Annotated in this window: 54 protein-coding genes, 1 other RNA gene and 3 pseudogenes (1 of these 58 cut by a window edge); 27 read left to right on the top strand and 31 right to left on the bottom strand. The window is 70.7% G+C overall.

Annotated features, from left to right (window positions below):
- Positions 1–148 precede the first annotated feature (148 nt).
- Both eda and yaaA read right to left on the bottom strand, forming a co-directional pair.
- Positions 149–793 (bottom strand): bifunctional 4-hydroxy-2-oxoglutarate aldolase/2-dehydro-3-deoxy-phosphogluconate aldolase, encoded by a 645-nt coding sequence (gene eda, locus ACFVXC_RS26275; protein WP_389909435.1) that lies wholly within the window; start codon positions 791–793, stop codon positions 149–151.
- A gap of 143 nt (positions 794–936) precedes the next feature.
- On the bottom strand, positions 937–1,737 hold the full coding sequence (gene yaaA, locus ACFVXC_RS26280) for a peroxide stress protein YaaA (protein WP_389909438.1): 801 nt from the start codon (positions 1,735–1,737) through the stop codon (positions 937–939).
- A 461-nt stretch (positions 1,738–2,198) separates the two neighbouring features.
- Here yaaA and ACFVXC_RS26285 point away from each other — a divergent pair, with 461 nt between their 5' ends.
- The gene (locus tag ACFVXC_RS26285) at positions 2,199–3,641 is read left to right on the top strand and encodes an RNB domain-containing ribonuclease (RefSeq protein WP_389909441.1); all 1,443 of its coding nucleotides are present in this window, start codon (positions 2,199–2,201) and stop codon (positions 3,639–3,641) included.
- On the opposite strand, the gene ACFVXC_RS26290 is transcribed toward ACFVXC_RS26285, so the two are convergent.
- Together ACFVXC_RS26290 and ACFVXC_RS26295 are read right to left on the bottom strand one after the other, a co-directional pair.
- On the bottom strand, positions 3,592–4,509 hold the full coding sequence (locus ACFVXC_RS26290) for a hypothetical protein (RefSeq protein ID WP_389909444.1): 918 nt from the start codon (positions 4,507–4,509) through the stop codon (positions 3,592–3,594). The genes ACFVXC_RS26285 and ACFVXC_RS26290 overlap by 50 nt on opposite strands.
- A complete protein-coding gene (locus ACFVXC_RS26295) occupies positions 4,506–5,357 on the bottom strand; it encodes a MerR family transcriptional regulator (protein ID WP_389910001.1) in 852 nt (283 codons plus the stop codon). Before ACFVXC_RS26295 ends, ACFVXC_RS26290 begins: the two co-directional genes overlap by 4 nt.
- Positions 5,358–5,569: 212 nt before the next feature.
- Between ACFVXC_RS26295 and ACFVXC_RS26300 the strand changes: the two genes are divergently transcribed.
- Together ACFVXC_RS26300 and rnpB are read left to right on the top strand one after the other, a co-directional pair.
- Positions 5,570–6,148, top strand: coding sequence for a Uma2 family endonuclease (locus tag ACFVXC_RS26300; protein ID WP_389909447.1), 579 nt, complete (start codon positions 5,570–5,572; stop codon positions 6,146–6,148).
- A 57-nt stretch (positions 6,149–6,205) separates the two neighbouring features.
- Positions 6,206–6,615: RNase P RNA component class A (gene rnpB / locus ACFVXC_RS26305), an RNA gene on the top strand.
- Between the two features lie 182 nt (positions 6,616–6,797).
- Here rnpB and ACFVXC_RS26310 read toward each other — a convergent pair.
- Positions 6,798–7,172, bottom strand: a pseudogene (locus ACFVXC_RS26310) (ATP-binding protein); the annotation flags it as partial.
- Between the two features lie 161 nt (positions 7,173–7,333).
- Here ACFVXC_RS26310 and ACFVXC_RS26315 point away from each other — a divergent pair.
- From ACFVXC_RS26315 to ACFVXC_RS26330, 4 genes and pseudogenes are all read left to right on the top strand, one after another.
- Positions 7,334–8,164, top strand: a complete 831-nt coding sequence (locus ACFVXC_RS26315) for a helix-turn-helix domain-containing protein (protein ID WP_389909449.1) — start codon at positions 7,334–7,336, stop codon at positions 8,162–8,164.
- Positions 8,161–8,364, top strand: coding sequence for a DUF397 domain-containing protein (locus ACFVXC_RS26320; protein WP_389909451.1), 204 nt, complete (start codon positions 8,161–8,163; stop codon positions 8,362–8,364). Before ACFVXC_RS26315 ends, ACFVXC_RS26320 begins: the two co-directional genes overlap by 4 nt.
- 336 nt (positions 8,365–8,700) lie before the next feature.
- Positions 8,701–9,140: pseudogene (locus ACFVXC_RS26325) on the top strand (class I SAM-dependent methyltransferase).
- 195 nt (positions 9,141–9,335) lie between these two features.
- On the top strand, positions 9,336–10,238 hold the full coding sequence (locus ACFVXC_RS26330; RefSeq protein ID WP_389909454.1) for a hypothetical protein: 903 nt from the start codon (positions 9,336–9,338) through the stop codon (positions 10,236–10,238).
- 94 nt (positions 10,239–10,332) lie between these two features.
- Here ACFVXC_RS26330 and ACFVXC_RS26335 read toward each other — a convergent pair whose 3' ends face one another.
- Together ACFVXC_RS26335 and ACFVXC_RS26340 are read right to left on the bottom strand one after the other, a co-directional pair.
- Positions 10,333–10,971 carry a DUF6879 family protein gene (locus ACFVXC_RS26335; RefSeq protein WP_389909456.1) on the bottom strand — a complete coding sequence of 213 codons (639 nt, stop codon included), beginning with the start codon at positions 10,969–10,971 and terminating at the stop codon, positions 10,333–10,335.
- A complete protein-coding gene (locus ACFVXC_RS26340) occupies positions 10,964–11,233 on the bottom strand; it encodes a hypothetical protein (protein WP_389909459.1) in 270 nt (89 codons plus the stop codon). The genes ACFVXC_RS26335 and ACFVXC_RS26340 overlap by 8 nt, the downstream gene beginning before the upstream one ends.
- Positions 11,234–11,461: 228 nt before the next feature.
- Here ACFVXC_RS26340 and ACFVXC_RS26345 point away from each other — a divergent pair, with 228 nt between their 5' ends.
- Both ACFVXC_RS26345 and ACFVXC_RS26350 read left to right on the top strand, forming a co-directional pair.
- On the top strand, positions 11,462–11,872 hold the full coding sequence (locus ACFVXC_RS26345; protein WP_389909461.1) for a hypothetical protein: 411 nt from the start codon (positions 11,462–11,464) through the stop codon (positions 11,870–11,872).
- An 8-nt stretch (positions 11,873–11,880) separates the two neighbouring features.
- Positions 11,881–13,998 (top strand): tetratricopeptide repeat protein, encoded by a 2,118-nt coding sequence (locus ACFVXC_RS26350; protein ID WP_389909464.1) that lies wholly within the window; start codon positions 11,881–11,883, stop codon positions 13,996–13,998.
- 34 nt (positions 13,999–14,032) lie between these two features.
- Here ACFVXC_RS26350 and ACFVXC_RS26355 read toward each other — a convergent pair whose 3' ends face one another.
- On the bottom strand, positions 14,033–14,284 hold the full coding sequence (locus tag ACFVXC_RS26355) for a type II toxin-antitoxin system Phd/YefM family antitoxin (protein WP_389909467.1): 252 nt from the start codon (positions 14,282–14,284) through the stop codon (positions 14,033–14,035).
- A 386-nt stretch (positions 14,285–14,670) separates the two neighbouring features.
- On the bottom strand, positions 14,671–15,615 hold the full coding sequence (locus ACFVXC_RS26360; protein WP_389909469.1) for a glutaminase: 945 nt from the start codon (positions 15,613–15,615) through the stop codon (positions 14,671–14,673).
- 318 nt (positions 15,616–15,933) lie between these two features.
- Here ACFVXC_RS26360 and ACFVXC_RS26365 point away from each other — a divergent pair, with 318 nt between their 5' ends.
- Positions 15,934–16,338, top strand: a complete 405-nt coding sequence (locus ACFVXC_RS26365; protein ID WP_389910003.1) for a hypothetical protein — start codon at positions 15,934–15,936, stop codon at positions 16,336–16,338.
- A 68-nt stretch (positions 16,339–16,406) separates the two neighbouring features.
- Here ACFVXC_RS26365 and ACFVXC_RS26370 read toward each other — a convergent pair whose 3' ends face one another.
- The 3 genes from ACFVXC_RS26370 to ACFVXC_RS26380 all read right to left on the bottom strand — a co-directional run bounded on the left by ACFVXC_RS26370 (position 16,407) and on the right by ACFVXC_RS26380 (position 18,782).
- On the bottom strand, positions 16,407–17,165 hold the full coding sequence (locus tag ACFVXC_RS26370) for a hypothetical protein (RefSeq protein WP_389909471.1): 759 nt from the start codon (positions 17,163–17,165) through the stop codon (positions 16,407–16,409).
- Between the two features lie 166 nt (positions 17,166–17,331).
- On the bottom strand, positions 17,332–18,102 hold the full coding sequence (locus ACFVXC_RS26375) for an SAM-dependent methyltransferase (RefSeq protein ID WP_389909474.1): 771 nt from the start codon (positions 18,100–18,102) through the stop codon (positions 17,332–17,334).
- A 131-nt stretch (positions 18,103–18,233) separates the two neighbouring features.
- On the bottom strand, positions 18,234–18,782 hold the full coding sequence (locus ACFVXC_RS26380) for a DoxX family protein (protein WP_389909477.1): 549 nt from the start codon (positions 18,780–18,782) through the stop codon (positions 18,234–18,236).
- Between the two features lie 190 nt (positions 18,783–18,972).
- On the opposite strand from ACFVXC_RS26380, the gene ACFVXC_RS26385 reads away from it, so the two are divergent.
- Complete coding sequence (locus tag ACFVXC_RS26385) at positions 18,973–19,296, top strand: nuclear transport factor 2 family protein (RefSeq protein ID WP_389909480.1); 324 nt, start codon at positions 18,973–18,975, stop codon at positions 19,294–19,296.
- A 333-nt stretch (positions 19,297–19,629) separates the two neighbouring features.
- Here ACFVXC_RS26385 and ACFVXC_RS26390 read toward each other — a convergent pair whose 3' ends face one another.
- The 3 genes from ACFVXC_RS26390 to ACFVXC_RS26400 all read right to left on the bottom strand — a co-directional run bounded on the left by ACFVXC_RS26390 (position 19,630) and on the right by ACFVXC_RS26400 (position 22,281).
- Positions 19,630–20,652 carry a PhzF family phenazine biosynthesis protein gene (locus tag ACFVXC_RS26390; RefSeq protein ID WP_389909482.1) on the bottom strand — a complete coding sequence of 341 codons (1,023 nt, stop codon included), beginning with the start codon at positions 20,650–20,652 and terminating at the stop codon, positions 19,630–19,632.
- A 116-nt stretch (positions 20,653–20,768) separates the two neighbouring features.
- Entirely contained in the window at positions 20,769–21,242 is a 474-nt protein-coding gene (locus tag ACFVXC_RS26395) for a lamin tail domain-containing protein (protein ID WP_389909485.1), read from the bottom strand.
- A gap of 187 nt (positions 21,243–21,429) precedes the next feature.
- On the bottom strand, positions 21,430–22,281 hold the full coding sequence (locus tag ACFVXC_RS26400; protein ID WP_389909488.1) for an SDR family oxidoreductase: 852 nt from the start codon (positions 22,279–22,281) through the stop codon (positions 21,430–21,432).
- A 133-nt stretch (positions 22,282–22,414) separates the two neighbouring features.
- Between ACFVXC_RS26400 and ACFVXC_RS26405 the strand changes: the two genes are divergently transcribed.
- Positions 22,415–24,049, top strand: a complete 1,635-nt coding sequence (locus ACFVXC_RS26405) for an alkaline phosphatase D family protein (RefSeq protein ID WP_389909491.1) — start codon at positions 22,415–22,417, stop codon at positions 24,047–24,049.
- 24 nt (positions 24,050–24,073) lie between these two features.
- Here the strand turns inward: ACFVXC_RS26405 and ACFVXC_RS26410 are convergent, their stop codons facing one another.
- Entirely contained in the window at positions 24,074–25,078 is a 1,005-nt protein-coding gene (locus tag ACFVXC_RS26410) for a Gfo/Idh/MocA family protein (RefSeq protein ID WP_389909494.1), read from the bottom strand.
- A 93-nt stretch (positions 25,079–25,171) separates the two neighbouring features.
- On the opposite strand from ACFVXC_RS26410, the gene ACFVXC_RS26415 reads away from it, so the two are divergent.
- The 3 genes from ACFVXC_RS26415 (at position 25,172) to ACFVXC_RS26425 (ending at position 28,813) form a co-directional block, all read left to right on the top strand.
- Complete coding sequence (locus ACFVXC_RS26415) at positions 25,172–26,515, top strand: Bcr/CflA family multidrug efflux MFS transporter (RefSeq protein ID WP_389909497.1); 1,344 nt, start codon at positions 25,172–25,174, stop codon at positions 26,513–26,515.
- Positions 26,470–27,642 (top strand): serine hydrolase domain-containing protein, encoded by a 1,173-nt coding sequence (locus tag ACFVXC_RS26420; RefSeq protein WP_389910005.1) that lies wholly within the window; start codon positions 26,470–26,472, stop codon positions 27,640–27,642. The genes ACFVXC_RS26415 and ACFVXC_RS26420 overlap by 46 nt, the downstream gene beginning before the upstream one ends.
- Positions 27,643–27,772: 130 nt before the next feature.
- Positions 27,773–28,813: a small ribosomal subunit Rsm22 family protein gene (locus tag ACFVXC_RS26425; RefSeq protein ID WP_389909500.1), complete on the top strand. Its 1,041-nt coding sequence runs from the start codon at positions 27,773–27,775 to the stop codon at positions 28,811–28,813.
- Between the two features lie 100 nt (positions 28,814–28,913).
- On the opposite strand, the gene ddaH is transcribed toward ACFVXC_RS26425, so the two are convergent.
- Both ddaH and ACFVXC_RS26435 read right to left on the bottom strand, forming a co-directional pair.
- The gene (gene ddaH, locus ACFVXC_RS26430) at positions 28,914–29,744 is read right to left on the bottom strand and encodes a dimethylargininase (protein WP_389910007.1); all 831 of its coding nucleotides are present in this window, start codon (positions 29,742–29,744) and stop codon (positions 28,914–28,916) included.
- Positions 29,745–29,909: 165 nt separating this feature from the next.
- Positions 29,910–30,092: a DUF6243 family protein gene (locus ACFVXC_RS26435; RefSeq protein WP_389909503.1), complete on the bottom strand. Its 183-nt coding sequence runs from the start codon at positions 30,090–30,092 to the stop codon at positions 29,910–29,912.
- 156 nt (positions 30,093–30,248) lie between these two features.
- Here ACFVXC_RS26435 and ACFVXC_RS26440 point away from each other — a divergent pair, with 156 nt between their 5' ends.
- The gene (locus tag ACFVXC_RS26440; protein ID WP_389909506.1) at positions 30,249–30,878 is read left to right on the top strand and encodes a TetR/AcrR family transcriptional regulator; all 630 of its coding nucleotides are present in this window, start codon (positions 30,249–30,251) and stop codon (positions 30,876–30,878) included.
- On the opposite strand, the gene ACFVXC_RS26445 is transcribed toward ACFVXC_RS26440, so the two are convergent.
- Positions 30,879–31,787 (bottom strand): glycerophosphodiester phosphodiesterase, encoded by a 909-nt coding sequence (locus ACFVXC_RS26445; RefSeq protein ID WP_389909509.1) that lies wholly within the window; start codon positions 31,785–31,787, stop codon positions 30,879–30,881.
- 170 nt (positions 31,788–31,957) lie between these two features.
- Between ACFVXC_RS26445 and ACFVXC_RS26450 the strand changes: the two genes are divergently transcribed.
- Complete coding sequence (locus ACFVXC_RS26450) at positions 31,958–32,701, top strand: bifunctional DNA primase/polymerase (RefSeq protein WP_389909511.1); 744 nt, start codon at positions 31,958–31,960, stop codon at positions 32,699–32,701.
- Positions 32,702–32,791: 90 nt separating this feature from the next.
- Here the strand turns inward: ACFVXC_RS26450 and ACFVXC_RS26455 are convergent, their stop codons facing one another.
- From ACFVXC_RS26455 to efeO, 4 genes are read right to left on the bottom strand one after another with little or no spacing between them, the layout of a single operon-like run.
- Positions 32,792–33,730, bottom strand: a complete 939-nt coding sequence (locus ACFVXC_RS26455; protein ID WP_389910009.1) for a hypothetical protein — start codon at positions 33,728–33,730, stop codon at positions 32,792–32,794.
- The gene (gene efeU, locus ACFVXC_RS26460) at positions 33,633–34,631 is read right to left on the bottom strand and encodes an iron uptake transporter permease EfeU (RefSeq protein WP_389909514.1); all 999 of its coding nucleotides are present in this window, start codon (positions 34,629–34,631) and stop codon (positions 33,633–33,635) included. The genes ACFVXC_RS26455 and efeU overlap by 98 nt, the downstream gene beginning before the upstream one ends.
- Positions 34,632–34,646: 15 nt before the next feature.
- Entirely contained in the window at positions 34,647–35,972 is a 1,326-nt protein-coding gene (gene efeB, locus ACFVXC_RS26465) for an iron uptake transporter deferrochelatase/peroxidase subunit (protein WP_389909517.1), read from the bottom strand.
- A gap of 41 nt (positions 35,973–36,013) precedes the next feature.
- The gene (gene efeO, locus ACFVXC_RS26470; protein WP_389909519.1) at positions 36,014–37,177 is read right to left on the bottom strand and encodes an iron uptake system protein EfeO; all 1,164 of its coding nucleotides are present in this window, start codon (positions 37,175–37,177) and stop codon (positions 36,014–36,016) included.
- 283 nt (positions 37,178–37,460) lie between these two features.
- Between efeO and ACFVXC_RS26475 the strand changes: the two genes are divergently transcribed.
- Positions 37,461–38,120: a PhzF family phenazine biosynthesis protein gene (locus ACFVXC_RS26475; protein ID WP_389909522.1), complete on the top strand. Its 660-nt coding sequence runs from the start codon at positions 37,461–37,463 to the stop codon at positions 38,118–38,120.
- A 141-nt stretch (positions 38,121–38,261) separates the two neighbouring features.
- Here ACFVXC_RS26475 and ACFVXC_RS26480 read toward each other — a convergent pair whose 3' ends face one another.
- Both ACFVXC_RS26480 and map read right to left on the bottom strand, forming a co-directional pair.
- Positions 38,262–38,918 (bottom strand): heme oxygenase (biliverdin-producing), encoded by a 657-nt coding sequence (locus tag ACFVXC_RS26480; protein ID WP_389909525.1) that lies wholly within the window; start codon positions 38,916–38,918, stop codon positions 38,262–38,264.
- 176 nt (positions 38,919–39,094) lie between these two features.
- Positions 39,095–39,952, bottom strand: coding sequence for a type I methionyl aminopeptidase (map, locus tag ACFVXC_RS26485; RefSeq protein ID WP_389909528.1), 858 nt, complete (start codon positions 39,950–39,952; stop codon positions 39,095–39,097).
- 77 nt (positions 39,953–40,029) lie between these two features.
- Between map and ACFVXC_RS26490 the strand changes: the two genes are divergently transcribed.
- Positions 40,030–40,254, top strand: coding sequence for a hypothetical protein (locus tag ACFVXC_RS26490; RefSeq protein ID WP_389909531.1), 225 nt, complete (start codon positions 40,030–40,032; stop codon positions 40,252–40,254).
- A gap of 45 nt (positions 40,255–40,299) precedes the next feature.
- Here the strand turns inward: ACFVXC_RS26490 and ACFVXC_RS26495 are convergent.
- Both ACFVXC_RS26495 and ACFVXC_RS26500 read right to left on the bottom strand, forming a co-directional pair.
- Positions 40,300–40,476, bottom strand: a pseudogene (locus tag ACFVXC_RS26495) (MFS transporter); the annotation flags it as partial.
- 360 nt (positions 40,477–40,836) lie between these two features.
- On the bottom strand, positions 40,837–41,451 hold the full coding sequence (locus ACFVXC_RS26500; protein ID WP_389909533.1) for a hypothetical protein: 615 nt from the start codon (positions 41,449–41,451) through the stop codon (positions 40,837–40,839).
- Positions 41,452–41,530: 79 nt separating this feature from the next.
- Between ACFVXC_RS26500 and ACFVXC_RS26505 the strand changes: the two genes are divergently transcribed.
- The 3 genes from ACFVXC_RS26505 (at position 41,531) to ACFVXC_RS26515 (ending at position 43,680) form a co-directional block, all read left to right on the top strand.
- Positions 41,531–42,634, top strand: coding sequence for an exo-alpha-sialidase (locus ACFVXC_RS26505; RefSeq protein ID WP_389909535.1), 1,104 nt, complete (start codon positions 41,531–41,533; stop codon positions 42,632–42,634).
- A 48-nt stretch (positions 42,635–42,682) separates the two neighbouring features.
- On the top strand, positions 42,683–43,387 hold the full coding sequence (npdG, locus tag ACFVXC_RS26510; protein ID WP_389909538.1) for an NADPH-dependent F420 reductase: 705 nt from the start codon (positions 42,683–42,685) through the stop codon (positions 43,385–43,387).
- 104 nt (positions 43,388–43,491) lie between these two features.
- Positions 43,492–43,680, top strand: coding sequence for a hypothetical protein (locus tag ACFVXC_RS26515; RefSeq protein ID WP_389909540.1), 189 nt, complete (start codon positions 43,492–43,494; stop codon positions 43,678–43,680).
- Here ACFVXC_RS26515 and ACFVXC_RS26520 read toward each other — a convergent pair.
- Positions 43,670–44,473 (bottom strand): site-2 protease family protein, encoded by an 804-nt coding sequence (locus tag ACFVXC_RS26520; protein ID WP_389909543.1) that lies wholly within the window; start codon positions 44,471–44,473, stop codon positions 43,670–43,672. The genes ACFVXC_RS26515 and ACFVXC_RS26520 overlap by 11 nt on opposite strands.
- Positions 44,474–44,580: 107 nt before the next feature.
- On the opposite strand from ACFVXC_RS26520, the gene ACFVXC_RS26525 reads away from it, so the two are divergent.
- Positions 44,581–44,946, top strand: a complete 366-nt coding sequence (locus ACFVXC_RS26525) for a DUF6578 domain-containing protein (RefSeq protein WP_389909546.1) — start codon at positions 44,581–44,583, stop codon at positions 44,944–44,946.
- A gap of 137 nt (positions 44,947–45,083) precedes the next feature.
- A complete protein-coding gene (locus ACFVXC_RS26530; protein ID WP_389910012.1) occupies positions 45,084–48,425 on the top strand; it encodes a BTAD domain-containing putative transcriptional regulator in 3,342 nt (1,113 codons plus the stop codon).
- Between the two features lie 11 nt (positions 48,426–48,436).
- Here the strand turns inward: ACFVXC_RS26530 and ACFVXC_RS26535 are convergent, their stop codons facing one another.
- The 3 genes from ACFVXC_RS26535 to panB all read right to left on the bottom strand — a co-directional run bounded on the left by ACFVXC_RS26535 (position 48,437) and on the right by panB (position 51,545).
- On the bottom strand, positions 48,437–49,264 hold the full coding sequence (locus ACFVXC_RS26535) for an ABC transporter permease (protein WP_389909549.1): 828 nt from the start codon (positions 49,262–49,264) through the stop codon (positions 48,437–48,439).
- Entirely contained in the window at positions 49,261–50,280 is a 1,020-nt protein-coding gene (locus tag ACFVXC_RS26540) for an ATP-binding cassette domain-containing protein (protein ID WP_389909551.1), read from the bottom strand. Before ACFVXC_RS26540 ends, ACFVXC_RS26535 begins: the two co-directional genes overlap by 4 nt.
- A gap of 362 nt (positions 50,281–50,642) precedes the next feature.
- The gene (panB, locus tag ACFVXC_RS26545; protein WP_389909554.1) at positions 50,643–51,545 is read right to left on the bottom strand and encodes a 3-methyl-2-oxobutanoate hydroxymethyltransferase; all 903 of its coding nucleotides are present in this window, start codon (positions 51,543–51,545) and stop codon (positions 50,643–50,645) included.
- Between the two features lie 156 nt (positions 51,546–51,701).
- Here panB and ACFVXC_RS26550 point away from each other — a divergent pair, with 156 nt between their 5' ends.
- The 3 genes from ACFVXC_RS26550 to ACFVXC_RS26560 all read left to right on the top strand — a co-directional run.
- Complete coding sequence (locus ACFVXC_RS26550; protein ID WP_389909556.1) at positions 51,702–53,294, top strand: MFS transporter; 1,593 nt, start codon at positions 51,702–51,704, stop codon at positions 53,292–53,294.
- A 217-nt stretch (positions 53,295–53,511) separates the two neighbouring features.
- Positions 53,512–54,030, top strand: coding sequence for a TetR/AcrR family transcriptional regulator (locus tag ACFVXC_RS26555; RefSeq protein WP_389910015.1), 519 nt, complete (start codon positions 53,512–53,514; stop codon positions 54,028–54,030).
- Between the two features lie 173 nt (positions 54,031–54,203).
- On the top strand, positions 54,204–54,535 hold the start of the coding sequence (locus ACFVXC_RS26560; protein ID WP_389909559.1) for an endonuclease/exonuclease/phosphatase family protein. It continues 691 nt past the right edge of the window; only the first 332 of its 1,023 coding nucleotides appear in the window; the start codon lies at positions 54,204–54,206; its stop codon lies beyond the right edge, outside the window.

Genomic DNA, 54,535 nt, shown 5'->3' on the forward strand with positions numbered 1-54,535 from the left:
GGCCGCGGGGGGGGCCGGCCCGCCCGCCCCCCCCCGCCCCGGGCGGCGGGGCGCGCGCCGCCCGGGCGCGCGGGCCCCCCCCCCGCCACCCGCCCCCACCGGCCCGCGGATGCGCACGCGCGTCAGGCCCCCGGCGCGGGATCCGGGATCAGCGCAGGGCCGCCGCCTCGCGGGCCAGCGCCTCGATCCGGCCCCAGTCCTTCGCGGCGACCGCGTCCGCGGGAAGCATCCAACTGCCGCCCACGCAGCCGACGTTCTTCAGTGCGAGGTACGACGGCGCGGAGGCGAGGCCGATGCCGCCCGTCGGGCAGAAGCGGGCCTGCGGGAGCGGTCCGCCGAGCGACTTGAGGTAGGCGGTCCCGCCGGCGGCCTCCGCCGGGAAGAACTTCATCTCGTGCACGCCGCGCTCAAGCAGCGCCACGACCTCGGAGGTCGTCGAGACTCCCGGCAGGAACGGCACCCCGGACGACTTCATCGCGGCGAGCAGCGTGTCCGTCCACCCCGGGCTGACCAGGAAGCGGGCCCCGGCGTCCACGGAGTCCGCGACGCCCTGGGGCGAGATGACGGTGCCCGCGCCGACCACCGCGTCCGGCACCTCCGCGGCGATGGCCCGGATCGCGTCGAGCGCGGCCGGCGTCCGCAGCGTCACCTCGATCGCGGGCAGCCCGCCCGCGACCAGGGCGCGCGCCAGCGGCACGGCGTCGGCGACATCCTCCACGACGACTACGGGGACGACGGGGGCCAGATCGAGCACGGAGGCGGAGGCGGAAGCCGCGGCGGAGGGGGAAGTCATGGCTGCATCCTGCCTCGGCGCATGCAGCATGCGCAAAGGGCGTTGCGCATGCTGCAACCGAAGTTCGTGGCCCGTAGCCCGTAGCCCGAAGTCGGAGGCCCGCAGCCCGTAGCTCGAAGCTTGAGGTCCGAAGATCAAGAAGGTCAGTGGATCTCCCGGACCACCACGTCCAGCGCCCACGCCCTGCCCGCCTTGGCGGGCGCCTCGCCCTCCACCACGTGCCCGAGGTCCCGCAGCGCCTCGACCAGTTCGGCCGGGTCCTTCGGCTGGGTGCCGGTCTCCAGGAGGGAGCGGACGATCCGGCCCTTCGTCGCCTTGTTGAAGTGCGAGACGACGGAACGCTTCTCGACGCCGTCGACCAGCTGCGCGTGCAGCACCCGCACCGTCGCCGTCCGGTCCGCGACCTCGCCCTTCGGCTTCCACGCGGCCGTGTACGCCGATGAACGCAGGTCCAGTACGAGACCGTCGCCCGCCGCGTCGGGCATCGCCGAGGCCATCGGCGTACGCCAGTAGGAGCCCAGTGCGCCGAGGCCCGGCAGCTTCACGCCCATCGAGCAGCGGTAGGAGGGGATGCGGTCGGTGACGCCGACGGCACCCCAGAGGCCGGAGAAGACGAGGAGCGAGCGGGCCGCGCGGCGCTTGGCGGCGGCGTCCAGGGTGGCGAGGTCGAGGGCGTCGTACAGAACGCCGGTGTAGATCTCCCCCGCGGGGCGCGCGCCCGCCGTGCGGAGCTCGGTGTTCTTCGCGACCTCACCACGCAGGCCCTCGCTGAGCCCCAGTACGACACGGGCCTTCTCCTCGTCCGCCACGCAGAGGTCGACCAGCTCGTCGAGAACGGCCTGCCTCGCGTCCGCGAGCGCCGGCAGGGAGAGCGACTCCGGCTTCAGGGGGGCACCGCGGCCGGAGGGCGCCTTGCCTTCGGAGGGCGGCAGCAGGACGAGCATGGGTCTCCTTCGGAGGTCAACGGGGCGGGGGTGCGGCCCCGCGCCAGGGTAATCGTCCCCGCACCCCGCACCCCGCACCCGCGCACAGGCCTCGCGTCCCCGGCAGCCACCCACGCTCCCGCAGCCGCGCGACGCACATGAGGGGACGGGACGTGCCGGTACGTCCGCCCGGAGCACGGCTCGGCTCGCAGGACTCCGGCGCCGAAGTGACGCCGCGACCGCATGCGGACGGCGAGGACGGACGTACCGGTGCGGCCCCCGCCCGGAACAACGAGGCGCCCCACAGCGGCGAAGCGACCGGGACCGCGCAGGCGCGCCCCACCTCCCACCCGCGAAGCGACCGGGACCGCGCAGGCGCGCCCCACCTCCCACCCGCGAAGCGACCGGGACCGCGCAGGCGCGCCCCACCTCCCGCCATCTCCCACCATGCCGCTCCGCCCCACCCCGCCTACGCTCGACCCATGCCCCGTCGCCATCTCCGCGTGTCCGGCGCAGCCGAAGCTCCGTTGCGGGGCGCGCTGTGTGAGCTGCGTACGAAGTTGGAGGTTCCCGGCGCGTTCCCCGCGGACGTCCTCGCCGACGCCGAGCGGGCCCTCGCCGACCCGCGCCTGCCCGCACACGACGCGACCGACATCCCCCTCTTCACCATCGACCCGCCCACCTCCGTCGACCTCGACCAGGCGATGCACCTGTCCCGGCGGCAGGGCGGCGGCTTCCGGGTGCGGTACGCCATCGCCGACGTCGCCGCGTACGTCACACCGGGCGCGCCGCTCGACACGGAGGCCCACCGGCGCGTCACCACCCTCTACTTCCCCGACGAGAAGGTGCCGCTGCACCCCACCTCGCTGAGTGAGGGGGCGGCCAGTCTCCTGCCGGGCCAGGACTGTCCCGCCGTCCTGTGGACGATCGACCTCGACACGGAGGGGCGCGCCGTATCCACCGACGTGCGCCGCGCCCTCGTACGCAGCCGCGCCAAGCTCGACTACGACGGTGTGCAGCGGACCATCGACGACGGCACCGCCGAGGAGGCACTCGCGCTGCTCGGCGACATCGGGCGGCTCCGCGAGCGGCTGGAGGTCGAGCGGGGTGGCATCTCCCTCAACGTGCCCGAGCAGGAGATCGTCGAGCAGAACGGGGTGTACGAACTCGACTTCCGCGCCACGCTCCCCGCCGACGGCTGGAACGCCCAGATCTCCCTCCTCACCGGCATGGCGGCCGCCGAGCTGATGATCCAGTCGGGCGCCGGAGTCCTGCGCACCCTGCCCACCGCCCCCGACGGCGCCGTCGGCCGCCTGCGACGTACCGCGAAGGCCCTGAAGGTCGACTGGCCGCACCACGTCCCGTACGCGGAGCTCGTCCGCTCCCTCGACCCGCGTGAGCCCCACCACACCGCGTTCCTCCAGGAGTGCACCACGCTCCTGCGCGGCGCCGGCTACACCGTGTTCAGCGGCGGCGACGTCCCCGACCTCACCACGCACGCCGCCGTCGCCGCCCCCTACGCCCACTGCACGGCCCCGCTCCGCCGCCTCGTCGACCGTTACGCCGCCGAGCTGTGCCTGGCGGCCGTCGCCGGGGACGAGCCGCCGGAGTGGGTGCTCGCCGCGCTGCCCGACCTGCCCAAGGAGATGGCGGACGGGACGCGGCGCGGCAACACCGTGGAGCGGGAGTGCGTGGACCTCGTCGAGGCCGCCCTGCTCAAGGACCGGGTCGGCGAGCTCTTCGACGGGGTGGTGGTGGACGTACAGGAGCGTGAACCGTCCGTCGGTACCGTCCAGTTGACCGACCCCGCGATCGTCGCCCGCATCGAGGGCGGCACGGACGCTCTTCCGCTGGGGGAGCGGCTGCGGGTGCGGCTCACGCAGGCCGACCCCGGGGCGGCGGAGGTGCGGTTCGCGCCCGCGTGAGTTCCAGGGCCTGATCGAGGGCGGCCCGCAGCTTCGCCGGGTCGTCGGAGTGCAGCCGTACCGTCGTCACCGGCTGCCGCCCGCCGAGGAATCCCACCGCCGTGACGGGCTCCGTCAGCTCCAGCGTGAGGGAGGTCTGCGCGGCGACGGGAATGTTGAGCACCCCGTCGGCCGCCTCGTGCGTGAAGCGCCGCTCACCGCTCACGGAGGCGATCCGCTCCAGCGGTATCCGCAGGTCACGATGGGCGCCGTGGCGTACGCGGAGCGCGTCGGCGGACAGCACGTGCGGCCGCGTCACGGAGGCCGCGTGCACGCCGAGCATCAGGACCACGGTGTAGACGTCCACGACGAGCATCACCGCGTGGACCGCGGGCCAGCTCCGCAGCAGCAGGGCCATCCCGATGGTCTCGACGACGCAGACGAAGACGAGGCCGTAGAGCATCGCGGCCTGATCACGGGCGTGCCCGAACGCCAGATCCCCCTCGCGCACACCGTGCCGCCGCCGGGCCACCCACAGCCCGAGACTGCCGAACACCCGCAGCTCGTGCCCGAGGATCCCGCGCACCGGCCCCGGCACGACCTCCCGGACCGCCGCGCGCCCGCCCCGCCGGTACAGGACCGCGAGCCCCACGCCCTCCACGACGAGCACCGCCACGGCGAAGGCCTCCACGCCGATGAGTACGTTCGTGGGGAGCGGGGCGCCGGTCAGCAGGCAGACGACGAGGACGAGTTCGAGGGGTACGACCACCCAGGCGAGACCGCGCACGACCTTCGCCAGCCGACGTCCGTGCACGACCTTCGCCAGCTGACGGCCGTGCGCGCCCTTCTCCAGCTGATGGCCGCGCATCAGGCCCCTACGGCCCCTCACCGCGCACCCCGCTCCATGAGCAGCCGCATCCCACGGCGTACGGCCTCCGCCTGCGCGGGAGCGAAGTCGGCGAAGAAGGCTTCGAGGAAGCGGTCGCCGCCGCCCCTGCCGAGCCCGCCGCCCCTGCCGAGCCCGCCGCCCCCGCCGAGCCCGTCGGCCACGGCCCGCGCGCCCTCGGCTCCCAGCTCCTCCAGGAGGGAGTCGGGCAGCGCGTCGGCGAGCGCCCGGGCCGCTTCGTCGACCGCCGGATCGGCGATGTCGGTGTCCGCGAGTGCGTCGAGCAGCGCGTACACCTCGTGCGCGCGCTCCACCGCCTCCGGCGTGGCCAGCGCGGGGCGCATCGCGGCCAGCAGCCTGTCGCGGTACTCCGGGGGCGCGGTGGTGTCGATCAGGGCGAGCAGCTCCCGGTCCTTCGCGGCCATCGCGGACTCGGGCCCTTCGCGGCCGACGTCGGTGCGGGCCACCTCGGCGAAGAACTCGCTCAGTTCGGGGGAGACGGGCCCTTCGGCGGACAGCACCCCGCGCTCCGCACCGTCAAGGAGTACCCGCAGCCGCTCCCGCCGCCCGCGGATCGCGGCCTCCTGCCGGGCGAGGTCGGCGTCCAGCTCGGCGAGCACCTCGGCGAGCTCGCGCCCCGCGTCGTCCGCGAGCACGTCCCGCACCTCGGCGAGGCCCAGGCCCAGCTCGGTGAGCCGCCGGATCCGGGCGAGCGCGACGGCGTGCCGCAGCCCGTACTCCCGATAGCCGTTGGCCCGCCGCTCGGGCTCGGGGAGCAGCCCGAGGTGGTGATAGTGCCTGATGGCCCGCGTGGTGACGCCGACGATCCCGGCGAGCTCTCCGATCCGCATCCCGCTCCTCCCGCTCATGAGGCCAGTAGAAACGTTGACGCTGCGGCAAGGTCAAGCGGCGCCGGGCCGGGACCCGCCGGGCGGGCGAAGCCTGACGCCCGCCCGGAGACCTCGTCCCCTATCGAGGGAACAACTTCGGACCTCCGGGCGACGCATCAAGCGGTGTCCCAGTCTGGCCGGAGTCTGTCGAGCGACGGAGGAGGGAGCGTGACATGGCCGATCTGGCGCACGAGGCGGTCACAGGGCCAGAGATTCTGCTGCAGGGCTTCTTGGGCCTGGACACCCCTGAGGGATTCCGGGCGCAGCTGATCGAGGGGGAGATTGTCGTTACGCCACCGCCGGACGGACACCACGAGGACTTGCTCGGGCTGGTCGTAAGCCAGATCTACAGGCGTGCCAGGACCGATATGTGCTTCTCGGGGAACAAGGGGTTGAAGCTGATGGGCGGGGGCGCCGGTCCGGAGAACCATGCCATCCCGGACGGCACGTTCGCACCCAGGGAGCTACGGCTCTTCCGCGGCGCCGACCCCTGGATGCCATGCAATGGCGTCGGCATGGTGGTCGAGGTGACGGACACCCGGCCGCAGTTGGACCGCGAAGCCAAGCGCCGCTGCTACGCCCGCGGCGGCATCCCCCTCTACCTGCTCATCGACCGCGAGGGCTCCTCGGTGACGCTGTTCAGCGACCCGGAGGGGGACGACTACCGCCAGCACTGCACGCTCCCCTTCGGCAAGGCAGTGGCCCTCCCGGAACCGTTCGGCTTCGAGCTGGAGACCGTGGAGTTCGACTGAGGGCGGCAGCGGGCCTGAGCCCCGGCTCATGCCGGGTAGCATGGTCGGCACGGCAGACGAGCCGGGCGGACGGCCGCGTGAAGCTCCCCTCACCAGGGGCTCTTCCCGAGGAACGTCCGGGCTCCACAGGGCAAGGTGGTGGCTAACGGCCACCCGGGGTGACCCGCGGGACAGTGCCACAGAAAACAGACCGCCGGAGGCCTCGGCCTCCGGTAAGGGTGAAACGGTGGTGTAAGAGACCACCAGCGCCTGAGGTGACTCAGGCGGCTAGGTAAACCCCACCTGGAGCAAGGTCAAGAGGGGCCCTGGAAACAGGACCCTGCGCGGATGATCGAGGGCTGCCCGCCCGAGTCCGCGGGTAGACCGCACGAGGTCCGCAGCAATGCGGACCCTAGATGGATGGCCGTCTCCCCGGCCGCCGCGAGGCGACCGGGCGACAGAACCCGGCGTACAGCCCGACTCGTCTGCCGCTATCTGCGGCTTTGCCGTGGGGAGGGGTTCCTGATCTGCGGAGATGCGTCTCTTCTGACGCGGGGACCAGCGCATGGAGTGGCGGGCTCTCCCGGACTTCCTGCATGTGCAAATCCGCCCACACCGTCTTGCCCGGTGCGGCACGGCGAGGGCTGACGCCCCAGTCGTCCGCGAGGGCGGTTACGAGAAGCAGGCCCCGGCCGGACTCTGACAGCGAGTCGGTCGCCGGAGGGTCGGTGGGAAGCTGCTTCTCAGCGCGGGTGTCGGTCACCTCGATGCGAACGATGCCCTCGTCCAGGGTGAGGCGGAGGTGGAAGTCCCGGCCGGGGACGTGGCCGTGTTGTACGGCGTTGGCGGCGAGTTCGGCCGTGATGAGGGTGAGCGTCTCGTTGGCCGAGGTCGTGTAGGGATGGCCCCAGTCGTTAAGGCGGTGCGAGACGAGTCGGCGGGCCAGGCGGGCACCGCGCGGCGTGGAAGTGAAGCGCATGGTGAACTCGCGTTCGGGTGCGGAGCGCTGTGGCATATGCCCGTTCGGGGGAGTTGCTGACTTCATAAGGTCAACGGTCGCGGACTCTGCGTAGCGTTGACCAGGAGTGATGCGCTGACGGGTACGAGCTGTACGCGCGGGCGGCGCGCTTGTACCTGGTGTTGGGCGTAACCGGTTCCCGGGCCCCGAGTTGGCCGACTGGGCGGTTGCACGAGAGGAGCTGCGGCGTGGACGACGAGGTTCAACAGTCGGAGTACGAGGTCGGAACGGGCATGCTGTGCGTGTTCGGACGGCAGTTGAAGCTGTTCCGGGAGCGGGAGGGGATGGACCGGGCGAGGCTCGGGTCGCTGACCGGGTATTCGGCCTCGACGGTCGCGTCGTTCGAGCAGGCGAGACGCATCCCACCGCCGAAGTTCATCGATCAGGCGGATGAAGTGCTCGATTCCGGCGGGGTGTTGAGCGCGAGCAAGGAGGAGGTGGCTCGGGCTCAGTATCCGGCGTTCTTCCGGGACGCGGCCAAGTTGGAGGCCGAGGCGGTTGAGCTTCATGTGTACGACACCCACGTGGTCAACGGCCTGTTGCAGACAGAGGAGTACACGCGGGCTTTGCTGGGAATGCGCCGCCCACTGCTGGACGAGGCGACTATCGAGCAGCGCGTTGCAGCGCGGCTTGTACGACAGGAGATCATCGGCAGGTGGCCTGCCCCGTTGTTGAGCTTCGTCATGGAAGAGCCGGTTGCGCGGCGGCCACTCGGCGGTGAGCATGTGTGGCGCGGGCAGCTTGAACAGCTGCTTTTGCTCGGTACGAAGCGAAACGTCGAGCTTCAGGTGATGCCGCTCGACCGCGAGGACAATGCTGGTGTCGATGGCGCTTTCACCTTGCTGATGCCGAGGCAGGGGCAGCAGGTCGGTTACATGGAGGCTCAAGGCCGAAGCACACTGGTCACGGAGCGAGACGCGGTCCATGCGCTGTCGGCGCGCTATGGGATCATCCGAGCGCAGGCTCTCACCCCGAGTGAGTCCCTGGCCTTCATCGAGGAGCTGTTGGGAGAGAGATGAACGCTGAAGCAAAGCGCGGTCCCGCGCCTGCACTTGTCTGGGTCAAGAGCAGCTACAGCGGCGCTGAGGGTGGCCAGTGCGTCGAAATAGCCACTTGCCCCGGCAAGGTCCATATCCGCGACTCTAAAGACACGACCCGCGCCCCCCTAGCCGTACAACCCACGGCATGGGCCGCCTTCGTCGAGTTCGCGGCACTCTGATCGAGGCAGAGTCCTCGGTAGGCAGGACGGACCCGCCCCGCGTTGGCGCCGGACGGCTAGTCCGACCTCATCCGTGGCGTGGTGGACGAGCGGCTCCGTGCGCAGGCCGTCACGCGTCGGTGCCCCGCTCCGACCTCAGAGCAGGGCGCCGACCCGCGAAGTTCTCGGGGGATGTCTTGGTTCGCCGGGAGGCCAGTGAGCGTGGTCATGCGTCGGGTTCCCTTGGAGAGTGCTCTGCCGTCCCGATCCGTGAGTGCAACCCTCGTCTTGCCGACCTGATGAGGTTCTGCGCGCCGCACGTTCATAGCCACAGCGGCCCTGCGAAGAGGAATCGCCTTGCCCGCACAACACGACATCGCCGCCGAGACGGAGTTGTGGGACACGTACGCCGCTTCCGCCTTCAAGGACGACGCGGAGACGAACTTCTGCTGGACCCAGTACGCCGGTCACGGACCCGGCCCGGAACTGCTCGGCGCCCCGCGTTCCGTCCTTGAGATCGGCTGTGGCACCGGCCGTGCCCTCGCCTACCTCGCTCGACGTGGTGTCGCTGCCCGGGGCATTGACCTCTCTCCCGTCATGGTCGAGAGGAGCACCACGAAATGGGCCGGTACCGGCGCGGAGTTCGTGTGCTCCGAGGTGCTGGCGTACCTGAGCGAGGACAAGTCTGGGAGCGCCTACTCACCCGGGCCGGGTTCGCCACGGCCGAGGCGCGGATCCTCGACGCGCCGCACCCTGGGCACATCGGGACGCTCCTCGTACGCGCGGTTGCTCCATGACGGACCTCGGTCGAACGGTCGTGGACTCCGCGTAGTCGAACAGGAACGCCGGACTGACGGATGTTGGCTGTACGTATCGGGGGCCCTCGTGATGGACCCAGCGCGCACGCCAACGTCGTTCACATTCGCAGGCCGTGCTGTAAGTGCCTTACGCGGTACGGCCTTTGGAGCGCGGAGCTGCCGTAGGTTCCTGCCATGAAACAGGGCAAAGACATCGAGAATCCCGAGTCGCGCTTCTCCGCGGTGCTGCTGGCGGCAGCAAAGCTCCCGGGTGTGCGTATCAATAGGGAGGCTTACCTGCGAAGTGCGCTGGCTCGTCACTGCTCCGAGGATGACATCCGAAGAGCGGTGGAAGAGACTCCCGCTGCCGCGGGCATCACTGTCGAGATTCTCGACAAACTGGCCAACGACTCCATCCGCTTCGAAACCGGCAAGGTCAGTGCTCTCTCCGCGGCTGCCGGGATACCCGGCATCCTCGCCCTTCCCGTCACTGTGCCCGCCGACGTGGCTCAGTACTTCGGCCACATGGTGCGTATCGCGCAGAAACTCGCGTACCTCTACAGCTGGCCCGATCTGTTCTCCGACGACGGCGATGATGTCGATGACGCGACCATGGGAGTGCTCACGCTGTTCTTCGGCGTGATGTTCGGGACCCAGTCGGCGAACGCCGCTGTGGGGAAGGTCGCGGGGTTGATATCGGAGCAGGTCGCCAAGAAGCTGCCCCAGAAGGCACTCACCCAGGGTGTCGTCTACCCGATAGTGAAGAAGGTCGCGGCTTACCTCGGCGTCCAGATGACGAAGCAGTCCTTCGCGAAGACCGTCTCGAAGGCCATCCCTCTCATCGGGGCCGCTGTCTCCGGCGGGCTCACTTTCGCGACCTACCTGCCGATGGCCAAGAGGCTCAAAAGGCACCTCGCCGGCTTGCCACTGGCGACACCGTCGCACCGAGTCGTACGTGTGGATGATGCGGATGGGGAAGTCGTCGTAGAGCACGGGCCTTTCGCCGCGGCGCACGCTGGACAGCATGGCGCGGACGCCACCGACATCAAGCCGGAGAGCGGAGAAACCTCAGCTCAGACAACGCAAGCGCCCTCCTGAACGGCGAGGGGTGGTCGACGTGGCGGGCGTCTCGACATCGCAGGGGGCGGTGATCTGGTGGGGCGAAGCCTCGCTCGTCACCTTGCCTTGTTGGTCACCGCGTACCGCGGAAACCTGCCGGAGCACTGGACACCCGGGGCGGGGCCAAGGGGGCGACCTCCCGGTCGAAGAAATCGTGGAACCCCTCACCCCGCTCGTACAGCGCATCGAATCCGGCGTTCGTTTCCCGGATCAGTGAGTTGTCCGTGCAGCGGTTGGCCCCGGCTGGATTTCCGTCCTCGTCGTAAACGACCTCATACATGACCGCATCGCCGAGAATTACTACTTCCGGAACCGGGCGAATCCGCTCGATGCTCGAAATGTCGCGCGCGTCGAGAATCTTGATGTCGTCACCCAGTTCCACGCGTACGCGCAGGACGAACAACTCCCATTGCACATACGGCGTGATCGGGAATTCAACGACGCGAAGGCGGCGGTGCGTGACGCCCATTCGCGATGCCTTGTGGAGTTCCTGGGCGTATTCCTCGCGCCTTTCCTCGGCCAGAGAAAGGGCCCGCTGCCAGTCGCCGTCGGCGAACGCCTCCCAGCTTGGGAAGCCGCGTTCCTTGAAATTCTGGCCGCGCTCAAGCTTGTTGAGAAAGCCGATCCCGTCGGCGTACACCCGGCCCAAGTCCGCGTGGTACGTGGGACGGTCCAGGCGTTCGGAGGCGCCGACGGGGAAGGAATCAAACACTGGGGATGTCCGGTTTCGCGGCGATGAGCATGTTCCTGGGGATGACCACGAGGCGTTCGTCCGAACCGATCGAGACCCCGTCGGGCAGGTTCTTGGCGAGTGACTGGGTGAGGTCGCGGCCGATGACAGCGATGTCACCATTGGCGAGTTCCCAGATGTCGGGGCAGTCAGGAGTTCCGGTTGTATTTCCGAGTTCCTGGGGCGTTTTTCCCAGACGCTTTTTAAAAGTCGTGTCCGGATCTGCTTCCCAAGGTCTGACCATTTCCGTCGCCCCCTCGATCGGTCGGAAGGGTTCACTGTAGCGTGCAACATGCTTGCCTGGCCATGTGTCAGACCCGGTCCGCAGGGGTAATGGCGAGGATTAGTCCATGCTTGTCCCGTGTCGCTCGGGCGTGGAATGATGTTGATTGGAAAGAAAATCATGTAAACGCTTAGCGGGTACGTTTTTTCTGGCGTGTTGTCGGATAATCGGGTGAATGGAGGGGCGGTTGTGGACCCGGAAGTGACATCGCTCGCACAGAGCGCGGGAACCACCTTGGTCACGTTGATGGCAGCGGATGCCTGGCAGCGCACACGTGACGGGTTCACGCAGCTCTGGCGCCGGACGCAGCCGGAACGGGCCGGGACCGTGGCCGCCGAGTTGGACGCAGGCCGTGAGGATGTGCTGGCTGCCGTGGCGGCGCACGACCAGGAGACTCTGGACGAACTGCGTCTGCAGTGGCAAGGGTTCTTACGGCGTCTGATCGTCGCCCGGCCCGCCGCCGCCGAAGAGCTGCGCCGGTTGCTGGACGAACTCGATCCCGACGGCTCCGCGGCCCGACAGGTCACCCAGCACGCCACCGCTTCCGGCCAGGGCCGGGTCTACCAAGCGGGACGAGACCAGCACATCGCAGAGCGATGACGGGTGGCATGGACGGTCATGCCGAGGACCGCGGACGGGTCTTCCAGTCATCCGGCGACCAGCACATCAACGAGCACCACCACTACGGCGCTGACGGCCCTGAGCCCAGCGGCCCGGACTCGGTGCGACGACCGGCGGTGGGGCGGCCTCCCGTCGTCCTGCGTGATCGCAGCGAGGTGATGGAACGTCTGCGGGTGAGCGTCGGGGCGGGGCGCGGCGGCGAGGTCTACGTGCTCTACGGCATGGGCGGCTCGGGCAAGACGGCGGTCGCGTGCACCCTCTTCCAGGAGGTTGCCGCCGAACAGGGCCGGGCAGCTCTGTGGGTCAACGCCGCCGACCGTGCGAGCCTGCGCGGCGGCATGCTGGCCGTGGCCGCCGACCGAGGGGCGGGCGACGGCGAACTGCTGGCCGCCCGCAACGGCCTCCGTCCCGCGGCCGATCTCGTCTGGCGGTATCTCGACCGCTCCGCCGAGCCCTGGCTGCTGGTCCTCGACAATGCCGACGAGCCGGAGATCCTGCGGGGCGACAGCTGGCTGCGTACCAGCCCGCGCGGCATCGTCGTGGTGACCACGCGCCGGGCGGCGGCACGCTGGTGGCCGGGAGCCGAACTCCAGCACATCGGCGTACTGCCACGGGAGGACGCCGCTCTCGTGCTGCGCGACCTCGCCCCGCACAGCGGTACGACGGAGCAGGCGGCGCGGGTCGCGGACCGGCTCGGGCGGCTGCCGCTCGCCCTCACCCTGGCCGGAGGCTTCCTCTCCCACCAGGTGCTCGACCCCTGGACGATGGACGCCTACGGACACCATCTCGACGGAGACGAACGGGTCGAGTTGATCGACCGCGGGGCCGAGGCCCTGTCCGAAGCGGACCCGCGGCGTCTGGTCGGCCTGACCTGGCAGCTGACCCTGGACACGTTCGAGGCGCGCGGGCTGCCCGAAGCGGCGGCCCTGCTCAGACTGCTGGCCCGGTTCGCCGCCGAACCCCTGCCGCTGACTCTGCTCAACCACGCCGACATCGGCGCCGTACTGCCTCGTGCCCGAACCGAGACAGCCCTCAGAGCCCTCCTCGACCAGTCGCTGTCCGAGCTGGTCGATGCCGCCGGCGCGCGCTGCGTGCAGAGCCACGGCGTCCTGCTCGACAGCGTCTCGACGGCGACCCCCGCGGACCTGGTGCCCGTCCTCGACACGGCGGCCGTCCGACTGCTCGACGCGGCCGTGCCCGGCGTACCCGACGCCGGGCCGCACGAGCCGCGGTTGCGCCTGCTGGTCCCTCATGCGCTGGCCCTGCTGCGGCGCGTCGGCGAGCCCTCGGCCGCCGCCGACGCCCTGGCCGTGGCGACGCGGCTTTCGGTCGCTCTGCACCGGACCGGTGACTACCTCTCGGCCTGGGAGACCTCCCGAACCGCGGCGGACCTCGCACAGCGACTGCTCGGCGCGGAGGACCGCAGGGTCCTGGCCGCCCGTTCCAGGGCCGGGCGGGCGCTGTTCCGGCTGGGCAGGTTCGCGGAGGCCGAGTCGTTGCTCCGCGAAGTCCGTAGCGCTCAAGAGGGCTTGTTCGGGGCGGACGACCCCGACACCCTGGACACCTCCTACGGCCTTCAGCTCGTGCTGGCGAACCTCGGGAGACGAGAGGAGTCGGTCACGCTGCTCGGCGCCACCGTCGACGGTCGGTCCGCGGCGTTGGGCCCCGAGCATCCGCTGACCCTGCGCGCCCGCGCCAGCCTGCTGGAGATGCTGCCCGCGGCCGAGGTGGTCACCCGGGAGGGCGGTGCGCTGCTCTCGTTGCCCGCGGAGTGCGACCGGGTCCTCGGCCCCGATCACACGGTGACACTGGGCGCCGGGCACAACCACGCGTGGGCGCTGTATCTCCTGGGCCGGTTCGACGAGGCCGACAGTGAGATCCGGCTGGTCACCGAAGCGTATGTGCGGCGCTTCGGGCCGGAGTACCCGCTCGTGCTCGCGGCCCGGCAGTTGTTCTCCCGGACCCGGGCCGCGCTCGGTCAGGTGGATGAGGCGATCGAGCTGATGACCGATGTCGTCGCGCGGAGGGAACGCGGCCTGGGCCCCGAGCACCCCTTCACGGTCGCGGGGAAGCGGCTCCTGGACACGTACCGGTCGGGCCGATGAGGTGACGGCGCGTGCCGCAAGGGGAACGGTGGTTTCAGTAGCGGTAGCGGGCCTCGGTGGCCACGGCCGCGCCTGCCCTGTCCCGTGCGACGGCTTCCATAAGGTTTTGCGCGTTGGCGGGGGAGCGCAGCAGGTAGACGGTCTCCTGCCAGGAGTCGTAGTCCTCGGCGGACATCATCACCGCGTCGCCGCTCTTGGAGCTGATGCGTACGGGAGTGTGGTCGTCGTTGACGCGCTTGATGAGTGCAAAGAGATCCTTGCGGGCCTCACTGGCACTTATCGTCATTTACGACACCTCATTCCAAGTAGTACCGGAAAACGGTACCGCGCTGGTACGTGATTCTGTTATCGGCGGTGGGCGGGCCGCCTTCGGATTCCGACCCACCGGCCTCCAGCACGGACAGCGGCCCGCCCTCGCTCTTGTCGGGCAGCCGAACGACAGCACACACCATGCACGATCGAGCACAAGCGGTTGCGGTGGCCACCAGATGGAGAGCGTGACCGGTGATGGCCCAGCAGCCGCCCCTTCTCCGCGATGTCATCGACATCAAGAAGAAGGGCTCCACCTCGGACTTCGTGCTGTCCCTCGCCGGGCGGGACGGCGTGATCCGCGCCATGGCGTATGCCGCGACCTGGGCCGCCCCAGAACACCGACGGGCCGCCTCAGACCCCTCAGAAAACCGAAAGCCCCGTCAACGTAGTGAACCGGTCCAGCGCCGCAACCCCCGACACCGAGTTGCCCCGCTCGTCAAGGCCCGGGCTCCAGACGCAGATCGTGCAGTGGCCGGGGATGACGGCGATGATGCCGCCGCCTACGCCGCTCTTGCCCGGCAGGCCCACGCGGTAGGCGAAGTCGCCCGCCGCGTCGTACGTTCCGCAGGTGAGCATGATCGCGTTGACCTGCTTGGCCTGGCTGTTGCTGAGGAGGCGGGTGCCGTCGGCGCGGATGCCGTGGCGGGCCAGGAAGCCGGTGGCCAGGGCCAGATCGGCGCAGGACGCCTCGACCGAGCACTGGCGGAAGTACTGGTTGAGCAGGGTCGGGACCGGGTTGCCGATGTTCCCGTAGGCCGCCATGAAGTGGCCGAGCGCGGCGTTGCGGTCGCCGTGGGCGGACTCGGACGCGGCGACGGCTTCGTCGATGGCGAGCCGGTCGTTGCCGCTCTCCGCGCGCAGGAAGTCGAGGAGGGTGCCCGCCGCGTCCCCGGTCTGGGTCTGGAGGCGGTCGGTGACGACGAGCGCGCCCGCGTTGATGAAGGGATTGCGGGGGATGCCGTTCTCGTACTCCAGTTGCACGAGCGAGTTGAAGGGGTTGCCGGACGGCTCGCGGCCCACGTGCTCCCACAGGGCGTCGCCCTCGCCCGCCAGGTCGAGCGCGAGGGTGAAGACCTTGGTGATGGACTGCGCGGAGAACGGATGCCGCCAGTCGCCCACCCCGTACACGGTGCCGTCCGGCTCCGCGACGGCCATGCCGAACCGGCTCGGGTCGCATGCCGCGAGCGCCGGGATGTAGTCGGCGGGCCTGCCGCGCCCCGGCGTCTTCTCGATCTCGGCCGCGATGCGGTCCAGGACCGGCTGGTAGGTCTGGGGCGAGGTCGGGGTCCGGGTCATGATCGCCATTTTGCACCCGCGTGGGCGGGGGCCCGGGAAGGAGGTTCGCCGTCGCGGCTGAAATTGGCCGTAGCATGTCAAGAATCATGGGAGCGTGCCTTGTCACCTCAAGGGGCCCATGCCTCAATGAGCAGCGGTCCGGGGTGCTGACCACCCGTCAGTTCCCGGTGCCGTCCCCCCCGCATTCCCCCCACCTGAAGGCAGGACCTCATGAGGCATGGCAGTTACTCAATCGGCAGGCCGGGCAGATTCGGCTTCGGCAGGCCCGGCTTCGGCAGACTCGGTGCCGGGTCGGCGTTGGGCGTCGGCCTGGTCGCCCTGGGCGCGATGGTGATGGCGCCCGCCGCCACCGCGGTGACCCCGGACACCGCGACCATCTCGTTCGACTGCGGTTCCTGGGGCTCGGGTTCGGCGACGCTCAAGGCCGCCCAGGACGGGACCGCCGCGACTATCAGCGTCTCCACGTCGGCGATCAGCGCACCCATTGACATCGGCGCGAACTCGGTCGCCTCGACGCTCACGCTCACCAAGAACGGCTCGGGCACGACGACCTTCACCGGCAACTCCAACCCGGCCATCCCCGCGGGCGGCGAGGTGTCCACAGGGCCGCTGAACGGGACCGTCGCCACCGGCGACAGCCTGGAGGGCAAGTCGTTGAACGTCGTGGTCCTCGGGATCAGCGTGACCTGCAACGCCACGTCGGCACAGGCCCCCGGGCCGTTCGTCTTCTGACGCCTTCTGACGCCTTCTGACGTCGGCTTCTGGCGGCGACCGGCAAGTTCTTCGAGGGGCGGCGGCGCTCAGTCCTGGGCGGCGGCGCCCCTCTCGCTCCTCTCGCCCGCCTCCGCCGCCAGCGGGCGCCAGTACTGGTTCTTGCCCTCGTCCCGTACGACGTACCCGAGATCCTGCAACGCCCCGCCGAGGTCCCGGACGTCCTCCCCGGCATCGCTCTTCAACGCCACCTTCCGTGCCGCGAGGACCGCGTGCGCCTCGGCGGGCAGGCCGGGAGTACCGGGGATCCAGCGGCGGAAGAGGGACGCGTACGGGTCGGCGTCCCGCCACGGGTAGCCGTGCGCACGGAACGCCTCGGCCAGGGTCGCCGCCGATGCCTTGTGCTCGCCGCGCGTCACCTCGCGTGATGTCTCGTCCAGGACCACCAGGTTCTTGCCGTCCAGGAACACCGCCGAGACGCGGTCGCGTCGGATCGTCCGCGTCACGCTGTCCTTCTCGGTCGCCAGCTCCCCGTCGGTGAGCCTCAGCTTCAACGCCTCGTCGATGTCCGTGAAGGCCAGGACCGCCCCGGCGACCAGAGCGACGCCCACCACGACACCGGTCTGCCACGGCTTGTCCAGCGACCCGACGAACGTGATGCCGTCCCGCCAGGGCAGCACCGGCAAGCCCGTCAGCCACCGGGCGAGCGGCGGCAGGGCGAGGCCGATCAGCAGGCCGAGGAGCGGCATGCCGATGAGCAGGGTCAGCAGGTCCGCGCGCGGGTATCCGAGCACCGTCGTCCGGTCCTTGCGGAGCGAGACGGGGCCGAGGCTCTCTTCGCTGGTCATGCCCTCGACGCTAGGCGGGCGGAGGCCGCGGGGGAGCGGCCGAAAGTCGATGAGCGGCAGACTTCGGTCGATGCCGCGCCCCTGATCTCCGTCAAGGACCGCCCTCAGGCCACCGGCATCGAGGTCAGACCGCCCTCAGGCCACCGGCATCAAGGTCAGACCGCCCTCAGGCCACCGGCATCAAGGTCAGATAGGCCAGACCGAGCACCTCGCGGTAGCCCCGCAGCCAGGTGTCGCGCTGGCGGTCCGCCTTCTCGCGGGTCTCGGCGGCCAGCGGGTGGCCGGGGTGAGTTGCGAGCCACTCCTCCACGTCCGTGCGGTAGCCGGACTCGAACTCCTCCCACTCCTGTGTGCTCGCCGTCTCCACCCACAGGGGGCGGAAGCCCGCCGCGATCGCCGCGTCCACCAGGTCGCCGAGGAAGAGGTGTTCGCCCGCGTGGGCATCCGGCCACATCCCGGCGAGTTCGGCGGGGGTGGGCGTGCGCTGCCAGAAGCCCTCGCCCAGTACGACGCGGCCACCGGGGCTGACCAGGCGGCGCAGCGCGCGCAGGGCCGCGGCGGTGTGGCCGGGCGGCTCCGCGGAGCTGAGCGCGTGGCTGGCGCCCAGGCACAGGACGAGGTCGGCGGGGCCGTGGGTGGTATCCGTCGCCGACTCCTCGACGAACGAGACCCGCTCGGCCAGGCCGCGCTCCTTGGCGGCTGCGCGGCCCCTGGCCAGGTCGTCGGCCGACAGATCGACGCCCACGCCGGTGGCGTCCGGGGCGGCATCGAGGACACGGAGCAGCAACTCGCCCCAGCCGCAGCCGAGATCGAGGACGGAGCCGGTGCCCGGCGCGACACGCTCGACGATGCGGGCAGCCCGCGCCCCGGAGAGCGGGCCGTGGAAGGTGAGGCCGGTGAGGCGGGGCGGCAGGTCCGGGGCGGTGGTCTCATTCATGGGCGACGACGCTATCCCGTCAACTCGCGCCGGTGGCAGCCATTTTCGCTGCGATGCGCCGTGCGGCCTTCCGTTGAGCCCGACCATCACGCATGCCATGGGGGCGGTCGGTATGTGCGCCATGGGGTAGGTCAGGCCTCTTCCGGGCCCGCCTGGCTCTGCTGCTGTGCGCGTACGTTCCTCGCCCGCGAGCCCACCGACACGAGCGCCCCGACAGCCGTGCCCGCCAGGGCCGCCGGCACCATCCAGTTGCGGTTGAAGGAGTGGCCGAGCGCGCTGTCGACGGAGTAGGCGCCGGGGCCCGCGACCGCGAGGGCGGCGGATACGACGCCTAGGAACGCCGGGTACTCGTAGCCGCCGCCCTGGCTGAAGAAGCCGTTGGGGGCGTGTACCGCGGTCGCCCCGGCCATGGCTCCCGCCGCCGCGGAACCGGCGGCGGGGGTCGCGAGGCCGAGTGCGAGCAGTGTGCCGCCGCCTGCCTCGGCGAGCCCGGCGATGACGGCGTTCGCCTTGCCGGGCGCGAAGCCGATGGACTCCATGAAGGTGCCGGTGCCTTCGATGCCGTGGCCGCCGAACCAGCCGAAGAGCTTCTGGGCGCCGTGGGCGGCGAGGACTCCGCCGGTTGTGACGCGGAGCAGGAGAAGGCCCAGGTCGCGTCGGTCGAAGCAGGAACTGGTCATGGTGCTGACTCCTGGGGCGAGAGGGGGAGAGGGGGAATGGCGAGCGCATGTGGGTGGGGCGGGTGAGTCCGTGTGTGTCGGTGCTGTCCCCCCACCGTCCGTCAGAGCCTCGCCGCGCACCTGGCTCAATCGGCCGTACGGGTGACCCCGTCCGGTGGCGGGGCCGGGCGGTCGGTGTGACCGTGGGCGCATGAGCATTCAGGTAAACCGGCTCTCGGACCCGACGGTCCGGGCCTTCGTCACCGCCGTCAACGCCCACGACCAGGCCGCCTTCCAGGCAGTCCTCACGCCCGACGCGGCCATGTCCGACGATGGTTCCGACCGGAACATCGCCGACTGGACCGACCGCGAGATCTTCTCCTCGCACGGCCACATGGACGTGGAGAACGAGTCGGACGGCGGGCACGCGCTGATCGTCACGTTCCGCAACGACACGTGGGGGGAGATGCGGACGAGGTGGCAGTTCACCGTCGACGGCGGGAAGGTCTCCCGGTTCGAGACGGGGCAGGCCTGAGGCAGTGGAGAGGCGCCTGAAGCAGTAGCGAGGCCTGAAGCGGTACCGAGGCCTGAAGCAGTAGAGAGAGTCCTGAAGCAGTGGCGCCGCCCGCCTGGCTGCCGGGCTTCGGGACGGGCGGGGGCGGCGCGGACCCCGAGTGGCGGGGCTCTCAGCGATGGTGAGTTGGGGGAGATCGAGCGCACTCTGAGTGAGGTGCGTGAGGTGCGTGAGGTGCGTGAGGTGCGTGAGGTGCGTGAGGCGGGCAGGGCGGGCGGGGAGTAGTCCGTTCGGAGGCGATGGCGCCCGGGCGGAAGGCCCGGGCGGAAGGCCCGGGCGGGGACCGGAACCCACCTATCCCCCGATCCGCACCGCCGCCCCGCTCACCCGCACCCTCGCGTCACCTTCCCGCAAGGTCACCGTGAGTACGCCGGGGCGCCCCATGTCCGCGCCCTGGTGAAGGGTGAGCTCCGACTCGGCCGGGACCAGGGACAGTTCACGGGCGTACGCGCCGAACGCCGCCGCTGCGGCGCCCGTGGCGGGGTCCTCCACGACTCCGCCCACCGGGAACGGGTCGCGGGCGTGGAAGGTCAAGTCCGACTCGCGCCAGACCAGTTGGACCGTGGTCAGGTCAAGGCGGTGCATCAGGGCGGCGAGGCGCTCGAAGTCGTACGAGAGGTCGGCGAGGCGTTCGCGGGTCGCGGCGGCCAGGATCAGATGACGGGCGCCCGCGTAGGCGATGCGGGGTGGCAGCGCCGGGTCGAGGTCGGCCGCGGGCCAGTCGAGCGCGGCCAGGGCCTCGGCCAGGTCGGCCGCCGCGACCTCTGTGACGTGCGGTTCGACGCTGGTGAGCGTTGCCCGGAGGGCGCCGTCCACGTCGGTCACGGTCACCGGCACCGTGCCCGCCCGCGTGGAGAAGACGAAGTCGCCCGCACCGCCGCCCCGCTCGGCGAGTGCGACGGCCGCCGCCACCGTCGCGTGCCCGCAGAAGGAGACCTCGGCCTGCGGGCTGAAGTAGCGCACATCGAAGGCGCGGCCCGCATCCCCGGAGTCAGAACCGGAACCGGAACCGGAACCGGAACCGGAGCCGATGCCGGAGCCCGGGAGCAGGAACGCCGACTCGCTGTACCCCACCTCCGCCGCGATCCCCAGCATCGCCGCATCGTCGAGCCCGGTGGCGTCGAGCACGATCCCGGCGGGGTTGCCGCCCGCCGGGTCGGTCGCGAACGCGGTGTATCGCAGTACGCCAGGAGAGGCGCCAGGAGAGGCGCCAGGAGAGGCGGCGGGAGAGGCGGCGTCAGGAGAGCTGGCGGGAGAGGCGGCGTCAGCCGGGTTCGTCGTCATGTCGCAGGGCAACCGTTCCGCGACCCCGGTCATTCCCGCGGCTCCCCGGCGCGGGCCCCCGACCGGCCGTCACGGAGCGGCTGCCCTGCCCCCCTCCCCATTCACAGTGGCAAGTGGCCGTCAGCGGCAGGCAGTTGAGTCAGCAGCCGTCAGTGGCAGTTCTTGTAGCCGTGGTTGCTGGTCGTCCAGGAGCAGGAGTCCTTGAGCGAGCCGCTCGGCTTGATGAGGCGGGCCTTGTCGCTGGTGTTGTTCCAGACGTACGAGCCGCGGCCCCAGTAACGGACGCCGGACGCGTTGGTGCCCTTGCCCGTGCGGACCTTGACGGTCTTGCCGGTGCCGATCTTGTAGCTGCCGAAGGTGTACGTGTAGCCGGTGTTGTCCTTCAGCTTGTAGCCCTTGAGCTGGATCGCCGAACCGGTGTTGTTGTGGATGTTGACCCACTCCGCGTTCAGCGAGGAGTTGGAGCGGGTGTCCCGGCCCGGGCTGTCGTACTGGATGTACCCGAGGTGCAGTCCGCCCTGGTGGCGGGCGGCCGTGGCCGCGGTCGCGGGGGACGCAGCGAGCAGCGAGGCCGAAAGGGCGGCGGCGGCGAGAACGGCCGGGACGGCGGAACGTATGCGCAAGGTGTGCTCCGAGTGTGCTCTGAATATGGAGTTCTCGTGGAGGGCTTGCTGAGCATACGGGGTGTGATGCGCGTAATTGACGCGGTGCTTTCTATTCCGTTTGTGAAGATGTGGGCCGACCGTGAGGGCGGGGTCACGGTCGGCCACAGAGAGAGGCGCCGGACGCCACTGGCGTCCGGCCCCGCCCCTAACCCCGCCCGACGAACGGCATGTTCGTCGCGAGGACCGTCGCGAACTGCACGTTCGCCTCAAGCGGCAGCTCCGCCATGTGGCGCACCGTCCGCGCCACGTCCGACACGTCCATCACGGGCTCGGGCGCCAATTCGCCGTTGGCCTGCAGGATTCCGTCCCGCATCCGCTCGGTCATGTCGGTCGCCGCGTTGCCGATGTCGATCTGGCCGCAGGCGATCCGGTAGGGGCGGCCGTCCAGGGAGAGGGACTTCGTCAGGCCGGTCAGCGCGTGCTTCGTCGCCGTGTACGCGACGGAGTGCGGGCGCGGGACGTGCGCGGAGATGGAGCCGTTGTTGATGATCCGGCCGCCCTGCGGGTCCTGCCCCTTCATCTGCCGGAAGGCCGCCTGCGCGCACAGGAACGCGCCGTGGAGGTTCGTGTCGACGACGTGCCGCCACGCGTCGTACTCCAGTTCGTCGACCGGGACGCCGCCGGGGCCGAACGTACCGGCGTTGTTGAAGAGGAGGTCGAGACGGCCGTAGCGGTCGTGCACGGCGGCGAAGAGCGCGGCCACGTCCTCGGGCCGCGAGACGTCGGTACGTACGCACAGTGCGTCGGTCCTGGCCGGGGCGTTCACCTCGGTGGACTCCTCCGCGTGCGGGACGGGCCGCACGGCGGCGCCCTCCGACACGCCCGCGGCGATCGCCGCCGTCTCCTCCAGGGTCTGCGAGCGGCGCCCGGCGAGCGCCACGGACCACCCGGCCCGTAGCAGTTCCACTGCCACGGACCTGCCGATCCCGGAGCCCGCTCCGGTCACCACAGCGGTCCTTTTCTGCTCGGTCGGATGCCCAGTTAGCTCTGCGTTCATGGCCCCGCAGCGTACGGGAGGGGCGTCCATGCGGACATCATCCGTCCGCCATGCAGGTGTTGTGTACGCGACAGTCGCGCGTCGTCCCCCACCACTTGCATGCCCAGGACACCAATCGTCAGGGGAGGGCCACATGACACCCGCAGGCCAGCAGGACACAGCAGAGCTCCGAGCCGCCGCCAGCCACTTGGGCCGCCGGCGCTTCCTCACCGTCACCGGCGCCGCAGCCGCGCTCGCCTTCGCCACCAACCTGCCGACCGCGGGCGCGGCGAGCGCGGCGGAGCTGGACGCGCGGAAGATCGCCGACAACCCGTTCACGCTCGGCGTGGCGTCCGGGGACCCGCTGCCCGGCTCGGTCCTGCTCTGGACCCGCCTCGCCCCGTCCCCGTACGAGCCGGGCAGCGGTCTGCCCGCTCAGCGCGTCACCGTCCAGTGGGAACTCGCCCACGACGCCCGCTTCCGCCGTGTGGCCAGACGCGGTTCCGTCATCGCCCATCCCGAGTTCAACCACTCCGTACGCGTCGAGGTGGGCTACCTCGACGCCGACCGGACCTACTACTTCCGCTTCAGGACGGGGAAGTGGATCAGCGAGACGGGCCGGACCCGCACCGCCCCCGCGCTCGGCGGCAAGGTGAGCTCACTGAAGCTCGCCGCGGTCTCCTGCCAGGCGTACCACGACGGCTACTTCACCGCGTACAAACACCTGGCGCAGGACGACGTGGACGTCGTCTTCCACCTCGGCGACTACCTCTACGAGTACGCGGTGAACTCGGTCGGCGGCAACCGCCACTACACCGACCGCACCCTGCCCGCCCTCTACAACCGCGAGACGCAGACCCTTGAGGACTACCGCCTGCGGTACGCCCTCTACAAGTCCGACCCCGATCTGCGCGCCGCGCACGCCGCGCACCCCTTCGTCGTCACCTGGGACGACCACGAGGCCGAGAACAACTACGCGGGCGACCGCGACGAGAACGGCAACCCGCCGGCCGAGTTCCTGGTCCGCCGCGCCGCCGCCTACCGCGCGTACTGGGAGAACCTGCCGCTGCGCAGCCCTCAGCGGCCCAGCGGCCCCGACCTGCAGCTCTACCGCCGGGTGCAGTGGGGCAAGCTCGCGCAGTTCGACGTCCTCGACACCCGGCAGTACCGCTCCGACCAGGCCTACGGCGACGGCTCCCACGTGCCGGGGCCCGAGTCCACGGACCCCAGGCGCACCCTCACCGGCGCCACGCAGGAGCGCTGGCTCATCGAGGGCTGGCGCCGCTCGCGGGCGCTGTGGAACGTCGTGCCGCAGCAGGTCAACTTCTCCGAGCGCAAGCTCGACCTCAACGCGGTGGCGAAGGTCAGCATGGACGCCTGGGACGGCTACACCGCTTCCCGCGACCGCGTCCTGGCGGGCGCGGCGTCGGCCGGCATCGAGAACCTGATGGTGCTCACGGGCGACGTGCACGTCGCGTACGCCTACGACATCAAGGCCGACTTCGCCGACCAGGGCTCCAAGACGGTCGGTACGGAGATCGTCGCCACGTCCGTCGCGAGCGGCAAGGACGGCGCCGACAAGCCCGCGAACTGGGACACCTACACCAAGGCCAACCCGCACATGAAGTTCTACAACGGGCGCCGCGGATACGTGACCGTGGACCTCGGCCAGGAGTCCGCGCGCGCCGACTTCAAGACGGTCTCCGCGGTGTCGGCGCCGGGGGCGCCGATCACGACGGCGGCTTCGTTCGTGACGGAGGCGGGGAACCCGGGCCTGAAGCCCGCGTAGTCCGGCGGTTCTGTACGGGTGCGCTCACTCGCCGGGGTAGCGCACCCCGATCCGCTCCCGCACCGCGTCCAGGGTCCGCATCACCGCGAGGGTGCTGTCCAGGGGGACGAGGGGCGACTCGGTGTCGCCCGTGCGCAGGCGGTGCATGACCTCGGCGGCCTCGTGCTTGAGGCTGTCGCGGGGGCCGTCCTCGGGGGCGGCGGTGAACTCCTGGGGCTCGCGGCCGTCGCGGTGCAGCACGAAGCGCTCCGGGAAGAAGAAGCCGTCCGGTACGTCGATGCGGCCCCGCGAACCGGTGACGGAGGCGCCGACGGGGGTGCCCGCGTTGATGGAGCAGTGCAACAGGGCGTGAGCACCGCTCTCCCAAGAGAGCAGCATTCCCGTCTGGAGATCAACGCCCTCATCCGAGAGCGTTGCTCTCGCGCTCACTCCCGAAGGCTCCCCGAGCAGCAGGTGCGCGAACGACACCGGGTAGACCCCGAGATCGAGCAGCGCGCCGCCGCCCTGCGCCGGGTCCCGCAGGCGGTGCGAGGAAGGGAAGGGACCCGCGAGCCCGAAGTCGGCCTGTACGGTCCGCACCTCACCGATCGCCCCCTCGTCGACCAGCGCTTTCAGCCGCCTGACCAGCGGATGGCAGTACATCCACATGGCCTCCATCAAAAAGAGGCCGCGCCGCCGGGCGAGCGTCACCATCTCCAGCGCCTCGCGCGCGTTCAGCGCGAACGCCTTCTCGCAGAGCACCGCGCGCCCCGCGTCCAGGCAAAGACCCGCCGCCGCCCGGTGCGACGCGTGAGGCGTCGCCACGTATACGACGTCGACGTTCTTGTCCTCGGCGAGCGCGGCCCAGTCCCCGTACGCGCGCGGTATCCCGAACCGTTCGGCGAACGCCTTCGCCGACGCGTCGGTCCGCGACGCCACCGCGACGACCTCCGCGTCCGGCATGTCGAGGAGGTTCGCCGTGAACGACGCGGCGATCCCGCCCGTCGCGAGGATGCCCCAACGCACGGGTTCGAGGTTGTCATTCACCACTGGGGCCCCTGTCCATACCGCGGAAATGGTCTCAACCAGCACAGCTGAGCTGAGAGCATAGGTAATCGCACGCCTAATCGGGAGGGAATCCGCATGCCGGAGCACGGCAGCCGCACCACGAGTGGGTCCAAAGACCCCCTCATACGGCAGTCCCGGACAGCGGAGCCGGGCCCTGCCCCCGTTGTCCCCGCCGCCGGGGCCCTCGCCGCGCAGCGCCGCACCGGCCTGCTCGTCACCCTCGTCCTTGGCGGACTCACCGCGGTCCCGCCGCTCTCCATGGACATGTACCTGCCGGCGCTCCCGGAGGTCACCCGCACGCTGCACACGTCCGCCGCGACCGCCCAGCTGACCCTCACCGCCTGCCTCACCGGCATGGCGCTCGGGCAGCTCGTCGTCGGGCCGATGAGCGACAAGTGGGGGCGGCGCAGACCGCTGCTCATCGGGCTCTTCGTCTACATCTTCGCCACCGCGATCTGCGCGTTCGCGCCCACCGTCGAACTGCTCATCGGCTTCCGCCTGTTGCAGGGCCTCGCGGGCGCCGCGGGCATAGTCATCGCCCGCGCGGTCGTACGCGATCTCTACGACGGCGTGGAGATGGCCCGCTTCTTCTCCACCCTCATGCTGATCTCCGGGGTCGCCCCGGTGGTCGCGCCCCTCATCGGCGGCCAGGTCCTGCGCTTCACCGACTGGCACGGCATCTTCGTCGTGCTCACCGTGATCGGCGTCGCCCTCACGGCGCTGGTCTGGCGGTGTCTCCCCAAGACGCTCGCCCCCGAGAACCGGCACAGCGGCGGCACCGTCGAGGCGCTGCGCACCATGAAATCGCTCCTCGCCGACCGCGTCTTCACCGGGTACATGATCGCGGGCGGCTTCGCGTTCGCCGCGCTCTTCGCGTACATCTCCGCTTCGCCGTTCGTCATCCAGGAGATCTACGGAGCGTCCCCGCAGACCTTCAGCCTGCTCTTCGGCGTGAACTCCATCGGCCTGATCGTCGTCGGCCAGATCAACGGCAAGATCCTCGTCGGCCGGGTCAGCCTCGACAAGGCGCTCACCTTCGGCCTCGTCGTGATCACCCTCGCGGCGACCGCGCTGCTCCTCATGACGTCGGGTGTCTTCGGAGACGTCGGCCTGTTCCCCGTCGCGGCCGGGCTCTTCGTCCTGATGTCGGCGATGGGCCTCGCGATGCCCAACACCAACGCCCTCGCGCTGATGCGCACCCCGCACGCAGCGGGCTCCGCGTCGGCGCTGCTCGGCACGTCCTCCTTCCTCATCGGCGCGATCGCCTCGCCGCTCGTGGGCATCGCGGGCGAGGCCACGGCCGTGCCGATGGCCGTCGTCCAGCTCGTCTGCGCCCTGGCGGCCATCGGCTGCTTCATGGGACTGTGCCGCCCCTGGCAGCACTCGGCCAGGCCGAACCGGGAGGGGACGGACCACTGACCGCGCCACGCCTGCTGCGCGCCGGGACGCCGGACCGCGCGGGGCTCGACACGGACGAGATGGGCCACCTCGTACGCGAGGTGCGCGCCCTGACGCGCGGCGAGAGACCTTGGTGCTCCGGCGCCGTCGTGCTCGCCGGACGCGGCCCGGTGATCGCCGTAGAGGAGGCGGTGGGCCGTGCGGTGCGCTACGCGGCGTACGACCCCGAGAAGGACGCGGGTGTCGAACTCCCGCCCGCGCAACAGGTGCTGACCCGCACCGGCACCCCCTTCGACCTGGCATCGCTCACCAAGCTGTTCACGACGGTCGCCGCGATGCAGCAGCTTGAGCGGGGCACGCTCGGCATCGACGCCCTTGTCTCGGCGTACGTCCCTGAGTTCGGCGCGGCTGCCGAGCACGGCATCACGGTGCGCCAGCTGCTCACGCACACCTCCGGCCTCCGGCCCGAACTCCCGCTGTACGACTGCCCGGACGACGCGGCGCGCCTCGCCGCCCTGCGCGCCGAAGCCCCGTCGAGTCCGCCGGGCGAGCACCTCTACTCCGACCTGAACATGCTGCTCCTCCAGCACGTCCTGGAGCGCCTCACGCGCCGCCCGCTCGACGTCCTCGTGCGCGAGGGCATCACCCGGCCGCTCGGCATGGCCGCCACCGGCTTCGGGCCGCGCCCCGACGCGGCCGCCACCGAGGACCAGCGCAGGCCCTGGGCGAAGGCCGATCGGGGGATGCTGCGGGGAGAGGTGCACGACGAGAACGCCTGGGCCCTCGGCGGCGTCGCGGGGCACGCCGGGCTCTTCTCCACCGCACGTGACCTGGCGGTCTTCTGCCGGGCGCTGCTGTGCGGCGGCTCGTACGGCAAGGCGCGCATCCTCGGCCCCGACTTCGTGGAGCTGATGCTGACGCCGCCGGGGCTCGGTTTCGGCGTCGATCAGGCGTGGTTCATGGGGGAGCTCGCGGGACGCGGGGCCGCGGGGCATACGGGGTTCACGGGGACATCGCTGGTGATCGATCCCGTCACGGACACGTTTCTTGTTCTCCTGGCGAATACGGTGCACCCGCGGCGCGGCGCCGCGGACAGCGGGCCTCGGGCGCGGGCCGCCTCCCGGTTGGCCCGGGCCGCGGTTCACTGAGCGCTTGGCCGGGGTGCGGTGATCTGCCCGCGGGCCCGGTGGGGGCTGGTCGCGTCCCGCGGCGGAGCCGCTTGTGTCGCAGTCCCGCGCCCCTTTCGGGGCGCTCCCTCACGCACCCTAGAATCACGGGGTGAACGCCCCGATTTCCCCGGCATCTCCTGCCGAGAACCTGCGCAGTGCCCTCGCGGGGCTCCTCGACGGGTTGCCGCCCAAGCAGGCCGCGCAAGCCGTCGAGCGGCTGATCGCCAACTATCGGGGACGCACCCCGACCGACGCCCCGATTCTGCGTGACCGTGCTGACGTCGCCGCGTATGCCGCGTACCGCATGCCCGCGACCTTCGAGGCCGTGCGTTCCGCGCTCGGGGCCCTCGCCGACGCGGCGCCCGCGGGGTGGGCGCCCGGCAGCCATGTGGACGTCGGAGGTGGCACCGGCGCGGCGACCTGGGCGGTGAGTGCGACCTGGGACGGGGAGCGGCCCGTCACCGTTCTCGACTGGGCCGAGCCCGCGCTGGCCCTGGGGCGTGAACTGGCCGCCGTCAATCCTTGGTTGAAGGCGGCGCGGTGGCAGCGCTCTCGTATCGGATCGGCGCTCAGTATCGAGAGCACCGATCTCGTCACGGTGTCGTACGTGCTCGGGGAGCTGACGGAGAGCGACCGCCGCTCGGTCGTGGACGCGGCGGCGGCAGCCTCCGCTCAGGCCGTCGTCATCATCGAGCCCGGCACCCCCGACGGCTACCTGCGCGTCATCGAGGCGCGGGACCGGCTGATCGCCGCCGGGTTCCGTATCGCCGCGCCCTGCCCGCACAGCTCCGCCTGCCCCATCGTGCCCGGCGAGGACTGGTGCCACTTCTCCGCCCGCGTCAGCCGTTCCTCCCTGCACCGGCAGGTCAAGGGCGGCTCACTCCCGTACGAGGACGAGAAGTTCAGTTATGTGGCCGCCGTCCGCTTCGACGCCGAACCGGCGCCGAAGCGTGTCGTGCGCAAGCCGCAGATCCGCAAGGGCCAGGTCCTGCTCGACCTGTGCGCGACGGACGAGACGCTGCACCGGGAGACGGTGACCAAGCGCCACGGCCCGCTGTACCGTGCGGCCCGCGACGCGCAGTGGGGCGACGCCTGGCCGCCCCACCAGGAGAGCCAGGAGGGTCAGGGGAGCCAGGGGAGCGCTCCCTAGGGCCTCTCGTTCGGATCAGGCCGGGCCCGCGAGGGCCCGGGCACGCGCATCTGCGGCGTTGCCGTCGGTTGCCAACGCTCCCCGCCCACGCCCAGAGGCCCTAGCCGCGCAGCTCCTGCGTGCAGCACTTCACGCTGCCGCCGCCCTTGAGCAGCTCGCTCAGATCCATGCCGACGGGTTCATAACCACGTTCCCGCAGCGGTGCGAAGAGGCCGATCGCGCCCTGCGGAAGCAGCACGTGCAGGCCGTCCGAGACCGCGTTGAGCCCGAGGGCCACCGCCTCCGGCTCCTCGGCGATCAGCGCGTCGGGGAAGAGGCGCCGCAGCACCGCCTGGCTGCCCGGCGAGAACGCGGGCGGGTAGTACATGATGTCGTCCCTCGCGTCTCCCGTGTCGCTGAGTACCGCGAGCGCCGTGTCGAGGTGGTAGTAGCGGGGGTCGACGAGGTCGAGTCCGAGCACCGGGCGGCCGAAGAACTCCTGCGCCTCCCCGTGCGACAGGGGGCTGGCCCGGAAGCCGCGTCCGGCAAGGACGTACGAGGACGTGACGGCGAAGTCGCCCTCGCCCTCGTTCACGTGCGTGGGTTCATGGAGGTCCGTGAAGCCGTGCTCCCGGAACCACTCCAGGTGGGCGAGGGCCTCGGGGCCGCGCTCGGGGTAGGCGAACCGCGCGCCGAGCACGCGGCCCCCGATGACGGTCGCGCCGTTCGCGGCGAAGACCATGTCCGGCAGGTCCGGACGTGGGGTGAGCTCCTCGACGGTGTGGCCGAGCGAGCGGTAGCGGTCGCGCAGGTCCTCCCACTGGGCGACGGCCAGGGGCACGTCGACCGGTTTCGAGGGGTCCATCCATGGGTTGATGGAGTACGTGACCTTGAAGTGTGCCGGTGAGCACATCAGGTAGCGCCGGGGTGTGGCGCGACGAGGAAATCGAATCAACGAGGGCTCCTCATGTACCGCGGTGGTCAGTTCCTGCCCGTAGCGGGTCAGTTGTGCCCATGGTGCGGTCTGAGGAGCCCTCGCGCTGTGATCTGAACGGGTGGTTCGACGAGTGGTCAACCCGGGGCCGCGGATGGTCAGGACGCCATCCGCGTCCCGGCCTCATGACTCGTCGCGCGCCGAGCGGCCTTCCCGCAGTTTGCGCAGCAGCTCACGTTTCTGCTCCTGCGGGCTGAGCCCGCCGCCGACCTGGCCGCCCCGGCCCCCGCCGCGCAGCGCCTTGCGGGAGAGGGTGGTGCGTGTACCGCCCACGCCCAGCATGTTTCCTGCTCCGCCTCGCGTCATGTGCGTACCTCCGGTTCGAGAACTTTCGAGAACTTGCGAGAACATTCCACGAGACGCCTCGTCTCGCTTCCTTGACCACTTTGAGCGAGACGGTGCGTCTTGTCAAGCGTTAATGAGACGGTACGTCTCGGCTCGTTCGCTGCTACATTCGACGGCATGGCCACGAAATCCGCCCCTGACTCCAAGCGCCGCAGCGAACGCTCGCGCCGCGCGATCTATGACGCCGCCCTCGACCTGGTCTCCGAGGTCGGCTTCAGCAAGCTCACGATCGAGGCGATCGCCTCCCGTGCGGGCGTGGGCAAGCAGACGATCTACCGCTGGTGGCCGTCGAAGGGCGCCGTCCTGCTCGATGCCTTCCTGGACCTTGGCCAGCAGGCCGGCGTGGAGGCGAGCACCGCGGCGGGCCACGAGCTGGAGTACGAGATTCCGGACTCGGGGGACCTTGAGGCCGACCTCAAGTACGTCGTGCGGGCCACCATCGACGAGCTCAAGAACCCCAAGTACGACGTGCCGTACCGGGCACTGGCCGCCGAGGGCATGCTCAACGACGAGATCGGCGCCGAGTACGTGGAGAAGTTCCTCGAACCCTCGCTCCAGCTCTACGTGAAGCGCCTGCGGATCGCCCAGGACGCGGGCCAGGTCGCGCCCGAGGTGGACCCCCGCATCGCCCTGGAACTGTGGACGGGCCCGCTCGCCCAGCGCTGGCTGCAGCGAACGGGACCGCTCACGCACGAGTACGGCGACAAGCTCGTCGAGTACGCCCTCTACGGAATCGCGCCCCGCTGATCACACCGGGTTCACCGGCGGCCGTTCCCGCAGGCCCGCGGCGCTCACGCCCTTCGTGCCCTTCGCCGGCGTCCGCGCGAGCAGCCCCGGCGCGTCCGTGATCACGCCGTTGCAGCCGAGCCGCAGGGCCCGGTCGCGCTGGCCCGGGGTGGTCACCGTGTGCGCCCACACCCGGGGGACCCCGGAGTTGACCGCGCGCAGGAGATCGATGTCCCGCGCCTTGTGATCCACGTCCAGTACGTCCACGTACCCGGCCCACCGCTCGGGCCGGTCCGTGCGCATCTGCGTCCTGGAACGCCACACCTGCGAGAGCAGGCCCATCCGGTGCGCGCGCAGGGCGACGCCGGGGTCGTTGGAGTTCACGAACACCGAGCGGGTCAGGCCCCGTGCGCGGATCAGCTTGCCGAGCGACCGCAGACCGCGCGGATCCTTCGCCTCCAGCATCAGCACGATCCGGCCGCCGAAGCGGTCGAGGATCTCGGCGACCGTCGGTGGCCGCTCGGAACGCCAACTGCCGGGCAGGCCCGGACCGGGACGCAGCCTGACCTTCTTCCACTGGCGCAGGGTGAGCGAGCCCACCGGCCCCGTCGACGTCGTCGTACGGTCCAGGGTCGCGTCGTGCATGGCCACGAGCGTGCCGTCGCGCAGTATCCGCGTATCGGCGTCGATGACCTGGGCTGTGCCGCGTTCGTACGCCGCCACCAGGCCGGACATGCTGTTCTCCGGCACCTCCAGGGCGCCGCCGCGGTGTGCGGTGTAGGTGACGTGGGGGAGTGCTTCCACCGTCAGGGGGCCGCCGCCCCATTCGAGCGGGGCGAGGGGGCCCGCGGGAGCGGCCGGTGCGGCGAGGGCCAGTGTGGTGAGGCTCACGAGCCCCGATAGTCCGGTGAGGACAGTCCTGGTGACCATGCCGAACACGGTAGGGGGGTATGTCACCGGTTAGTACGCAATGACGCGCGATGTCACCCTGCGCCTTGCATCACCCCAGCTACCCCGGATGTGGGCTCTGGCCCCCCGAGGAGCAGGATGGTGCGACCATGGGACATGCTTCTCGGCACACATGCGAGGTGAGGGGATAGATGGGCGCGGAGTTCGGTCGCCGTTCCGGCGGGCAGAGCAGGATTTCCCAGTGGCTTCGCCGGCGTCCCCGACCCGAGGACACGGCGGGTGACGAGGCGGACCGCGAGGCCCTCCTGGTCGCCGCGGCGGCGGCGGGCCTGCCGCTCTCACCGGCCGCGCACCCTTCCGCGTACCGATGTTCCTGTGACCGCATTGGATGTCCGACCCCCGCCAGGCACCCCATCTCCTTCGCCTGGCAGACGCAGTCCACGACCGACCGCGGGCAGATCGAACGCTGGGCCAGGCACCAGCCCCAGGCCAACTTCATCACCGCGACGGGCATGGTGCACGACGTCCTCGACGTGCCGCTCGCCGCCGGGCGCGAGGCACTCGCCAGGCTGCTGGCCGACGGCATCGACGTGGGCCCTGTCGCCGAGTCCGAGGGCCCCATGGACGACGGGCGGATGCTGTTCTTCACGCTCACCCGTGGCACCCCGGAGGACGAGGACGAGTGGTGGCCCTGTGAGCTCGACTGCCACCCCGAGACGACGAACGAACACCCCGGTCTGCGCTGGCACTGCCGCGGTTCGTACGTCCTGGTGCCGCCCGCGCGGCTGCCCGGCGATCTGGCCGTCAGCTGGATCCGCGGCCCCGAGCACGAGCTTCCGGACCCGCTGACGCTCCTGGAGACGCTCACCGACGAATGCGCCCGCGTGGCGGGCGAGCCCCAGCACGACGTCGCCGCCTGGCCGTCCAGAGGCTGACACCTGGCCGTCCAGAGGCTGACACCTGGTCGTTCAGAGGCTGACGCCTCGCCGTCGAGAGGCTGACGCCCGGCCGCCGCGGGGCCGTTCCTACTCGCCCCGCGCGCCCGTCAGACCCTGGATGCGGCTCAGGAACGACACCTTGCCCGATCCCGCCGGGTCGATGACGACCTGGTTGGAGACGCGCTCCAGCGTGACCGACTGCTTGACGTCGCCCTTGAGGAGCGGCTTCACGTCGGGATCCACGGTGAGGTTCACGCCCTTCGCGGCGGTCTGCTTCTCGTAGTGATGCGTCGAGAAGAAGACCATCGCGCCGCCGTCCTGGGTGCGCAGGCCCACCGGAGCGAACGTTCCGTCGTTCCGCGGCTCGTCGATGTACTGGATGGCCAAGCCGCGGCGCTTGGTGTTCTTGTCGCGGGCCGCCTTCCACAGCGACGTGTGGTCGCCCGGCTCGAACGCGTCGCCGCCCGACTTCAGATACGTCGTGTACTGCTCGCCGAGGTTCTTCGGCGCCATGGCCAGGGCCTTCGAGTTCAGCTCGACCGGCTCCGCCCAGCCGTCCTTGTCCTTCTTCAGCTCGGGCATCTTGTCGGGGGACACCAGGTTGAGGTAGGACGCCTCCCACAGCTGGTCCTTGCCGCCCTTGGTGAAGACGAGAAGCCAGCGCAGATCGCCCCTGCGGTTGGACTTCGTGTCCGCGACGAACCACCGGGGCCAGCCGGCCTTCTTGGGGATCGAGAACTTCGCGTCCGTCAGCTCCAGCGGCACCTGCTTGGGGTTGCCGCCCGGACTCCGCGCGCCGCGAGACTTCAGGCCCGCCTGGTTGATGGCGCTCAGCGGGCCCGTGACCCGGGCCGCGTCCAGGGCCGGGTCGTACGCCTTCTCGGCCTTGTTGTACGCGGTGAGGAAGTCTTTCAGCGCGCGGTCGGCCTCAGCCTTCGTCGCCGACGGGATGACCTCCCGCTCCCCGTGCACCGTCACGCACCCGCTCGCCGTCACCGTCAGTACGGTCACCGTCGACGCCACCATCGCGTACCGGACCGGCCGTTGCCGCCGTCCGCCCCGCATCGGAGTGCGCTGCCTTGGAAGCCTGCTCATGCGTTGCGTTCACCTTCCCCTTCCCGGGCCCGAACCCTACCGGGGCGAAGAAGAACGCGAGCGTCGGGATCAGGTACAGCAGCCACACCGTGACCTGGACAACCGTCGGATCCGGCTGGAAGTTGAAGACGCCCTTCAGGAGCGTGCCGTACCAGCTGTCCGGCGGAATCGTCGCACTGATGTCGAACGCCTTGTTCCGCAGGCCGCCGATGAACTCCGCCTCCTGCAGATCGTGGACGCCGTACGCGAGAACGCCCGCCGCCACGATCACCAGCATGGCGCCGGTCCAGGTGAAGAACTTGGCCAGATTGATGCGGACCGCGCCCTTGTAGAACAGCCAGCCGAGCGCGATCGCGGTGAGCAGGCCCAGGAGCACGCCGATCAGCGGACCGTGCGTACCGTCGCCCGAGGCCCGCACCGAGGCCCACACGAACAGCGCGGTCTCCAGGCCCTCACGGCCCACGGCGAGGAACGCGGTGGCGACCAGCGCGCCCGTGCCCATCTGCAGCGCCGCGTCCAGCTTGCCGTGCAGGTCCTTCTTGAGATGACGGGCCGTACGCCGCATCCAGAAGACCATCCACGTCACGAGCGCGACGGCGACGATCGACAGCGAACCGCCGAGCGCCTCCTGCGCCTCGAACGTCAGCTCCTGCGAACCGAAGGTGAGCCCGCAGCCGAAGCCGAACGCGAGCGCGCACGCGACGCCGATGCCGATCCAGATGGGCCGCAGGGCATCACGCCGCTCCGTCTTCACCAGGTACGCGATGAGAATGCAGACGACCAGACTGGCCTCGAGTCCCTCGCGCAGCCCGATCAGATAATTACCGAACATGTCCGTCAGATCCCCTCAGCTGAACAGCGTCCGGCCCCACCAGTCGTCCTTGTCGCGGACGCCCGGCGGGATCGCGAAGACCGCTGAACCCACGTGCTGGATGTACTCGTTGAGCGCGTCGGAGCGCGCCAGGTTGCGCTGCACCGGAATGAAGCCCGTACGGACGTCACGCTGGTAGGCGAGGAAGAAGAGCCCCGCGTCGAGGCGGCCGAGGCCGTCGGTGCCGTCCGTGAAGGAGTAGCCGCGGCGCAGGATCGTCGCGCCGTCGTTGGTGTCCGGGTGCGCGAGCCGGACGTGCGAGGTCGGTTTCATCGCCTTCAGGAACGGCTCGTCGTGCTCCTTGGCCTTGCCGACCGGTGCGCCCCTGCCCTTGTCGCGGCCGAAGACGTCCTCCTGCTCGCCGAGCGAAGTACGGTCCCAGGTCTCGACGTTCATACGGATGCGGCGCGCGACGAGATACGAGCCGCCGGCCATCCAGCCGGGCCCGTCCTTCTCGCCGACCCACACATGCTCGGCCAGCGCGGAACGGTCATCGCCCGAGACGTTGCGGGTGCCGTCCTTGAAGCCGAAGAGATTGCGCGGCGTCTGCGAGCCCGGCGTCGTGGAGGACGTCTTCCCGAAGCCGAGCTGCGACCAGCGCACCGCGACCTTGCCGAAGCCGATGCGGGCGAGGTTGCGGATGGCGTGCACGGCCACCTGCGGGTCGTCCGCACAGGCCTGTACGCACAGATCGCCGCCGCCACGGGACTTGTCCAGGTTGTCGCCGGGGAACTTGGGCAGATCGACGAGAGCCTCCGGCCGCCGGTCGTCGAGCCCGAACTTCTCAAAGAGACCCGGCCCGAAACCGATGGTGAGGGTGAGCCGGGACGGCTTGAGGCCCAGCGCCTCACCGGTGTCGTCCGGCGGCGCCTCGGTGAGCCCGCCGTAGGCGCCCTCACCGACCTCGTGCCCCGCGGTCATCCGCGCGGCGGCCGCCGTCCAGTCCTTGAGGAGCTGTACGAACTCCTCGCGGTCGTCCGTCTTCACGTCGAACGCGGCGAAGTGCAGCCGGTCCTGGACGGCGGTGGCGATGCCCGCCTGGTGTGTGCCGTGGAAGGCGACCGCGCCGCCCGCCGACGACGCGGGCACGGCCTCGTCCCCGGACCGGGCCACCGCGACGGCGCCCCCGGTGACGGCGGCACCGAGCGCGAGCCCGGCGCCGCCCCAGCCGAGGAGCGAACGCCTCGAAGGGGAAACGGAGTTGGCGTCGCCGCGATCCGGCGCGGACGAGCTGTCACTGCCGCCGCTACTGCTGCTGCCGCCTCCGCCGCTGCTGTCGCTGCCGCTCGTGGTCTCGGTCATCGGTCCCATACCCCCTGCCGCTACTTGCTACCTGCTACTTGCTACTTGCTCTTGGCGACGGCGGCGGCCAGCTTCGACAGCGGCTCCGCGAGCGCGTTGACGCCGTCCTGGAGCTCCTTCTGGTCCGCCTTGCCGACCTTGTCGTACGACGTGAACGTGTACGAGTCCGCGCCGCCGCCCCGGCGGTGCTTGCCGAGCAGCTTGTCCAGGGCCGCGAACTGCTTGTCGAGCTCCTTGGTGAGCGCCGGGTCGTTCTCCGACGCGACGGCCTTGAGCAGGCCGTACGCCTTCTGCGCACCCTCGACGTTCGCCTTGAAGTCGACGAGGTCGGTGTGCGAGTAGCGCTCCTCCTCGCCGGTGACCTTGCCGGTGGCGACCTCGTCGAGGAGCTCCTTGGCGCCGTTGGCCATGGACGTCGGGGTGATCTCCGCCTTGCCGACGCGCTTCTGCCAGTCCGTGAGGTCCTTGTCCAGCTGGGTGGCGAGCTCCTTCTCGCGCCCACCGATCTTCTTGTCCTTCCACAGGGCCCGCTCCAGACGGTGCCAGCCCGTCCAGTCCTTCTCCAGGTCCTGGCCCTCCTCCAGGCCGTCCTCGCGGACGTCGACCTTCGGGTCGATGTCACCGAAGGACTCGGCGACCGGCTCGGTGCGCTCCCAGCCGATGCGGGAGTTGGCGTACGCCTTCTTCGCGGCCTCGGCGTCGCCTTCGCGGACGGCGTCGGTGAAGAGCTTCACCTTGGGCAGCGTCGCGTCGGCCTGCTCCTGCGCGTAGGCGCGGTAGTCGGCGACGGCCTTGTCCAGGCGCGGGTCGCGCTTGACGGTCTTGCCGCCGCTGACGGTGACCTTCTGGCGGATGCCGTCGCCCTTCATGCCGGGCTTGCAGGCGATCTCGTACGACCCGGCCTTCACCTCGGCGGTGAGCTTCTGCTTCGTGCCGGGGCCGATGTTCTCGCGCTCGCTGACGATGCGGTCGTCGGGGAAGAGGAGATAGACCTCGGTGACCTTGGAGCCCTTGTTCTCGATGGCGAGCTCGACGTGCCCGGCGGGAAGCCTGGTGGTGGAGACCTCACACTTGTCGTCGGTGGCGGTCACCTCGACGGTGTTGCCGCCGCCCTTGGCGTCGCTCTTCTCGGTGCAGCCCGTGACGGCGGTGAGCGCCGCCGCTGCGGCGATGGCAGTGGCGACGGGGAGGCGGACGGGGCGCATAGGGGCTCCAAGACGGTTCACGGATGATGCCGACGTGCGGTGAGGCGGACCTAACTTAACTGAGCCTTACCTTGTCGATACCCAGCCGTTCAGTGATTCACCTCTCACCAGGTGGGGGCGCTTACGGGGGCATCACGACGGGGCGAAGGGGGATTCATGGGATGGTAAAGAATGGGTCAAAAAGAGTTCCTTCCCCGCCCCCCCCCCGGCCCTTCCCGCCCGTGACAGGGGAAGGCCCCGCGGGGCCCGGCGCCGCACTTCCTGAGGATGCTTGAATGCCCGGGTGAGTGAACTACTTGACGGACTGGACGTCCTGCGAGTCTTCGGCGGGCCCGACGGTCGGCACGGCAATGAGCTGGGTGTCGTGCGCGACGGGGCCCGCGTCCCCGGGCGGGGCGAGCGGCAGGCGGTCGCGGCGAAGCTCGGCTTCAGCGAGACCGTGTTCGTCGACGACCCCGAGCGCGGGGTCATCGACATCTACACCCCTACGTCGCGGCTCCCTTTCGCCGGACGCCCATGCGTCGGTACGTCCTGGCTGCTCGATGTCCCTGAACTCGTCACGCCCGCCGGCGTGGTGGAGGCCCGTCAGGACGGGGAGTTCAGTTGGATCGCGGCGCGGGCCGAGTGGGTGCCGGGGCGGACGTTGCGTTCGTACGGCGGCCCGGCCGAGGTGGATGCGCTCGCGGTGCCCCCGCTGGGGGAGTGGGTGTACGCGTGGGCGTGGGAGGACGAGGCGGCGGGGCGGGTCCGGGCCCGGGGCTTTCCCGGTCGGGACGACGGCATCCGGGAGGATGAGGCTACGGGGGCGGCGGCGTTGCTGCTCTGTGCCGAGCTGGGCCGGGCGCTGAACATCACGCAGGGGCGTGGGTCGCAGATTCTTGCGGCACCGGGGCCCGGCGGGGTGATTGAGGTGGGGGGACGCGTGCGGCTGGCAGGGGGCTGAGGTCTGCCTCCGGCGGTCATTCCCCCGACCCCTCCCCTTCCCGAAAACCCGCTGGGCACGGGGGCCTCGCGGTTGCCGTCATCACCGGCTCCGCCGAGTTCGCCCTCAACCGCCGGACAGGCTGGATATTCCAGCCCGCCCCTACGCCGACAGCGGGAACTCGTCCCCCAGCTCACGGAACACCCCGGTGTTCAAGGCGAAAGCGCGCTTGCACTCGTCCACGATCCGCTGCCGCTCCAACTCGTCGGGGACCACTTCTCCCAGACCGTCGAGCAGCTCCCGATAACCGCGCTTGAACGCGGCCGGGTTGGAGATCCCCTCGAACACGTAGAACCGCACGCCGTCGCCCTTGCGCGCGAAGCCCCACGTCTGCTCCGCCTTGCCGCGGATGATCTGGCCGCCGGAGAGGTCGCCGAGGTAGCGGGTGTAGTGATGGGCCACGTAGCCCCCGGGCCACTCCTGGGCGCACTCCGCGACCCGTGCCGCGTACGCGGCGGTCGCGGGCAGTGGCGTGGCGGAGGACTTCCAGCCCGCACCCCGCAGATGCGCGAGGTCCCGCTCCAGCTCCGCGACGCGCAGCAGCTCGGGCTGGATGAACGGACCGGCGATCGGATCGTCCCGCAGCGCCGCGGCGCCCTCCTCCAGGGCGCGGTACACGAACCACAGCTGTTCCGTGTAGCGCGCGTACGCGTCGACGCCCAGCTTGCCGCCGAGCAGGTCGCTCATGAACGTCGAGGTCTCCGCCTCCGTGTGCTGCTCGTGCGAGGCGGTGCGGATGACCGTGGAGAACGGATCCATGAGGGACCTCCGAAGCCGAAGAAAGCGGGTGAGCCTAAGAGAAGCCGAAGAAATGCCCGAGGAGGGCGGGAACCAGTACGACCGCTACCGATCATCCGAGTTAGGCTTACCTAAGTCAACTGGTTCCCGACGCCCTGTCGGTAAAATCTGTCGGTGAAAAACTACCCGCTCAGAGCTCAGGGAAGCGTAAGGATCTCCGCCCCGCTGTCCGTCACCACGAGCGTCTCCTCGAACTGCGCGGTCCGCTTGCGGTCCTTCGTCACCACGGTCCAGCCGTCGTCCCACATGTCGTAGTCGTACGAGCCGAGGGTCAGCATCGGCTCGATGGTGAACGTCATGCCGGTCTTGATCGTCGTCGTCGCGTGCGGGCTGTCGTAGTGCGGGACGATCAGGCCGGAGTGGAAGGACGTGTTGATGCCGTGGCCGGTGAAGTCGCGTACGACGCCGTAGCCGAAGCGCTTGGCGTACGACTCGATGACGCGGCCGATGATGTTGATCTGGCGGCCGGGCTTGACCGCCTTGATGGCACGGTCGAGCGACTCGCGCGTCCGCTCCACGAGGAGCGTGGACTCCTCGTCGACGTCCCCGACCAGGTACGTGGCGTTGTTGTCGCCGTGCACACCGCCGATGTAGGCCGTCACGTCGAGGTTGATGATGTCGCCGTCGTTGAGGACGGTGGAGTCCGGGATGCCGTGGCAGATGACCTCGTTGACGGAGGTGCACAGCGACTTCTGGAAGCCGCGGTAGCCGAGCGTGGAGGGGTAGGCGCCGTGGTCGCACATGTACTCGTGGGCCACGCGGTCCAGCTCATCGGTGGTCACCCCGGGCGCGATGTGCTTGGCGGCCTCGGCCATCGCGCGCGCGGCGATACGGCCCGCGGTGCGCATCAGCTCGATGGTCTCGGGGGTCTGCACCTCCGGCCCCGTGTACGGGGTGGGCGCGGGTTTCCCCACGTACTCCGGGCGCCTGATGTTTCCCGGAACGGGGCGGATGGGGGAGAGCTCCCCTGGGACGAGCAGTGACTGGCCAGACATGCCAGCGAGTCTAACCAGCGGTGGTGGGGCACCATGGCTCCGAGAGCGGGACGCAGCGGTACTGAGAGGAGCGGGTCATGGCCCTGTTCAAGAAGCGCGCCGTCGGAAAGCCGGGCGAGTGGTACTACTGCCTGGAGCACGGGACCGTCGAGGAGGGTCCCGACTGCCCGGGCAAGGACCGCTTCGGCCCCTACGCCTCCCGCGAGGAGGCCCAGCGCGCGATGGAGACCGCCGCCGAGCGGAACCTGGAGTGGGAGACCGACCCGAAGTGGCATGACAAGGACCCCCGGGGCGAGGGCTAGGGCTAGGGCCAGGGGGAACGCCTGATCCCTCCTGCCGGGCATTCGTCACCCGGTGGCGGACACCTCCCGGCGCCGGGCGGCGTCCTCGTCCGTGCTCGCGTCGTACGAGAGCGGCTTCGGCAGCACCGCTGTCAGCGCGGCGACCGAGGCCAAGCGGGCGAGGCCGCCCGACCAGATGGCGGTGCGGGTGCCGGTCCAGCCGGCGGCGGCACCCGCCCGAACCGCGAGCGCGGAGACTCCCGCCGCCACTACGTACAGCGGCCGGAGCAGTGGCTCGGGGAGTCTGCAGCGGCAGCGCGATTTCTCCTGGCGGGGCGTCTTCCGTGGCGACCTGGATCGCCGCTTCGCGGCGGATCTTTCCCGCCCACCCACCCGATTACCCCGCATCGCGTGGCTGTTCTCGGCGCGACCCGATTACCCCGCATCGCGCGGCTGTTCTCGGCGCGACCCGATTACCCCGCATCGCGCGGCTGCTCTCGGCGCCACCCGATTACCCCGCACCGCACGACTTTCGCCCAGTCTGCGGTAGTTGGGAGGCATCCGCCGCCAAACGGCGGTTCAGGAGAGTGGCGTCACCTGACGTCACCACCGCGCCGGAGGCGGCGCCGTCAGTTGGTCGGCCAGGCGGGACAGCCGGTCCCGCAGCCGCCTCCGCCCCCGTGCGGCAGGCAGCGAGTTCTCGCCGGCCGCCGCGCTCACCAAGTGCTGGACCATGTCCAGGTCGAGCTCGGGCGACTCCGGCACGGCGAGAGCTTCGTGCGCCATGGCTCGCAGATCCCCGTGCCCCGAACCCAGGGCAAGCACGGTCGCCCCCGCCGCACGAGCGTCGTGCACCCGCTCAAGCAACCCCGCCCCCGGCGGCCGCGCGGGCGTGTCCGGCGCCACCACGAGCAGCGTCTCGCCGCGCCGCGCCGCCTCGATCCGGCCGAGCCCGGTCGACAGATGCGCGGGGTCGCCCTCCCGCACCCGGTGGCGAACGAGTGTGGGCGTCAGTTCCGGCGTCCCGGACCACGCCGCCTCGTCCACGAGATGCGCGGCCAGATGCCAGGGCTCGTACTCCTGCGTGCCCACGAGCAGCAGCCCGCCCCCGTGCGGCACCACGGAGGACCGCAGTGTCCCCGCGAAGCGGCGCGTCGCGCCCACCCACTCGGTCCCGGCGAGCACTTCGCGCAGCAGCGCGACCCGTACGGCGTCCATGGGGCCGCATCCTGCCTCAACACAGGAGTCGTCAGGCGGAGTTCACCGGGAATTCGCCCGAGGTGGGGAATGACCGGGGATGGCTGATGAGACATCTGTTCCCTTCCGGGCCGGGCGTGAGGGCTATGCGAGCTTCCGGATCCCCGCCGTCGTGCTCACGAACTCCGGCTCCCTCCTCGCCTTCTGCGAGGGGAGGGTCGGCTCGCGGGAGGACTTCGGCAACATCGACGTCGTACTGAAGTGGTCCGGTGACGGCGGCCGTACCTGGGGTCCGCTCCAAGTTGTCGCCAAGAACGGCGACAACCTCGCTGGCAACCCCGCACCCGTCGTCCTCGGCACCGGCCGGATCCTCCTCGTCCACGTCCGCAACGCCGCCGCCGCGACCGAGGACGCCATCCGGCGCGGCAAGGTCTCCGCGGCGAACGGGCGGCGGATCTGGGTGCAGCACAGCGACGACGACGGCCTCACCTGGTCGGCCGCCCGGGAGATCACCGGGCAGGTGAAGAAGGCGAACTGGCGGTGGTACGCGACCACACCCGGCCACGCGATCCAGCTGACCGGCGGCGGGGGAGGAGGGAGCGAGAGCGGCGGCCGGGTCGTCGTGCCCGCCAACCACTCCCTGCCGCCGACCGGCACGGACAACGGCACCGAGGGCAAGTACAACGGCGGCCACAGCCTGCTCAGCGACGACCTCGGCCAGACCTGGCGCATCGGCTACACCGACGACAACACCGACGGCTATGTGAACGTGAACGAGACCACCGCGGCCGAACTCCCCGACGGGCGCCTCTACTTCAACACCCGCAACGACTCCCCGGCCCCCGGAACCCGCGCCGACGCCCACTCCCACGACGGCGGCCAGAGCCTGGTCAAGCCCTTCCGGCCGCAGGCCGGGCTCATCGGCCCGGTCGTCGAATGCAGCGTGCTGCGGCTGCGTACACCGGACGTGCTGTTGTTCTCAGGGCCCGCCGATCCCGGCTTCCGTGCCCTGATGACGGTGCGCCGCAGCCGCGACGGCGGCACCACATGGCAGGACGCGTACACCGTGGACGGGCTGCCCGCCGCGTACTCCGATCTCGTCAGGGCCGACGAGGACACCGTCGGACTCCTCTACGAGACGGGCGACTTCAGCGCGTACGAGACGATCACCTTCCGGCGGATACCGGTGGCCGCGCTGGCCTGAGCCGAGCGGCGGCCGAGCGGCGGCCGAGCGGTGAGTAAGGTCGGCCGCATGACCTCTAACGACAGTGTGCAGAAGGCTCCGGCGAAGGATCCCTGGGAGCTGCCCGACGTCTCCGGGCTCGTCGTCGGCGTGCTCGGCGGCACCGGCGACCAGGGCCGCGGCCTCGCCTACCGCCTGGCCCGCGCGGGCCAGAAGGTGATCATCGGCTCCCGCGCGGCCGAGCGGGCACGGACCGCCGCCGACGAGCTCGGCCTCGGCGTCGAGGGCGCCGAGAACGCCCAGTGCGCGCGGCGCAGCGACATCGTGATCGTCGCCGTGCCGTGGGACGGACACGGCAAGACCCTCGAAGCGCTGCGCGAGGAGCTGAGCGGCAAGCTCGTCATCGACTGCGTGAACCCGCTCGGCTTCGACAAGAAGGGTGCCTACGCCCTGAAGCCCGAGGAGGGCAGCGCCGCCGAGCAGGCCGCCGCCCTGCTGCCGGACTCCCGGGTCACGGCCGCTTTCCACCACCTCTCGGCGGTCCTGCTCCAGGACGCGGACGTCGAGGAGATCGACACCGATGTGATGGTCCTCGGCGAGGTCCGCGCCGACACGGACATCGTCCAGGCGCTCGCCGCCCGGATCCCCGGGATGCGGGGCGTCTTCGCGGGGCGGCTGCGCAACGCGCACCAGGTCGAGTCCCTGGTGGCCAACCTGATCTCCGTGAACCGGCGGTACAAGGCGCACGCGGGGCTGCGCGTGACCGACGTCTAGGACGTAGCGGGCATGGGGGACACTGGGTGCGGACGCCGTCCGCGTACGTCGCTGCGCGGTGTCCCCGCGTCACCCGAACCGACCCCCGACAGGAGCCGACCCCCATGCCCCGCCTCGCTCTCTACGCCCTCACGGTCTGCGCGCTCGCCGTCGTGGCGGCCGTGGTCTCCTTCGTCCAGGGCAACTGGGTCGGCGTCGTCTGGGTGCTGCTCGCGGGCCTCTCGTCGAACATGGCGTGGTACTACCTGCGCCGGGCGAAGGCCGAGCGGAACGCGCGCGCCGCTACGGGTTGAGCGTGCAGTACTGGCTCGTGTCGCCGTCCCAGAAGCGGTAGAAGTCCTGGCCGCAGTAGGTCATCAGGTCGTTGACGCCGAGGCCGCGCAGGATGGCGTCGATCGCGTCGAAGAACGCGCCGTTCACCTCGGGGATCCACAGGATGCCGAAGACGGCGATCAGGCCGAACGGCGCGAACGGCTCCACCTGGCGGCGGATCTTGTGCGAGAGCCAGGGCTCGATGACTCCGTAGCCGTCGAGGCCGGGGATGGGCAGCGAGTTCAGGATCGCGGCCGTCACCTGGAGCAGGGCCAGGAAACCGAGCGCGAACCGGAAGGTGTCCGGGACGCCGGAGAGCGCGTCGAGCCAGAAGGGCGCGGTGCAGACGACCGCGAAGAGCACGTTGGTGAGCGGTCCGGCGGCCGAGATCAGGCTGTGCTTCCACTTGCCGTGGATCCGGCCCCGCTCGATGAAGACGGCGCCACCGGGCAGACCGATCCCGCCCATGATCACGAAGAGCACCGGGAGCACGATGCTGAGCAGCGCGTGCGTGTACTTGAGCGGGTTGAGGGTCAGATAGCCCTTCGCGCCGATGGAGATGTCGCCGCTGTGCAGGGCGGTGCGCGCGTGCGCGTACTCGTGCAGGCAGAGCGAGACGATCCAGGCCGCCGTCACGAAGAGGAAGACGGCGATCCCCGGATTGTTCGCGAATCCGGTCCATACGGCCCAGCCGGAGACCGCGGTGACGGCGGCGATCCCGAGGAAGACGGGGCTGATCCGCCGGTCGCTGCGTCGGGTGGGAGCGGTGGTCATGGGGCGGGGCTCCTGGGTCTGGCGGGCCGGTTGTCGTACGGGACCGTACCCCGGCGTACGACGAAAACGTCTCGCACTCAGTGGGGAGTTCCAGGGAAGGTGGGGGCATGGCGCTGTGGAACGTGATGTACGAGGACTGGCAGATGGAGTGCTGCGGGACGCCGTTCTCCGTGGGGGACGAGGTGACGTGGCAGCTCGGCGGCGGACCGTCGCCGTACTCCGTGGAGCGGCACGGGGACGATGGCCCTCGGACCACGGGGCGTGTGCGGTCGATCCAGCTGGTGACGCAGGGGTTCGAGCTGCGGGCCGGCGCGGACACGTTCGAACCGGTGGCGGGGGAGCGGTGGCTCCGCCCGGTGGAGAAGTGCCCGAAGTGGTTCGTGGATCCGGTGGAGGGGAGCCGGGAGCAGGGGTACTTTCGGCGGGAGGTGGGGGTGCTGGTATCGCTCGACGTACTGAAAGACGGCATGTGACCGGCGGCCTCGCGCACCGCGGGCACGCCGGGACCGGCCCGGCGGCGCTCGGCGAGGAACTTCGCGACGCCGGTGACCGACGGTGCGCCCAGGCCCGGCGCGGCACCTGGCACCGCTCCTCACCTCCACCAGAGACAATGGTCCCCGTGCGCTACCGCATTCTCGGCACCACTCAGGCATTCCGAGCCGACGGCACCCCCACCCCCGTCGGCGGCACAAGGCTGCGCGCTCTCCTGACGGTCCTCGCCCTCCGCGTCCCCCGCCCCGTCCCGGCGTCCGTACTCGTCGACGAAGTGTGGGACGGCGATCCGCCCGCCGACGCGACCGGCGCGCTGCAGGCACTGGTGGGGCGCCTGCGCCGGGCCGTCGGCGCCGGGGCGATCATCTCCACCGACGGCGGCGGCTACGCGCTGTGCGCCGGACCGGACGACATCGACCTGTACCGCTTCGACCGCCTCGCGGGCGAGGGGGCGAACGCCCTCGCGGACGGCGACGCGGCCAAGGCGGCGATGCTCCTGGACGACGCCCTCGCCCTGTGGCAGGACCCCGCGCTCGCCGACCTCCCGGACCGCACGGCGCAGGCCGCCCGGTGGGAGTCCCGCAGGCTCGAAGCCCGCCGCGCCAGGCTTGCCGCGGCCCTCGCCCTCGGCCGGGCCGAGCAGACGCTGCCCGAGCTCGCCGCCCTGTGCGACACCCACCCCCTCGACGAGCCGCTCCAGGCCCTGCGGCTGCGGGCGCTGCGCGACGCGGGCCGCCCGGCGCAGGCGCTCGCCGCGTACGACGGAGTGCGCCGCCTCATCGCCGACCGCATAGGTGCCGACCCCGGGCCCGAACTGCGCTCCCTCCACGCGGAGTTGCTGCGACACGACGCCCCGCAGCCGCCGCCCGCTCAGCCCCGCCCGCCGCAGAGGGCACAGGGCAACCTGCGGGCCAGGCTCACCTCCTTCGTCGGCCGCGAGGGCGACATCGAGGCCATCCGGGGCGACCTGGCGCGGGCCCGTCTCGTCACACTGCTCGGGCCCGGCGGCGCCGGGAAGACGCGGCTCTCGCAGGAGGCGGGCGAGGCCTACGCGGGTGGCGTGCCCGACGGCGTATGGCTGGCCGAACTCGCGCCGGTCGAGGACCCGGACGCGGTGCCGGAGGCCGTCCTCACCGCGCTCGGCGCCCGTGAGACGGTGCTGCGCGGCGCGGGCGCCGAAGAGATGCGGGCCGTGTCGGACCGGCACGGCGACGACCCCGTCGTGCGCCTCACCGAGCACTGCGGCTCCCGCCGCATGCTCCTGATTCTCGACAACTGCGAGCACGTCATCGACGCCGCCGCCCGCCTCGCGGACCGGCTGCTCGCGCACTGCCCCGGCCTCACCGTCCTCGCCACGAGCCGTGAACCCCTGGGCGTGCCGGGGGAGTTGCTGCGCCCCGTGGAGCCCCTGCCGGAGCCGATCGCGCTGCGCCTGCTCGCGGACCGCGGTGCGGCGGCGCGACCCGGCTTCCGTGTCGAGGACGACCGGTCGGCCGCGGCGGAGATCTGCCGGCGCCTGGACGGCCTGCCGCTCGCCATCGAACTGGCCGCGGCCCGTCTGCGCATGCTCACGCCCCGGCAGATCGCCGACCGCCTGGACGACCGCTTCCGTCTCCTGACCAGCGGCGCCCGCACGGTCCTGCCCCGCCAGCAGACCCTGCGCGCGGTCGTCGACTGGTCCTGGGGCCTCCTCGACAGCTCCGAGCGCACCGTCCTGCGCCGCCTCTCCGCCTTCTCGGGCGGCTGCGACCTGCCCGCGGCGGAGGCGGTGTGCGGGGCTCCGGACGAGCCCGGCGGCGGGACAGGTGTTCAGCCGCTCGACGTCGCCGACGTGCTCGGCTCCCTCGTCGACAAGTCCCTTGTCGTCGCGGCCCCTTCGCCGCAGGGCGTCATGCGCTACCGGCTCCTGGAGACCGTGGGCGAGTACGCGCGCGAGCGGCTCGACGAGGCCGGTGACCGCGCCGCCGCCGAGCGGGCCCACCTCGTGTACTTCCGGGAGTTCGCCAGGCTCACCGAACCGCGGCTGCGGGGCGGCGGACAGCGGCAGGCCGTCGAGGAGCTGGAGATCGAGTACGAGAACCTGCGCACCGCCCTGCGGCACGCCGTCGCCGCCGGGGAGGAGCAGGAGGCGCTCTGTCTGGTCCTCTCGCTCTCCTGGTTCTGGACGATCCGTGACCTGCGCGTCGAGATCCGCAACTGGTCCCGCGACGTCGTCGCTCTGGGCCCCGACCCCTTCGCCCGCCCCGTCACCCCGGTGGAACCGCTCTACGAACGCTGTACGGACGCCCCGCTGCCGATGCGCCCCGAGGTGCTCGAAGAGGCGCGTCGCGGAGTCCATCTCATCCAGCTCTCCTGCATGGACATGAACCTGGAGGCCTGGCAGACGCCCGAGTCCGTCGAGAGACTCGCGGGCATCCGGGAGGCCTACCGGCCGGGTCTTCCGCAGACCTGCTGGTCGCCGGGGAGCCTGTGGTTCTTCGCGGTGCTGCTGGAGGGGGACATCACCCAGCTGTACGACCTCATTGACGCGACCATCACCACCTGCCGCGAGCTCGGATACGACTGGGAGCTCGCCGCGTCCTTGCAGCAGCGCGCCAACATCCTCGCCAACCGCGCCGACTGGGCGGGCGACGCCCGCCGTGACGCCGACGAGTCCCTGGAGATCTTCACCCGGCTCGGCGACGTGTGGGGCATGGCCGAGGCGCTCTCCTCGCGCGGCGAGGCCAATGAGCGGCGCGGCCGGTACGGCCTCGCCGCCGAGGACTTCGCCGCCGCCATCGGGCACGCGGAGCAGCTGGGCGCCCCCGCGCAGGTGAGCGTGCTCACGGCCCGGCTCGGGGCGGCGCTCGCCGAGGCGGGCGAACTGGCCCGGGGCGAGGAGCTGCTCTGGTCGGTCATGGAGCGCGACGGCATGGGCGGCCACACCGGCGAGTCCCTGCCCGCCGCCCGGTTCTTCCTCGTCGACCTGCTCGGCCGCACCGGGCGGACCGCCGAGGCGCGTGAGCAACTCCGCCTCCTCCAGGAGGAGTTCAAGGCCGTCCAGTTCGTCATCTTCGAGGGTTTCACGCTGGGCGCCCAGGCATGGCTCGACACCGTGGACGGCCGCTATGCCGAGGGTCTCGCCACGGCGCGCAACGGGCTCGACAAGTCCCTCGACCCGCTGACCAAGATGATGGCGCCGCAGATGACCTCCGTCCATCTCTTCACCGCCGCCCGCGCCCTGGCGGCGCTCGACGGCGGTCGGCATGCCGCCGACGCCGCGCGGCTGATCGGCGTCGCCCGCCGTGAGCTGCCCTCCGGTCACTTCGCCGCCGCCGCGGAGCGCGAGATCCACACGGCCGCCGAGGAGGCGGCGCGCGCGGCACTGGGTGACACCGCGTACGAGGCCGCGTACGAGGAAGGCGGCGGCCTCTCCGTGGAGGAGGCCGCCGCTCTCTGCGACAGGTACATCACCGGCTAGCGGATCCGCACTCAGCTCTTGGTGCGGAACTTGTGGATCGCGATCGGTGCCATCACCACCGTGAGCACCACCGACCAGCCGACGGTCACCCAGATGTCGTGGGCGACCGGGCCGCCCACCATCAGGCCGCGCGCGGAGTCCGCGAGCGAGGACAGCGGGTTGTAGTCGGTGAAGGCCTGCAGCCAGCCCGGCATCGACTGGGTCGGCGCGAAGATGGACGACCCGAACTGCAGCGGCATCAGGACCAGGAAGCCCATCGCCTGCACGGACTGGGCGCTCTTGAGAGCGACGCCGAGGACGAGGAAGATCCACATGATGGCCGAGCCGAAGAGCGCGGACAGACCCACGGAGGCGAACAGGCCGCCCCAGTTCGTGATGTCGAAGCCCACCAGGACACCGACGACCATCATGACCGCCGTCGCGACGAGCATCCGCATGAGCTCCACCACGATCTTGGCGAAGAGCACCGAACCCTGACCGATCGGCAGGGTGCGGAAGCGGTCCATGATGCCGTTCTGGAAGTCCTGGTTGAAGCCGGTGCCGACGGCCATGGCGATGTTCATGCTCATCATCGCCATCATGCCCGGCACCACGTACTGCACGTACTGGTCCTGGCCGCCGCCGAGCGCCTGCCCGATGGAGCCGCCGAAGACGTACACGAACAGGAGCGTGAAGATGATCGGCATCAGGATGGCGTCGAGCATCGACTCCGGGTCCTGGCGGATCCACAGCAGATTGCGCCGGACGAGCGCGCTGGTGTGGCGCACGTGGTCGCGAAGACTGATACGGGCGTCGGCCTCTCCCTGGTGGAGGGGCGGCGCGAGAGTGGTGCTGCTCATACGGCAACCTCCTCGAGTTCGGGGCGGACGTCCTGCGGGGCGCTGGCCTTGTGGCCGGTGATGGAGAGGAACACCTCGTCCAGGCTGGGCAGTTCGGTGGCGATCGAGCCGATCGTGATGCCGCGCGCGGTGACCGCGCCGACCACGGCGGTGAGCTGCTCGTCGCTGAGGATCGGCACCAGGACCGTGCCGGACTCGGCGTCCACGGCCGAGGTGGCGATGCCGGTCAGGCCCATGTCGTCGAGGGCGCCGGCCAGCGGGTGCAGCTCCAGCGGGTCGGCCGGGCGGATGCGCAGGGTGCGTCCGCCGACCTTCGCCTTCAGCTCGTCGATGCCGCCGTTGGCGATGACCTTGCCGCGGTCGATGACGGTCAGCTCGGAGGCGAGCTGCTCGGCCTCCTCCATGTACTGGGTGGTGAGCAGTACGGTGACGCCGTCGCCGACCATGCGCTTGACCTCGGCCCACACCTCGTTGCGGGTCCGGGGGTCGAGGCCGGTGGTCGGCTCGTCAAGGTAGAGGACGGACGGGTTGCCGATCATCGACGCCGCGAGGTCGAGACGTCGGCGCATGCCGCCGGAGTATGTCTTGGCGGGGCGGTTCGCCGCATCGGTGAGGGAGAACCGCTCCAGGAGGGCGTCGGCCTTCGACCTGGAGTCCTTGCGGGAGAGGTCGAGGAGGCGCCCGATCATGTACAGGTTCTCGCGGCCGGAGAGCTTCTCGTCCACGGCCGCGTACTGACCGGTGAGGCCTATGACACGGCGGAGCTGGCGGGGCTGCTTCACGACGTCGTAGCCGGCGACGAAGGCCGAGCCGGAGTCCGGGACGACGAGGGTGGAGAGGCAGCGGACGAGGGTGGTCTTGCCGGCGCCGTTCGGGCCGAGGACGCCGAGGACCGTGCCCTCGCGTACGTCGACGTCCACGCCGTCCAGTGCTTTGGTCTCGCCGTAGTGCTTGACCAGTCCCCTTACGGTGACGGCGTTTCCGGCGCCGCCGGGGGTGTTGTCGATTCGCTTCATGCCGCAAGGTTGGCAGCCGCCACCGACAAACCACCGACAGTCCGCCGACACCTGCGACCGGTGGGGCCGACACCGCTCACCCACTCGATCACCCCGGGTACTCGGGCGGGTGGGCGGGAGACATCGCCGCGAAGCGGCGGACGAAAAGAGCCGCACACGCGGCGGCGGACGCGAGGGACCCGGGCCCACCAGGTGACCCCACCCGGCGAGGGAAGGCGAGGCCCGGCAAGCCACCCGCCGGGCCCCCCCCGCCCCGCCCCCCGGCGAGAGAAAAGCGGACAGCCCGTCGAAGGGGGGAGTTCGACGGGCTGCCGGTGGTGCCGCTATGGCTCAAGCGCCGAGCGCGAACGCGCCCAGCCGTATCAGTGGACCGAGTGCTCCGCGGCGGGGAACGCCCCGCCCACCACATCCTCCGCGAACGCCCTGGCCGCGCCGGTCATCACGGCCCGCAGATCCGCGTACTGCTTCACGAAGCGCGGCATCTTGCCGCCGGTGAGGCCCAGCATGTCCGTCCAGACAAGGACCTGCGCGTCGCAGCCGTCGCCCGCGCCGATCCCGACCGTCGGAATGTTCAGCGACCGCGTCACCTCGGCCGCCAGCTCCGCGGGGACCAGCTCGAGGACGACGGCGAACGCCCCCGCGTCCTGCGCGGCCTTCGCGTCGCTCAGCAGGCGGTGCGCCGCCTCGTCGCCGCGGCCCTGCACGCGGTAGCCCATGGTGTTCACGGACTGAGGTGTGAGGCCGAGGTGGGACATGACCGGGATGCCGGAGGAGACGAGCAGCTCGGTCTGGGGGAGCGAGCGTTCGCCGCCCTCCAGCTTCACCGCGCCGACCCCGGCCTCCTTCACCAGGCGCGTCGCCGAGCGAAGGGCCTGGACGGGTCCCTCCTGGTACGAGCCGAAGGGCAGGTCGCCGACGATCAGGGCGCGCGACGTGCCCCGTACGACGGCCGCGGACAGCATGGTCATTTCGTCGAGGGTGACGGGCACGGTGGTCTCGTACCCGAGGTGACAGTTGCCCGCCGAGTCGCCGACCAGCATCACGGGGATCCCGGCCTCGTCGAAGACGGACGCGGTCATCGCGTCGTAGGCGGTGAGCATGGGCCACTTCTCGCCCCGCTCCTTGGCGGCGGTGATGTCCCGGACGGTGATGCGGCGGGTGCCCTTGCCTCCGTACAGCGCCTTGCCGCTGCTGTCGGGGGACTGGGCGGACCGGCTCGCGGCGGTCCCCGCAGGCTGGGTCTCGGCAGCCGAAAGTTGCGTCATCGCAACGGCTCCTTCTCTTATCTCGAGGCGCCCTGACGGCGTCCCCGGATCCTCTCCATGGTGGCATCGCGTGCCGTCCGTCGGCTAGTGGACCCTTCGGTAAAGTCTTTACAATACGAGACGGTCTCGTATCGGAATGGTCCTACTCTGGGAGTCATGACTACTCCCGCCGGCACCACCGCGCGCATACCGGAAGCCGTACACCGGCGCCGTTGGGCGATCCTCGGCGTCCTGATGCTGAGCCTGCTGATCGTGGTGCTCGACAACTCGATCCTGAACGTCGCCATCAAGACGATCTCGACCCCGGCGCCCACGGGCCTCGGCGCCACCCAGAGCGACCTGGAGTGGGCCATCAACGCCTACACACTGGTCTTCGCCGGCCTCCTCTTCACGGCGGGCCTGCTCGGCGACCGGCTCGGCCGCAAGAAGATGCTGCTCGTGGGCCTCGCCGTCTTCGGCGTCGGCTCCGCGCTCGCCGCCGAGTCGGGATCGTCCCTCCAGCTCATCCTGTTCCGCGCGGTGATGGGTTTCGGCGCCGCCTTCGTGATGCCCGCCACCCTCGCCGTCCTGATGAACGTCTTCGAGCGCGACGAGCAGCCCAAGGCCATCGGCATCTGGGCGGGAGGTGTCGGCCTCGCCATCGCGATCGGGCCCATCACCGGCGGCGTGCTCCTCGACCACTTCTGGTGGGGCTCGGTCTTCCTGGTGAACGTGCCGATCGTGATCATCGCGATCGGACTGATGATCTGGCTCGTGCCCGAGTCGCGCGACCCCAAGCCGGGCCGCATCGACCTGATCGGCGTGGCCCTGTCCATCGTCGGCCTCGTCCTGCTCGTCTACGGCATCATCAAGGGCGGCCAGCTCGCCGACTTCACCGACCCCGCCGTCCTCGCGACCATCGTCGCGGGCCTCGCCGTACTCGTCGGCTTCGTGCTGTACGAGAAGCGCAGCGATCACCCCTCCATCGACATCTCGTATTTCAAGAACCGCGTCTTCTCCGCGGCGATCAGCTCTCTCGCGCTCGTCTTCTTCGCGCTGATGGGCGTGACGTTCTTCGCGGTCTTCTACACGCAGAGCGTGCGCGGCTACTCGCCCCTGCAGACCGGTCTGTTGATGCTGCCGCTCGCCGCCGCGCAGATCATCTTCGCGCCGCGTGCCCGCCTCGTCGTCGACCGCTTCGGAGTCCGCGCCGTGTGCTCGGGCGGGCTGCTGCTCCTGTCCGCGATGCTCGCCGCCTTCACGATCCTGGAGGCCGATACGCCGATCTGGATCCTGGAGGTCATGTTCTTCCTGATGGGCACCGGGATGGCGCACATCATGACGCCCGCCAGCGTCGTCATCATGCAGGCCCTGCCCCGCGAGAAGGCGGGCTCCGCCTCCGCGCTGAGCAACACCTTCCGCCAGGTCGGCGGCGCACTGGGTATCGCGGTGCTCGGCTCCGTGCTCTCCGCGGCCTACCGCAGCGGCGTGCAGGACAAGCTCACCCTGCTGCCCGTCGGTATACGGCACACCGCGGGCGAGTCCATCGAGGCCACCCTCGGATTCGCGGCCAAGCTCGGCCCGCGCGGTGAACCGCTGGTCACAGCGGCCCACGACTCCTTCTTGCACGCCATGCACATCACGGCGCTCTGCGGCGCGGGTGTGGCCCTGATCGGCGTCGTGGTCGTCGCCCTGTTCCTGCCGGGCCGCACGCCTCAGGAGCCGGAGGCGGAGCAGAAGGAGACCGACGCGGTGGGTGCGGGGCACTGACCAATGGAGACCAACGGGCCAGGGGGTCAGGGGGTCAGGGGGTCAGGGGTGAGGTAGTGACGGGGTGTGCCTGGCCGGGCAGGAGGGACAATCGGCCTGGCAGAGCGTCGGACGACGAGAGACGGAGCACACAGACGTGGCCCACACCGCCAAAGGCGTCCGAGGGCGCCCCCGCAGCGAGGCCGTCGAGCGGTCGATCGTCGAGGGTGTCCTGAAGATGATCGAGGACGGTGTGCCCCTCGCCGACCTCTCCATCGAGCGGATCGCGCGCACGGCGGGTGTCGGCAAGGCCACCATCTACCGCCGCTGGAGCGGCAAGGAGGAGCTCTTCGTCGACATCCTGCGCGGTGTGGACGACCCCCCTCCCGAACTGCCCGGGGACTCGATGCGCGGCGATCTCATCACCTGCCTCGACCAGCTGCGCAGACGCGGCGTGAACATGAGGTCATCCGCACTCCTGCACAACGTGTTCGCGCAGATGAAGAGCCTCCCGAAGCTGTGGGAGGCGTACCACGCGACCGTCGTCGAACCGCAGCGCCGCATCATGATCGGCGTGCTGCGCCGAGGCGTCGAGAACGGCGAACTGCGCGCGGACGTCGACATCGTGCTCGCCAACGACCTCTTCGTCGGTCCCATGCTCGTGCGCACCGTCCTGCGCTCCGACGCGCCGCTCGACGAGGACCTCGCCGAGCGGATCGTGGACACTGTTCTCGCGGGTCTGCGGCCCTCGGGGTGAATGTGAGTGTTTCGTTACAGAGGCCCGTTGTGCGGTGAGATGTGGAACTCGCCGCGCCGCACCGCTCGTCCTCGTCCCGTACGGCCGTCACGAACGGCGGGGAGGACACCCGTTCATCGCCTAGGGTTTCAGGGGCGAGGACGGTTGCACGGCATCAGTGAGGCGACGAGCGTATGGCGCAGGCGTATGTGACGGAGACGGGCAGCGGCGGTTCGGAACCGGGCCGCCAGGGCTCCCGGTTCCGGCGCCTGGTCGAGGGATGGCGCGGCGACCGGGGCATCTGGAGGCGTGGGCTCGTCACGGCCGGGGTCGCGCTGCTGCTCGCCCTGGTGATGCTCTTCCACGCACAGATCCCGAACGGCATCGGCAACCTCGGCAGCCTCATCGAGACGTTCCTGCCCTGGCTCGGCATCCTCGTGCCGGTGCTTCTCGTCGTCGGATTCGTCCGCAAGTCCGCCACCGCGCTGATCGCCGTGCTGCTCCCGGCCGTCATCTGGGTGAACTC

Origin of the sequence: Streptomyces sp. NPDC058257, assembly GCF_042881845.1 — a bacterium.
Taxonomy (GTDB): Bacteria; Actinomycetota; Actinomycetes; order Streptomycetales; family Streptomycetaceae; genus Streptomyces.

Coding starts and splice junctions, on each gene's coding strand:
- ACFVXC_RS26355 (WP_389909467.1), bottom strand. CDS start 14,284: ATGACGATAAGTGCCAGTGAGGCCCGCAAGGATCTCTTTGCACTCATC.
- ACFVXC_RS26350 (WP_389909464.1), top strand. CDS start 11,881: ATGGACGGTCATGCCGAGGACCGCGGACGGGTCTTCCAGTCATCCGGC.
- ACFVXC_RS26480 (WP_389909525.1), bottom strand. CDS start 38,918: ATGGATCCGTTCTCCACGGTCATCCGCACCGCCTCGCACGAGCAGCAC.
- ACFVXC_RS26295 (WP_389910001.1), bottom strand. CDS start 5,357: ATGCGGATCGGAGAGCTCGCCGGGATCGTCGGCGTCACCACGCGGGCC.
- ACFVXC_RS26440 (WP_389909506.1), top strand. CDS start 30,249: ATGGCCACGAAATCCGCCCCTGACTCCAAGCGCCGCAGCGAACGCTCG.
- yaaA (WP_389909438.1), bottom strand. CDS start 1,737: ATGCTCGTCCTGCTGCCGCCCTCCGAAGGCAAGGCGCCCTCCGGCCGC.
- ACFVXC_RS26400 (WP_389909488.1), bottom strand. CDS start 22,281: ATGAACGCAGAGCTAACTGGGCATCCGACCGAGCAGAAAAGGACCGCT.
- ACFVXC_RS26445 (WP_389909509.1), bottom strand. CDS start 31,787: ATGGTCACCAGGACTGTCCTCACCGGACTATCGGGGCTCGTGAGCCTC.
- ACFVXC_RS26375 (WP_389909474.1), bottom strand. CDS start 18,102: ATGAATGAGACCACCGCCCCGGACCTGCCGCCCCGCCTCACCGGCCTC.
- ACFVXC_RS26500 (WP_389909533.1), bottom strand. CDS start 41,451: ATGGACGCCGTACGGGTCGCGCTGCTGCGCGAAGTGCTCGCCGGGACC.
- ACFVXC_RS26515 (WP_389909540.1), top strand. CDS start 43,492: ATGCCCCGCCTCGCTCTCTACGCCCTCACGGTCTGCGCGCTCGCCGTC.
- efeO (WP_389909519.1), bottom strand. CDS start 37,177: ATGCGCCCCGTCCGCCTCCCCGTCGCCACTGCCATCGCCGCAGCGGCG.
- efeU (WP_389909514.1), bottom strand. CDS start 34,631: ATGTTCGGTAATTATCTGATCGGGCTGCGCGAGGGACTCGAGGCCAGT.
- ACFVXC_RS26520 (WP_389909543.1), bottom strand. CDS start 44,473: ATGACCACCGCTCCCACCCGACGCAGCGACCGGCGGATCAGCCCCGTC.
- ACFVXC_RS26405 (WP_389909491.1), top strand. CDS start 22,415: ATGACACCCGCAGGCCAGCAGGACACAGCAGAGCTCCGAGCCGCCGCC.
- eda (WP_389909435.1), bottom strand. CDS start 793: ATGACTTCCCCCTCCGCCGCGGCTTCCGCCTCCGCCTCCGTGCTCGAT.
- map (WP_389909528.1), bottom strand. CDS start 39,952: ATGTCTGGCCAGTCACTGCTCGTCCCAGGGGAGCTCTCCCCCATCCGC.
- ACFVXC_RS26365 (WP_389910003.1), top strand. CDS start 15,934: ATGGTGATGGCGCCCGCCGCCACCGCGGTGACCCCGGACACCGCGACC.
- ACFVXC_RS26385 (WP_389909480.1), top strand. CDS start 18,973: ATGAGCATTCAGGTAAACCGGCTCTCGGACCCGACGGTCCGGGCCTTC.
- ACFVXC_RS26450 (WP_389909511.1), top strand. CDS start 31,958: ATGGGCGCGGAGTTCGGTCGCCGTTCCGGCGGGCAGAGCAGGATTTCC.
- npdG (WP_389909538.1), top strand. CDS start 42,683: ATGACCTCTAACGACAGTGTGCAGAAGGCTCCGGCGAAGGATCCCTGG.
- ACFVXC_RS26525 (WP_389909546.1), top strand. CDS start 44,581: ATGGCGCTGTGGAACGTGATGTACGAGGACTGGCAGATGGAGTGCTGC.
- ACFVXC_RS26535 (WP_389909549.1), bottom strand. CDS start 49,264: ATGAGCAGCACCACTCTCGCGCCGCCCCTCCACCAGGGAGAGGCCGAC.
- panB (WP_389909554.1), bottom strand. CDS start 51,545: ATGACGCAACTTTCGGCTGCCGAGACCCAGCCTGCGGGGACCGCCGCG.
- ACFVXC_RS26320 (WP_389909451.1), top strand. CDS start 8,161: ATGAACGCTGAAGCAAAGCGCGGTCCCGCGCCTGCACTTGTCTGGGTC.
- ACFVXC_RS26340 (WP_389909459.1), bottom strand. CDS start 11,233: ATGGTCAGACCTTGGGAAGCAGATCCGGACACGACTTTTAAAAAGCGT.
- ACFVXC_RS26390 (WP_389909482.1), bottom strand. CDS start 20,652: ATGACCGGGGTCGCGGAACGGTTGCCCTGCGACATGACGACGAACCCG.
- ACFVXC_RS26455 (WP_389910009.1), bottom strand. CDS start 33,730: ATGGTGGCGTCGACGGTGACCGTACTGACGGTGACGGCGAGCGGGTGC.
- ACFVXC_RS26370 (WP_389909471.1), bottom strand. CDS start 17,165: ATGACCAGCGAAGAGAGCCTCGGCCCCGTCTCGCTCCGCAAGGACCGG.
- ACFVXC_RS26300 (WP_389909447.1), top strand. CDS start 5,570: ATGGCCGATCTGGCGCACGAGGCGGTCACAGGGCCAGAGATTCTGCTG.
- efeB (WP_389909517.1), bottom strand. CDS start 35,972: ATGACCGAGACCACGAGCGGCAGCGACAGCAGCGGCGGAGGCGGCAGC.
- ACFVXC_RS26490 (WP_389909531.1), top strand. CDS start 40,030: ATGGCCCTGTTCAAGAAGCGCGCCGTCGGAAAGCCGGGCGAGTGGTAC.
- ACFVXC_RS26380 (WP_389909477.1), bottom strand. CDS start 18,782: ATGACCAGTTCCTGCTTCGACCGACGCGACCTGGGCCTTCTCCTGCTC.
- ACFVXC_RS26550 (WP_389909556.1), top strand. CDS start 51,702: ATGACTACTCCCGCCGGCACCACCGCGCGCATACCGGAAGCCGTACAC.
- ACFVXC_RS26530 (WP_389910012.1), top strand. CDS start 45,084: ATGGTCCCCGTGCGCTACCGCATTCTCGGCACCACTCAGGCATTCCGA.
- ACFVXC_RS26360 (WP_389909469.1), bottom strand. CDS start 15,615: ATGGCGATCATGACCCGGACCCCGACCTCGCCCCAGACCTACCAGCCG.
- ACFVXC_RS26330 (WP_389909454.1), top strand. CDS start 9,336: ATGAAACAGGGCAAAGACATCGAGAATCCCGAGTCGCGCTTCTCCGCG.
- ACFVXC_RS26415 (WP_389909497.1), top strand. CDS start 25,172: ATGCCGGAGCACGGCAGCCGCACCACGAGTGGGTCCAAAGACCCCCTC.
- ACFVXC_RS26285 (WP_389909441.1), top strand. CDS start 2,199: ATGCCCCGTCGCCATCTCCGCGTGTCCGGCGCAGCCGAAGCTCCGTTG.
- ACFVXC_RS26505 (WP_389909535.1), top strand. CDS start 41,531: ATGGCTGATGAGACATCTGTTCCCTTCCGGGCCGGGCGTGAGGGCTAT.
- ACFVXC_RS26555 (WP_389910015.1), top strand. CDS start 53,512: ATGATCGAGGACGGTGTGCCCCTCGCCGACCTCTCCATCGAGCGGATC.
- ACFVXC_RS26540 (WP_389909551.1), bottom strand. CDS start 50,280: ATGAAGCGAATCGACAACACCCCCGGCGGCGCCGGAAACGCCGTCACC.
- ACFVXC_RS26435 (WP_389909503.1), bottom strand. CDS start 30,092: ATGACGCGAGGCGGAGCAGGAAACATGCTGGGCGTGGGCGGTACACGC.